The following is a 55,368-nucleotide window of genomic DNA, read 5'->3' as shown; positions in this document are numbered from 1 at the left end:
CCGCTACATGGCCGAGGCCGTCACCCGCCTCGTGGACGACGACCCGGGGGCGCGCGTGATGGTCTGGGCGCACAACGGCCACATCGCCAAGGGCACGTACGGGGAACGGGTCCCCGCCCTCGGCAGCAGGCTCCGCGAACGGTACGGCAACGCCTACTACGCCCTGGCCCTCTTCTTCGGCAGGGGTTCCTTCCTCGCCCGTCGCGGCGACGACCTCCAGGGCCCTCCGGTACCGCACCGCATCGGCACCGGCATCCGTTCCCTGGAGGCGCGGCTCGCGGACGCCGTACGCGGCGACTACTACGCCGACCTGCGGACCGGAACGGCACCGTGGCTGAACAGCCCGCAGGCGCAGCGCAGTTTCGGCGCGAACGTCCCCCGGTTCGTCTACCGCTTCCACACGGCGCCGCTCGTTCCGGCCCAGGACTACGACGGCCTCGCGTTCGTCGCGCGCTCGACCTGCTCCCACCCGCTGCCCGGGACGGGGACCTGAGGCCCCCGCGTCAGGGCCACAGGTCGAGCGCGGCGTCGAGGGTGAGCTTCCACATCGGCTCGGCGCCGGTCCCGAAGGCGGCGGCGAGCGCGTACCCCACGGACGCGTCGTAGGGCTCCGGGGCGTTCTTGGCGCCGTTCCCGGTCTCCCACTCGGCCGTCACCTTTCCGTCGCCGGTCGACGTGAAGACGCCGAGCCGCCGTCCGTCCCGCAGCAGGCGGCTGGTGCCGAGGGAGTCCGGAACCAGCAGATGCCCGCACTGCCGCGTCCCGGAGACGACCTCGACCCGGTACGACCGCCGGGTCAGGAACCCCTTGGCGGGCCGCAGGGTCTCCTCGGCGCCGTCGACGAGCAGGGTGAGCCGGCCGGGGTCGCGCGTCCCGATCGGCACATGGGTCTCCAGGGGGGTCCCCGGGGCCCGCCGGATCTCGACCGTCGGCAGCCCGCCCCCGCTCACGCCCAGCGTCCCGGCCTCGTGGTCGAGTTCGATCCCGACCGCACCGAAGAGCGGATCGTCGGCGGGCACGTACACGAACGGATCCATCGCAGCGCCTTACTCCCTGCTCGGCCTGGTGATCACAGGCCCCCAGTGTCCGCCGGACGCGGAGGTGCGGTGCCGTTTTCGGCCACGGGTGCGTTCACGGCACGTCGTCTGCGGCCGTCCCGGCGTCAGGCGAGCCCGTACGTGCCGGCGAGTGCCTCCACCGTGGCGGCCATCGCCCGGCGCAGTCCGGCCGGTGCGACGACCTCGACGTCGGTGCCGAGCCGGAGCAGCTCACCGCAGGCGTGGTCCGTGCTCTCGGTCGGGATGACGGCCTCCACCCACCCGTCGTCGCCGACGGCGACCGCCGTGGTGTCGACGGCCCGGACCACCTCAGGGGGGACGTTGTCGGGCAGGCGCCGCCGCCCCCGTGGCGAGAGGCGGACGGTGGCCGTGCCGGTGTAGCGGCGCGTCCGGAAATCGTCGAGGTAGGAGGTCCAGTACGCACCCAGGTCGAAGTCCGGCGGCCGGTCGAACCGCTCGTCGCTCGGCACCGCGTCGAGGACCCGGGCGACCCGGTAGGTCGCGATCCGGTCCTCCCCGGCGGCGACCAGGTACCAGGTGCCGGACTTGAGCACCAGGCCGTAGGGGCGCAGGCGGCGCCTCACCTCGTGCGGGGCCCGCCAGCGGCGGTAGCGCACGTCCACGGCACGCCCGGTGAGCAGCGCGTCGGCGAACAGGGGCAGATGCGGGGCCCGTTCGGGGTCCCGGTACCAGCCGGGGGCGTCCAGGTGGAACACCGCCGCGGTCCGCGTCGCCTCCTCGCGCAGTGCCGTCGGCAGCGCGGCCAGCAGCTTCAGCCGTGCCGCCGTCACCTCGGCCGCGATGCCCAGCTCGGTGGCGGGCCCGGGCAGCCCGGCGAAGAACAGGGCCCGCGCCTCGCCCTCGCTCATGCCGGTGAGGCGGGTGCGGTACCCGTCGAGCAGCCGGTAGCCGCCCCCGCGCCCCGGCTCCGCGTAGACCGGGACCCCGGCGGCCTGCAGACGTGCCAGGTCACGGTAGGCGGTCCGTACGGACACCCCCAGTTCACCGGCGAGTTCCCGCGCGGACATGCGGCCACGGGACTGCAGCAACAGCAGCACCGACAGCAGTCGACCGGCAGACATGGGCGCATTCTTCCAGGAAACCCTGACAGCCCCTGGCACACGGCTCCCCTACCGTCGGTCCGCGCCCGGCTCCGACCGGGAGGAGCCGGGCTCACTTGCCCGGAGAAGAGAACCGAACAGGAGCCCGCCGTGCCTCCCACCCACGCCGCCGACCGCCCCTCCGTGATCGAGCTCCGCCAGTACACGCTGCGTCCCGGCCGGCGCGACGAACTCATCGAGCTGTTCGACCGGGAGTTCGTGGAGACCCAGGAGGAGACCGGGATGGCCGTGCTCGGCCAGTTCCGGGATCTCGACGATCCCGATCGCTTCGTCTGGCTGCGGGGATTCCGGGACATGGCGGCGCGTCACAGCGCGCTGACGGCCTTCTACGGCGGCCCGGTCTGGGCCGAGCACGGTCCCCGGGCCAACGCCACCATGATCGACTCCGACGACGTGCTCCTGCTGCGACCGCTGTCGGCCGGGACCGGTTTCGCCGTCTCCCCCGCCGGGCGGCCCCGGGCCGGCGCCCCGGCACCGGAGCGCTTCGTGTCCGTCACGCTGTGGTCCTTCCCTCCCGGGCGACAGGACGGCTTCGCACTGATCCGGGACGGCCTTCTCCCGGTGCTCCGCGGGACGGGACCCGCGCCGCTCGCCGTCCTGGCCACCGAGTCCGCCCCCAACACGTTCCCCCGGCTGCCGGTCCGCACCGGCGAGAACGTCGTCGCGGTCCTCACCTCGTACCCGGACGAGAGCGACCACCGACGGCACCTGGCCGACGTGCGGGACCACCCCCTCGTACGGGACGCGGTCCTGCCGGCCCTCGAGCGGGCGCAGACGGCCGCACCCCGGACACTCCGGCTGGCTCCCACCGGCCGCTCGCTGATCCGCTGACGCCCCCCCCGTCCTGCAACCAGCGGTTGCGCGTCACGGGAAACGGACTTACAGTTATACGCAACCAAAGGTTGCGAAAGGTGAGGGGTCCGGCATGGAGTACGGCAGCATCGAGCGGGAGATCCGCATCGAGGCCACGCCCGAGGTGGTCTACGAGGTCGTCAGCAGGCCCGAGCACCTGAAGGAGTGGTGGCCGGACGAAGCGGAGCTCGATCCGGTGCCCGGGGCCACCGGGACCGTCTCGTTCGGGGTCAGCGGCACCCCGGAGGCGACGGTCGTACCGGTCACGGTGGTGGAGGCCGATCCGCCCCGCCGGTTCTCCTTCCGGTGGGTGTACGACCAGGGGGAGACCGCGACGCCGGACAACTCGTTCCTGGTGACCTTCGAGCTGATGCCGTCCGGTACGGGCACGCTGCTGCGCCTCACCGAGGCGGGGTTCCGGGAGAGGGGCTGGGAAGCGGCCGTGCTCGAGGAGCACTACCGCGACCACGTCACCGGCTGGGACCACTTCCTGCCCCGCCTCGTCAGCTACGTCGACCGGCTGGTGTCGACGGCATGAGCGTCACTGTCGACGACGAGCTCTGGTCCGCGGTGGGCGACCCGACCCGGCGGCGGATGCTCGACCTGCTGCTCGCCGACGGCGGCGGGACGGCGACCACACTGAGCGAGCGGCTGCCGGTCACGCGGCAGGCGGTCGCCAAGCACCTCGGCGTGCTCCACCGGGTCGGGCTGGTGCACGTCACGCCCTCCGGACGTGAGCGGCTCTACGAGGTCGACGAGGCCCAGCTCGCCCGCGCCGTCGCGCAGCTGTCGTCGGTCGGGGCCGCCTGGGACGCCCGGCTCCAGCGCATCAAGCGGATCGCCGAGGCGATCCAGCGCGGCCAGGGGGGCTGACCCCGCACGAAGGAAGGAACGCCGCCGCATCCGCCGGCGGTACCCGCACAAGGAACCCCGCACGAGGAAGAGGCATCACCATGGTGGACATCCTGCACAGGATCGGAGTCACGTCGTCTCCCGACGCCGTCTACGCGGCGTTGACCACGGTCGAAGGACTGGCGGGCTGGTGGACGCGGGACACCGACGGCGACCCCGGCGTGGGCGGAGTCATCCGGTTCCGGTTCGAGCCCGGCGGGTTCGACATGAAGGTCCTGGACGCCCGGCCCGCCGCGCACGTGGTCTGGGAGGTCGTCGACGGCCCCGAGGAGTGGCTGGGCACACGGGTCCGCTTCGAACTCAAGGAGGAGGACGGCTTCACGATCGTCCTGTTCCGGCACGAGGGCTGGAGGGAGCCGGTGGAATTCATGTACCACTGCAGCACCAAGTGGGCGACCTTCCTGATGAGCCTCAAGAAGCTGCTCGAAACCGGCTCGGGCGACCCCGCGCCGCAGGACGTCAGGATCAGCAACTGGCACTAGACGGCCGAGCGCCCCGCCCGGGGGTGTGGCCCGGCCGCCGGGCCACACCCCCGGGCTACCGGTCGGGGCTCGGCCCGAGGCCGGCGGCGAGCGCCGGCCAGGACGCCTCACTGTATTGGCATGACCATGCCTATGAGCGGCGGCATCCGGCCATCACGGTTCCTCCGGCCCGCCTTCCGGTCGTGGGCACGACGACGGCAGCGCCCACGACCGGACCCGTCCGGACTACTCGGGAGAGATCCAGTGGTCGAACGCCTCCTGATGCCTCTGAGAGGCGGCGAGGAGATCGCCGTAGACCTGGCGCGCGTCGGGGGCGGTGAGCCCGGACAGCGCCCCGGTCAGTGCGGCGATGTCCTCGGTCTCCACCGTGCGGCCCGCCTTCAGGGCCCCGGACAGGCTGTCCTCGCCCTGCCGCAGGAGCCGGTCGTAGGTGGCGCGGACGGCCGGATCGGTGAACTCGCCGGCCGGCTTCCCCGCGGTCGGGTCGGTGACGTCGTAGCGGTCCAGGAGGGTGCGGACGGCGGTCAGGTGCCGGGTCTCGGCCGTCGCGATCCGATCGAAGATCCGCGCGTCGTAGCGCTCGGCGAACACGGTGTAGAGGTCGTGCGCGAGCTTCTCCTCCTCGGCCATGCTCGCCAGAGTGTCCTTCTGCGCGGCCGTCAGGGTGCCCCGCTCGGCCAGGGCGGCCGGGTCGCAGATTCCGTCGTGCCGCCGGACGCCGTCCGTGGTCCCGCCGTGGTGGGGCCCTGCGTGCCGGTCACTCGGCGGCGTGCTCCGGGACGCGGTCTGCGCGGCCACCGGCGCGGCTCCGCCCGGGTCCGCGGCCACCGGGCCGACGGCCGCCACCGAGCCGAGGGCGAGAACGCCCGCGGCGACTGCCGTCGCGATCGTGGTGTTGCGCCTCATGACGAACCTCCTCGGGTGCGCGGGAGCGTCCTCGCGTTCCCGCACCGTCACCGTCCCGCCGGGTCCCGCAGACGCCGTGCGCCGCGTGTGGAGACGGCATGGAGACGGCCCGGCGAGCGGTTGGGGCCGTTCGGCCCTCGCCGGCACGCAGTCCGGGCGGGTATGTGTGGCACATGGCCGCCACCGTGCTCGTCGTCGAGGACGAGAAGGAGATCCGCGAGCTGTTGCGCCGCTACCTGGAGCGCGCGGGACACGGGGTGCTGACGACCGGGTCGGGCGCCGAGGCCGTACGGCTGCTCGGCGAGCGGGGCATCGATCTGACCCTGCTCGACCTCGGCCTGCCCGATGTGGACGGGGAAGAGGTGCTGCGCGAGGCCCGCGAGCGCGGACGGGTGCCGGTGGTGGTGCTGACGGCGCGCACGGGCGTCGAGGACCGTATCCACGGGCTGCGGCTCGGAGCCGACGACTACGTGACCAAGCCGTTCAGCCCCACCGAGGTGGTACTTCGGGTCGGCGCGGTGCTGGAGCGGGCCCGGGGTTCGTCGGCGGGAGCGGCTCCGGCCGCCTCGTACGGCGGAGGACGGCTGCGGATCGACGAGAGCCGGCACGAGGTGACCCTGTCCGGTGTGCCGCTCGGGCTGACGCCCACCGAATGGGGTCTGCTGACCGCGCTCGCGTCGGTACCGGGCCGGGTGTACTCGCGCTACGAGCTCGTCAACCGGGTGCGCGGCTACGAGTTCGCCGGGTACGAGCGGACGATCGACTCGCATGTGAAGAACCTGCGGCACAAGCTCGGGGACGTCGGCCCCGAGCTGGTCGAGACGGTGCTGGGCGTGGGCTACCGCCTGGGGTGGGGCCGTGATCCGTGAGCCCCGTCCGTCACGCCCCGGCGGGCTCGGCCCGCTGGGCCGGCGGCTGTTCGCCGCGTTCGCCGTGGTCGCGCTGGCGTCCGTGGCCCTGCTGACGGCCGCGGCGCTCGTCGGCACCGACCTCGGGCTCAGCAGCGCGCACCGGGCCGACCGGCAGCGCACCGCGTCGCGGGTGGCCGAGGCCGCCGCCGACGCCTACCGGGCCGCGGGCGGCTGGCAGGCCGCCGACCTTTCGGCGGCGCGTTCCGCCGCCGCCGGTGCCGACGCGGTGCTCACCGTGCGGAACGCGGACGACGAGGTGGTGTTCCGCGCCTCCGGGACGGATGACGAGCACGGCATGTCGGGCACGGATCGCGGACCCCGCGAACAGGACGCCGGTTCGCCGGCCCGGGCCGGCGCGCCCGTGGTGGTCGGCGGCAACGCCGTCGGCTCCGTGCACCTGGCCTTCCCCGCCGGCTCCGGCACGTCGGGGCTGTCGGCCGCCTGGGGCTGGATCGCCGCGGCCACCGCGGCCGCGCTGGCGGCGGCTCTGGCGGTGAGCTGGTTCGTGACCCGGCGCCTGACCGCTCCCGTGGTCCGGGTCGCGGCCACCGCCCGCGCGCTGGCCGCGGGTGACCGCGCCGCCCGGGCCCGGGTCGAGGCGCCCGGCGAGCTGGGAGATCTCGCACGTGCCTTCGACGCCATGGCCGACGACGTCGGCCGCGCCGAGCGGGCCCGCCACCGGCTCGCCGCCGACGTGGCCCACGAGCTGCGCACGCCCCTGGCCTCGCTGCGGGCGGGTCTTGAGGAACTGCGGGACGGCTTCGCCGACCCGTCGGCCCGGCGTCTGGCATCCCTGCACGACCAGGCGCTGCGGCTGGGCCGCGTCGTCGACGACCTCGGGGAGCTCGCGGAGGCCGAGTCGGCCCGCTTCTCCCTGCGCCTGGCCGAGGTGGATCTGGCCGCCCTGGCCGGTGCCGCCGTGGCCGAGCGGGAGGCCGAGCTGCACACGGCGGGGATGACCGTCCGCACCGTCCCCGGCCCCGCCCCCCTGACGGTCCGCGCGGACGCGGACCGGCTGCACCAGGCCCTGGGCAATCTGCTGAGCAACACCGCCCGCCACTGCCGTCCCGGCGACTCCGTGACCGTCACGACGTCCGCCACCTCCACGGAGGCGCTCGTCGAGGTGGCCGACACGGGCCCCGGTATCCCCGCCGAGGAGCTGCCGCACGTCTTCGACCGCCTGTGGCGCGGTGCACGCGCCCGCGCGGGCGGCGGCAGCGGTATCGGCCTGGCCGTCGTCAAGGAGCTGGTCACCGCCCACGGCGGCACGGTTACCGCGGACTCCGGGCCGGGAGGCGGGACGCGGATGACCATCCGGCTGCCCAGGGCCGCGACACACGGGGGCCGGACCGTTCCCGGCGCCGGCGGCTCGCGGGACCTTGCCTCGGGGTCAAATACCCCTGGGGGTATTTGACGTCTCCCGCGAGGCGGTCGTACGCTCGGCGCATGGATACCCCCCGGGGTAATTGAGGAGGTAACGACATGGCCCGTGAAGTGACGCAGGAGGCGTTCGCGGCGGACTGGGCCGACGGCGCGCTGGTGGTCGACGTACGGGAACCGGACGAGTACACGGCCGGGCACGTCCCCGGCGCGCGGCTGATGCCACTGCGTACCGTGCCCGCCCGGTGCGCCGAACTGCCCGCCGGCCGGCCGGTGTACGTGATCTGCGCCAGCGGCAACCGCAGCAGAACGGCCGCCGACTGGATGACCTCCCGCGGCATCGACGCCTACTCCGTGACCGGCGGCACCCGCGGCTGGGCCCGCGGCGGACGCCCCGTGACGGCCGGCGCACCCGAACACTCCGCCTGATCCCGGCCGGCCTCCGCGCACCACCCGTCGCACCCCGGAACCGGCACCCTCACCCCACCCGCTGGAAAGGACCTCCGCCGTGGCAGCCACCCCCTCCCCCGCCGACGCCCCGATCTCCGGCCGCCACAGAGTCGCCGTCGTCGGCGGCGGCAGCGCCGGCATCAGCGTCGCGGCCCGCCTGCGCCGCGCCGGCGTCAGCGACATCACCCTGATCGAGCCGTCCGACACCCACTGGTACCAGCCGCTGTGGACCCTGGTCGGCGGCGGCCAGGCACCCCTGCGCGTCACCCGCCGCCCCGAGGCGTCGGTCGTACCGGACGGTGTGCGGTGGATCCGCCGCCGGGCCCTGGCCGTCGACCCCGGGGCCCGCACCGTGGCCCTGTCCGGCGGCGCCGAGCTCACCTACGAGTACCTCGTCATGGCGCCCGGCATCCAGCTCGACTGGGACGGCGTGCCGGGGCTGGCCGAGGCCGTCGGGCACGACCGGGTGAGCAGCAACTACGCACCCGAGTACGCCCCGCGCACCTGGGACCTGATCCGGCGGATGCGCTCGGGCACGGCCGTCTTCACCCACCCGGCGTCCCCGCTGAAGTGCGGCGGCGCCCCGCAGAAGATCGCGTACCTGGCCGCCGACCACTGGCGCCGGCAGGGAGTTCTCGACGACATCCGGATCATCCTCGTCGTCCCCGATCCGGCACTGTTCAAGGTGCCCGCGTGGTCGCGGGTGCTGGAGCAGGTGGCCGGCCGGTACGGCATCGAGGTGCGGCTGCGTTCCGAGATGACCGCCGTCGACGGCGACGCCCGCGAGGTCGTCCTCACCGACCACGCGAACGGCACGAAGGAGACCGTCGGCTTCGACCTCCTGCACGCCGTGCCGCCGCAGAGCGCGCCCGACTGGGTGAAGGCGAGTCCGCTCGCCGACCCGGCCAGTCCGCAGGGCTTCGTCGCCGCCGACAAATACACCCTGCAGAACCCCTCCCACGACAACGTCTTCGCGCTGGGCGACGTGGCCAACCTGCCCACCTCGAAGACCGGAGCGGCCGTCCGCAAGCAGGCCCCGGTGGTCGCGGGGAATCTTCTGGACGTGATGAACGGACGCTCTCCGTCGCACCGTTACGACGGCTACACGTCCTGCCCGCTGGTGACCGCGCGCGACCGGATGCTGCTCGCGGAGTTCGACTACGACCTCAGGCCCACGCCCTCCTTCCCGCTGATCGACCCCTTCAAGGAGCGGCGCACGATGTGGGCGTTCAAGCGGTACGGGCTGCCGCCGGTCTACTGGCACGGCATGCTCACCGGCCGCCTCTGACCGGCCGGCCCGGGCATCCCCCGGCCCGGGCCGGCCCCTCCCCCTCCCGCCCCCGACAAGGGCGGACCCGACCCTTCCCCATACCCCCGGGGGTAAATCCCGGATTCGACATGGAGGTCGACCGACCATGTTCTTCGCCCAGTACTACCTGGACTGCCTCTCCCAGGCGTCCTACATGATCGCCGACGAGACCACCGGCAGGGCCGTCGTCGTGGACCCGCGCCGGGACGTCTCCGAGTACCTCACCGACGCCGAGGCCCACGGCTTCACCATCGAGGCGGTCGTCAACACCCACTTCCACGCCGACTTCCTCGCCGGCCACCTGGAGCTCGCGGACAGCACCGGAGCCTGGATCGGCTACGGTCAGCGGGCCGAGGCGGAGTACCCCGTCCGCGCACTCACGGACGGCGAACGGATCAGCCTCGGCGACGTCCAGCTGCAGATCCTCGAGACCCCCGGCCACACGCCGGAGTCGATCAGCATCCTGGTGTACGAGCACGCGGCGGACACCGTCCCGTACGGCGTCCTGACCGGTGACGCGCTGTTCATCGGCGATGTGGGCCGCCCCGACCTGCTGGCCTCGATCGGCGTGACCGCCGACGAACTCGGCAGGATGCTGTACGACACCGTCCAGCACAAGCTGATGGCCCTCCCCGACGCCGTCCGCGTCTTCCCCGCCCACGGGGCCGGCTCCGCCTGCGGCAAGAACCTCTCCACCCGGCGCCAGTCCACCATCGGCGAGCAGCGCGCCACCAACTACGCCTGCCGGCCCATGAGCGAGGAGCGGTTCGTGGAACTGGTGACCGCGGGACAGCCCTCCGCGCCCGCCTACTTCGTGTACGACGCCATCCTCAACCGCAAGGAGCACGGTCTGTTCGACGCCGCCGCCGCGCCCCGGCCGCTGTCGCCCGGGGAGTTCATGGAGCGGCGCGCGGCGGGAGCGGTCGTGGTCGACGCCCGCTCACCGCAGGACTTCGCGCCCGGTCATCTGCGCGGCGCGGTCAACGTGCCCGCGGACGGCCGGTTCGCCGAGCAGGCGGGCACGGTCGTCGGCCCCGAGCAGGAGGTGCTCGTGGTCGCGCCGCAGGACCGCGAGGAGGAGATCGTCACCCGGCTCGCCCGGATCGGCTTCGACAAGGTCGGCGGCTACCTGCGCGAGCCCGAGGGCGCCTTCCCGGCCCTGGCCGACGAGATGGGGCAGGCCAGCCGTCTGACCGCCGACGAGCTGCGCCGGCTGCTGGACGGCGACGAGCCGCCGCTGGTCGTGGACGTGCGCAACACCGCCGAGCGCGAAGAGGGCCTCATCGAGGGCTCGCTGCACATCCCGCTGGCCGAACTCGCCGGCCGCACGGACGAGATCCCCGCCGGCCGTCCCGTGGTCGTGCACTGCGCGGGCGGCCACCGCTCCTCCATCGCCGCCAGCCTGCTGCGCCACAAGGGCCACACGGACGTCTCCGACCTGCTCGGCGGCTACGGCGCCTGGCTCGCCCTGCCCGCGTCCGCCGACGTCTGAGCCGGCCGCGCACCCGGGCGGGCGGCGACCGTGCCGCCGCCCGCCCCGGTGCGGTCCGATGGACAGGGGGATCCACCCACACCGAGGAATGAGGTGCGCACGATGGACGCAGCGGGCTGGGACGAGCGGTACCGCGGCAGCGAACTGGTCTGGAAGGCCGAGCCCAACCGGTTCGTCGCACAGGAGCTCGCCGGCCTGGAGCCGTCCGGGCGGGCGGTGGACATCGCCGCCGGCGAGGGCCGCAACGCGGTCTGGCTCGCGGAACGGGGCTGGGAGGTGGACGCCGTCGACTTCTCCGCCGTTGCCCTGGAGAAGGCCGGGCGGCTGGCCGCCGAACGGGACGTGCGCGTGCGCACCGTCCAGGCCGATCTCATGGACTGGGCGCCCCCGGTCGCGTCGTACGGCCTGGCCCTGATCGCGTATCTGCAGGTGCCGTGGCCGCAGTTGGCCGAGGTGCTGTCCCGGGCCGCCACCGCCGTGCGTACGGGCGGGACCCTGCTGCTCGTCGGCCACGACGCCGCCAACCTCGACCACGGCCACGGCGGCCCGCGGGATCCGGACGTGCTCTGCACCGCCGACCAGGTCGCCGGCGTCTGGCGGCCGTACGCCGATGTCGTGCGGGCCGAGACGGTCGCCCGGCCGGTGGTCGACACCGAGGGCCACAGCCGCACCGCGCTGGACGCGCTCGTCCGCGCCGTACGGAGATGACGCCGCCGGCGCGTCCACCGGCCGGAGCACTGCCCGCGCCGGGGAACAACGCGGGCGCGCCGGGCGCTGTTCCTTGTGCCCCGTCGGGCAGGGCAGCCGCGGCGAGACCCGCCGGGGACCGTCACCGTAACCCGGCAAGGAGCGTGAGAGCGATGAAGACGGCAGGACCTGACCACCTGCCCCCCACGAGCGGGGGCGGCGGCATCGTGACGACCTGCGGGCGCAGGATCGCCGTGCGGCGCCTGCGGCTCGCGTCCGCGGAGCGGCCCATCGACCGGATCGCCCTGGACGTGGGCCCGGACCGGGGCGGTGAACCGGGAACGTGGGCGGCGCTCACCGCGGGCGAGGCACGTGACCTGGCGGACCTGCTCCTCCGGCACGCGGGCCTGGCCGAGCGGGGTGCCGGGCCGGTCGGGCCGGCCCGGGAGGCCTCCTCCGCGTCCTGAGCGGGCGCCGACGGCTGCCCGCACCGGTTCGGCGACCGTCTCGACCGATACCGGGCAGGGTATATCGCCCGGGACGGCGTGCACGAGAGCCGAACGGCCCCCGTCGTACCCCGTCGGCCCCTCGCGGCGGACCGCCCCCGGTGGTCGACTGGTATCCGGGGGACCGACACCATCGAAGGGGGCCCGGCCATGACCGGCAGCACACCGCAGACTCTCGGCACGCACCGCCCGCAGCCCGTGGACGTGCACCGTCTCGAGGTCACCCACGCCGAGGGGGACGCCTACACGGTGGACGTCCGCGGACACCGCCTCCGGGTCGACCAGCCGCTGGAGGCGGGAGGCACGGACACCGCGCCCACCCCGACCGAGTTCTTCGCGGCGTCACTGGCCACCTGCGTGGCGTTCTACGCGGGCCGTTACCTCCACCGGCACGGGCTGCCCCGCACCGGACTGCGGGTCCGCACCGAGTTCACCATGGCCACCGACCGGCCGGCCCGTGTGACGGCCCTGCGCCTCGTGATCGACCCGCCGCCGGAGCTGCCCGAGCAGCGCCGCGCGGGTCTGCTGGCCGTGGCCTCGCACTGCACGGTCCACAACACCCTGCAGCAGCCGCCCGAGATCGCCATCGAACTGGCACCCTGACGGAGCATCGGCTGCCACCCCGCCCGTGTGCCCCTGCTGTCAGCCCGGAGGCAGGGGCATGCTCATGAACAGCGCCTGCTCGCCCTCGGAGGGGGTGCCCTCGTACAGGGCGGTGTCCAGCCCGCAGAAGGCGAAGCCCATGTGCCGGTAGGCGTGGATGGCGGGCGCGTTGACGTTGGTGACCTCCAGCCAGAGGTGCCCGGCACCCCGTTCACGGGCGAACTCCACCGCGAGCCCCATCAGCGTCCGGCCGACCCCCCGCCCCCGGTGCTCCGGGGCGATCTCGATGTCCTCGACGGTCAACCGACGGTTCCACCCGGAGTACGAGACGACGACGAACCCGGCCAGGCCGCCGGCGGCCCCGTGGGCGACGAAGGTGCGGGAGTCCGCACGGTCCTCGTCGTCCTCGTCGTCCTCCTCCCCGCCGAACACCTTGGTCAGGGGCGGGTCCACCGGAATCTCGCGCAGCGTGAACCCGTCCCCTGTCACGGTCACCTCGAAGACCGTGCCGGTGGTGAAGGAGCCGTCCAGGGCCTCGATGGCTTCGGCGTCCTCGGGGACGGCGTTGCGGTACCGGTAGGAGGAGTCGTCAACAGTGGTCACAGCTCGACGCTACGACCGCCCGGACCACGACGGACGGCTTTCGGCCGGTCCGGACCCGTCCGCTTCCCGGACCGGGCCGGTCCACCGACGGGAGGAACCCCGGCCGCCGCACGGCCGGGGTTCCTCGAAGGCGGTGAGTGCCGGTCAGCAGGCGGAAGGTCAGCGCCGCAGGGTCAGGACACCCGGCCGCCACGGCAGTCGGTTGTAGTCGCCGCCCGCGTTGGGATCCTTGCCCTGGTAGAGGAACTGCAGGTTGCAGGGGTCGATGGTCATGGTCTGGTCGGGGTTGTTGCGGACCAGGTCACCGTGGCTGATGTCGTTGGTCCAGGTGGCACCGCTGTTGGCCTTGCCCGCGAAGGGGTTGCTCTCGCTGGCGGCCTGCGGGGTCCACGAGCCGCTCAGGCTGGAGGCGGTGAAGGAGCGGAAGTAGCGCCCGTTCGCGCCCATCGCCTCGACGATCATGAGGTACTGGTTCTGCCCCTGAACCTTGTAGACCTGTACGCCCTCGAAGAGGTTGGCCTTCGTGTCGCTCATGATCGTCGTGTACGACGATCCGAAGTTGCCCGGGAAGTTCCCGATCGGCATGCTCGCCCGGTAGATCTTGCCGTTGTCACCGGCGAAGAACAGGTACATGTTCTGGCCGTCGGCGATCAGGGTCTGGTCGATCGGGCCGGTGTCGGAACCGGAGATGCTCCCGGTGAACAGGGGCTGCGGAGAGGACCAGCCGTTGGGGTTGGTGGGGTCGCTCGACGTGCGGTAGATGAAGGGCCACGAACCCCACTGGTAGGCCAGCACCCAGATGTTCTTGGGCGCGAAGTAGAACAGCGTGGGCGCCACCGCGGCCTGGCTCATCCCGGTCTGGCGGGCGGACGCCATGTCCGACCAGTTCGTGAAGGGACTGAACATCATCGAGCCGTACGACGATCCCGACACGTTCGTCGCGTAAACCAGGTGCCTGCCGTTGTGCGTCACGGTGGTGAAGTCCTTCACCGCGGCCCACCCGTTGGCCGGCTGCGCCAGCACACCCGTCGACGTCCACCGGTACGTGGACGGAAGAGTACACGTGCCGTCCGTCGGCGGCGTTCCGGTCAGTCCGGTCCACTTCTGGCTGCTGCCGCCGTTGCACGCCCCGAGCTGCACCGCCGTGCCGTTGGCCGTACCGGCGCCCGCCGTCTCCAGGCACAGCCCGGACTCCACGCCGACGACCGTGCCGTCGGAGTTCACCCGCCACTGCTGGTTCGCGCCACCGGAGCAGCCCCAGATCTGCACCCGGGTACCGGCCGTGGTGGCGTGGCCCGGTACATCCAGGCACTTGTTGCCGTACACGGTCAGCTGGTTGGCGTCCGTCGACGTCCACTGCTGGTTGGTCCCGTTCCAGCAGTCGTAGATCTGCAGGTACGTGCCGTCGGTCTGGCTGGCACCGGGCACATCGAGACACCGGCCCGAGGCAACACCGCGTAAGGCGCCGGTGCCGGCTGCCTGGGCCGGGGTGGCGACGAGCATCGCGGCCAGCGCGGCCAGGGCAGCGGCCAAGGCGGCAAGCACCACGGACGGATGCCTGCGGCTGAAACTTCCTCTGCGCATGAAGAACTTCCTCCACCTTGAGTGGGCGGTTCCGGTCGGCCTCGTCAGAGGTTGTCCGGACTGTCGGTGCGGTGCGGCAGAGCGACTCAAAATGTTCGTGATATCGAACAAAGGTCGAAGTGTCGAGCAACCTGAATGATAGGTAACCGGTGAACGGCGTCAATACCTTTCGCATGCGTCGCTGTCGACGCCGAAACATGTGCGGCCGCATCCGGGTGAAAGGGCGTATGCCGCACGGCACATGACCGAGCCCCACCCCACGTGACGCCCGAGCCGACGCCCCCGCCGACGGCGCCGCCGGGGGCGCACCACCCGACCCATCGGAGCATCGAATGTTTCGAGCAATCGACAGAAACTTTCTTCGGTCGAGGTATTGACGATGCGTCATCAACGCCTCAATCATTCCTGTCTGGGAAACCGGCCACAGCTCGATATCTCGAACCACGCCGCCCGTGACCGCGGTGTCCGGTGACTCCGTACTGCCCGGGCCCAGGCCCACCCCGTCCGTCCGTTGCCGCATCGGAGCGGACGACGCGCTCCCCCGCGCTTCAGTCCTTCCTTTCCACCTTGGAGGCACACTCATGGGCTCGTACGCCCCACCCGGACCCGTTGGGGTCCGCCGGAAGATCCGCGGCCTGCTGTTGGCCATGGTCGTCGGCGTCCTCGGTACGGCCACCGCACTGGTCGCGCCGCCGACCGCGCACGCAGCCGAGAGCACGCTCGGCGCCGCGGCGGCGCAGAGCGGCCGCTACTTCGGCGTCGCCATCGCCTCGGGCAGGCTGGGCGACTCGACGTACACGACGATCGCGAACCGTGAGTTCAACTCGGTGACGGCCGAGAACGAGATGAAGATCGACGCCACCGAACCGCAGCGGGGCCAGTTCAACTTCACCGCCGCCGACCGTGTCTACAACTGGGCGGTGCAGAACGGCAAGCAGGTGCGCGGCCACACCCTGGCCTGGCACTCCCAGCAGCCCGGCTGGATGCAGAGCCTCAGCGGCGGCGCACTGCGCCAGGCGATGATCGACCACATCAACGGCGTGATGGCCCACTACAAGGGCAAGATCGCCCAGTGGGACGTCGTGAACGAGGCCTTCGCCGACGGCAGTTCGGGGGCCCGGCGCGACTCCAACCTGCAGCGCACCGGCAACGACTGGATCGAGGTCGCCTTCCGCACCGCGCGCGCCGCCGACCCGTCCGCCAAGCTCTGCTACAACGACTACAACGTCGAGAACTGGACCTGGGCCAAGACCCAGGCCATGTACGCCATGGTCCGGGACTTCAAGCAGCGCGGCGTGCCGATCGACTGCGTCGGCTTCCAGGCGCACTTCAACAGCGGCAGCCCCTACAACAGCAACTTCCGCACCACTCTGCAGAACTTCGCCGCACTCGGCGTCGACGTGGCCGTCACCGAGCTCGACATCCAGGGCGCCCCGTCCTCGACCTACGCCAACGTGACCAACGACTGCCTGGCCGTCCCGCGCTGCCTCGGCATCACCGTCTGGGGCGTGCGCGACAGCGACTCGTGGCGGTCGGGGGACACCCCGCTGCTGTTCAACAACGACGGCAGCAAGAAGCCCGCGTACACCGCCGTCCTCAACGCGCTCAACGGCGGCTCCACCACACCGCCCGCGGACGGCGGAACGCTCAAGGGCGTCGGTTCGGGCCGCTGCCTGGACGTGCCCGACGCCGGCACCACCGACGGCACCCGGGTCCAGCTGTGGGACTGCCACAGCGGCACCAACCAGCAGTGGACCTACACCGACGCCGGCGAGCTCAGGGTCTACGGCAACAAGTGCCTGGACGCCGCCGGCACCGGCAACGGCTCCACGGTCCAGATCTACAGCTGCTGGGGCGGCGACAACCAGAAGTGGCGCCTCAACTCCGACGGATCCGTCGTCGGCGTCCAGTCCGGCCTCTGCCTCGACGCCGTCGGGGCCGGCACCGCCAACGGCACGCTGATACAGCTCTACTCCTGCTCCAACGGCAGCAACCAGCGTTGGACCCGCACCTGAGGGGACCTGCCACGAGCGAAGGGCGAAGCGATGACGGCCTGCGGTGCGGCTTCTCCCGCCCCTCCAGGAAGACATCGTTGACGGTCCCGGGTCGCCGCCGTGCCGGCGGCGACCCTCGCGATCGCCATGCTCGTTGGCCCACCGGGCACGGAAAACGATCACGCCGGGCGGGCCGGTGAGGTACGCGGAGTCCGGCCGTGGCCCGGACGGACGGTGCGGGGATCCGTCGCCGCGTACCCGGCGGCGATCTCGTCGACCTGCTGGTAGCCGGTGCGCAGCAGGAAGGTGTTCAGGCGGCCGTAGGACTTGGCATCCAGGATGAAGCAGTCGGGCTCGGGGCTGCGGAGCTGGGCGATGCCGGTGGCGGGCTGGGCGAGGCAGTCGCCCAGCCCGCCGCGCCGAGCAGGGCGGCGGAGAGGTTCATGGGGGCGCCGGTGGCGTAGCACTCGTGGACCTGGAGCTGACGGTAGAGGGTGTGGTCGCCGGTGTAGCCGGTGAGCGAGACGACGTGGTCGGCGAGCACCTCGCGAGGACCGTCGGCGGTGGCGAGGCGTACGAGCACGCGGTCGCCGTCGGGGGTCGTGGTCCACCTGGAGGACTGCCGGCGGTGTGGTCTGGAAGCATCGGTCTACCAGGAGATCCGCAGCGCGCTGGCCCGCCGCGCGGAGCCCGATGTGGACGCGGTGGCACGGCTCACCGCGTTCGGCCGGTCCCTCGTGCGCGACGAGCAGGGCCGGACCGGGGACGAGCCGGACAGCGCCTCGCCACCGGCCGGTGCCTGAGCAGGACCGATCCGGCGGGGGCTGGAGGAGCGGAGGAGATCAGCGCCGCAGCGCAGTCGACCCCGGATCACGAGAGCGTTGGCGAGGCGGCGGCAAGGGCCGAGGGCGGGCGTTCTGGTGGGACGGAGCCGAACGGGGCGTACGCACCCGCAGTCGCAGCGCGAGGAACGGGCCGAAGGGCAACTCCTAGTCCCCCAAGTCAAGTTCGCGCTCTTCGAACGTGCCGGTCGAAGGGCTGGGACGAGTCTCCAAGTTGTTTGGCTACCCGATCCCGTAAAGACCCGGCAGGTCGACCAGCAGGAGATCATCACACCGAGCCACGGCGTCAACCAGGTCGGGACAGAAGCCGTGGAGAGAGAACAAGGCCAGCGTGGCGCCCGTCGTGTCGTAGCCGCGGTCGGTGAGCAGGCTTCGGATGCGCTCCAGGCGTTGCAGATCGCCGGTTCCGCGGCGAGCGGCGGTGGCCTGGGCCTCGCCGATCAGGGCGATCCGAGCGCGCGGCGCCTGCGGACGCTCGCCCAGGGCGAGGGCGATGACGTCGACCTCGTGCTTGGTACGGGCCGCCGGGTCGGCGACCTCGGTGGTGCCGACCGGGCCCGGCAGGCCCCCGGGGAGGAGCGCGTGTGCGTAGCGGCGGGTGAAGATGCGGGCGAGGTCCTCGAAATGTGGACCCAGGATCTTGGAGTTGAAGGTCGGTGCGGCGGCCTGCCATGCCTGTTCCGCGAAACCCTGCTCGACCGTGGCGGCTTGGGGCAGGGCGATGGGCTGGTTGAAGCGGATGACGGGCCGGCAAGCGTGATGACCGGGTGTCGGGGCCGCAGGATGTCCTGCTCACGCTGGATGTAGCCCGTGGACTCCAGCACGTCCAACGGATGGCTCACGGCGTCGCGTTGACGCTCCAGGGCCGCACCGACCTTCGTGGGCGTGGAGGCACCCTGGGCGATCGCGGTGAGGATGCCGAACCATCCGGGCAGGGACCTGAACCAATCCGGGACCGGTGGAGGCTCTATGCGTTGACTCCGGCTGCCGGTTGGGGGTTGGTGTCGAGCGTAGTGGTGGGTCTCGTGCTCGTGGGGTGGGATGTCGCCGACCGCCGTGTGGAGGTGCTGTTTGTCGAACCGGTCGGCCTCCCCCAGCCTTCGGCCGGGGGTGCCCCCACCGCGGTGTCGAGTTCGCCACGGCTGCGGGACCCGCCACGAGGACGGAACCCGCAGCCGGTCGTTCGCCGGACGGAGGTCAGCCGCTGACCGTGATGTTCGAGCTTCCGCTGCTCCGGTAACCCTCGGTGGCCATGATCATGTAGTACCTGAACTGACCCATGTTCATACCCGCGCGCGCCCAGGCGTCGAAGTGGTTGCCAGTGGTGATGGTGCCGGAGCCGCTGGTCACCTTCGACTGCCGGACGCTCCAGTACTGGTCGAAGGTGCGGGTGCCCTCGACGGAGGGGGCGTTGTACCGCGTCGTCTTGTAGATGTCGTACGTGCCGCCGTCGCTGTGGACGGTGCCCCTGTACTCGCCGGTGGGCCGGTAGCTGCCCCAGTTGTCGACGATGTAGTACTCCACCAGCGGGTTCGATGTCCAGCCGTAGAGGCAGCCGTAGCCGTTGCCCGACGGGTTGAAGTAGCCGGTGTAGCGGACCGTCCTACGCCCGCCGGTGCTCCAGCCCTTGCCGGCGACGAAGTTGCCGCAGTTGGTCCACCGGGTGCTGTAACTGCCGCCGCCGTTGAGCGTCATGGAGACGGAGCCGCCGCCGTCGGTCCAGAACGAGTAGTACATGCCGTCGTAGCCGGTCTGGTTGGTGGTGATGGTGGTGGCGGCGTGGGCGGTGCCGGGCAGCAGCAGTCCGGACGCGGTGGCGAGCGCTACGGTGCCGGCGCCGCCGAGGAAGCCTCGTCGGCTCAAGCCACTGAGGGAAGCGGGGTTCTGCTGGATCTGGTCCTTCTGCATGCGTTCTCCCGATGAAGGCTGGTGGGGGCGGGCGGCTTCCGCTGCCCGCGGCCTTGCATGGAACACGGCGGGGATCACCCGTCGTCATGCCGCAACGACCGACCGCCCTCCCCGGTCACATGACGCGAGGGGAACGACGGTCTCCTGTCGTTCGGTGGCCACAGTTTTCGTAGAACACCATGACCCTGTCAATACTTTCGGCATCCTTTCGGAAACATGTTTTTCACCAGAAGAGGTCTTGGCAAGTACGTCTTCGCTGCTCAAGCCGTCCCTCGCGCGAAACCTTGCGAGGGACGAGATGAGGCATGAAGGGGACACAACGAAAGCATGTGCTTGACACTCGAAACTTTCGAGCGTGGACGCTACTGCGGCGGCCCCATCGGGAACCTCCCGTGGAGAACAGCGCGGCGAGCACGTCAAAGAAGCCAAAGGTCGCCGAACCGGCGACGGTGCGGGCCGCCGTCACGTCGCAGCCGGGCACGGAGTCGTACTACGGCAAGATCCAGACCGAGGTCACCGTGGCCGGGGTCTCAGGATCGATCCAGGCCGGCCTCTACGAGGGCGATTCGCGTTCCGGCGGCTACGAGATGATCTCCGGGCGCTGGATCACTGGTAAAGGACAGTTCGTGGTGCCCTCGCGCTTCCTGGAAAGGACCAGCACCAAGCTCGGTGACGCGGTGCGGGTGACCTACGAGAAGAAGACCGCGAACCTGCGGATCGTGGGCGAGTCCTTCGACACGCCGGGCAGCCGGCTGGAGATCCACGCGGACATGGCCGACTTCAAGTCGGCCGAGCCCAGGACGTTCCTCGTCGTACGAGCCCGTTCAGCTGCCCCTGCTGGGGGCTGAGCGGAGTCGTGATCGCGGTGCTGGGCGCGCTGGTCCCGGCCGGCTGGGCGGCCAGGGCGCGTACGGCCACTGCGCTGCGCACCGAGTAGCGTCCGGCGGAGCACGAACCGTCGGGGCCGATCCGCCGGGCTCGCGGGGCCCCGTCCAGGCAGGTCCTCCTGAGAGGGACCAGGGAAGTCCGGACGGAGGAGTTCAGGACCCCTGCCACTACAGCCAGCCGCTTGGCCTCCACGGCCCGGTGGCCGGACCGCCCGATGAGCAGAGTGGTCAGTTGTCGGTCTTCTTCTTCGAGCGCCGAGGGGCGGCTGCCTGGGTGGGGCGAGCGCCAGCCTCGACCTGCTGGGCGTACACGGCGTTCGTCACGAGCTCGCGCGCGTATGCGGCGTCCAGTCGGCCAGGGCGGAAGAGGATGCGGTACATGATCGGCGCCACGACACGGTCGATCAGCAGTTCCGTCTCGGGCACCGGCTCCCCCCGCTGCACCGCACGGGCCAACACGACGTCGATCTGCTCTGCGGCATACGCCGAACACTGACCGGCATTGGTTCCGTCGGGGTCGCCGAGCAGGGCGTCCCGGATGTAGGCGCGCCCGGGCGGCGAGGCCATCTCGTCGAGGAACTGTTCCGCCCACGCGTCGAGATCGGCCCGCAGGCTTCCGAGATCGGCCGGATCAGTTTCCGGGCGCAGTCGTTCGACGGCCACGTCGGACAGGAGTTCCTGCAGGTCGCCCCAGCGACGGTAGATCGTGGAGGGGGTCACGCCCGCCCGAGTGGCCACCATCGGGACCGTGAGCGCGTCGCGGCCCACCTCCCCTACGAGTTCACGTACCGCCGCGTGGACGGACTCCTGTACGCGTGCGCTGCGCCCGCCGGGGCGGACCATGGGCCTGGGACTCATGCGATCCACCTTAATGCGATTTTGTTGCTTCTAGGCGGTGGCCGGCGTCGGCGACCCGCGGGGCTACGTGTCCGGGCGCCCGAGCACGGCGGACGCCCCCGCAGCGACGCGACCACATGCCGGCTGGAACGTCCGCCTTCCGTCAGGCAGCGAGGGGAGCAAGCCGCCCCGCGCCGGCCACCGACTCCTCGTAGACCCGGCCCACACGGAGCACCGTCGCGTCGTGGAAGGGGCGCGCCATCAGCTGCATACCGATCGGCAGTCCGGCGCGGTCGTGACCGACCGGCAGGGTGAGGGCCGGGACGCCGGTGATGTTGGCTGGGGCACAGAGGCGGACGTAGCTGTCCGACACGGCCTCGGTCGTGCCGTCGGCCCACTCGACGGCTTCCTGCCCCGCCTCGGCGGCGGTCATCGGCACCGTCGGCGCGGCGAGGACGTCGATTCCGTCGAACATGCGAGCCCAGGCGTCTCGCATCATGGTGCGGGCCCGCTGGGCGCGGAGGTAGTCGCCCGCAGAGGTGAGTTCGCCGGCCTCCAGCAGGATGCGAACGTCCGCCGCGTACAGGTCGGGGGTGGCCCGCAGCGACCGCTCGTGGTAGGCGGTGGCCTCGGGAACCATCAGCCCCCACTGAACGGCCTGGATGTAACGCGCCATCGGGATCTCGACGTCGACGAGCTCCGCCCCCAGCTCCGCCAGCCGCTCGATCGCGCCGCGTACGGACTCCTCGACCTCGGGCGTGACCCGGTCGAAGTAGTGGTTCCGCGGTACGCCGACCTTCAGTCCTCGCAGGTCGCCGCCCGGGAAGCGGTCCAGCATCGGGCCGGACACGCTCGCCGGGTCGCGCGGGTCGTGCCCGGCGGTCGCCGACAGCACCAGCGCGGCGTCCTGGACGGTGCGGGTGAGAGGGCCCACGTGGTCCAGGGACCAGGACAGCGAGGTCACGCCTGTGCGTGGGACCAGGCCGTAGGTCGGCTTGAGGCCCACCACGCCGTTCAGGGCCGCGGGGACCCGGATGGAACCGCCCGTGTCCGTGCCCATGGCGAACGTCGCCCCGCCGGCGGCGACAGCTACCGCCGAGCCGCCGCTCGACCCGCCCGCAACCCGGCTGTGGTCCCAGGCGTTGTTCGTCTGCGGAGTGGTCAGGCCGTAGGCGAACTCGTGCGTGTGCGTCTTGCCCAGGAGGACGGCCCCGGCGGCGCCGAGCCGTTCGGCCACCCGGCTGTCGCGTTCCGCCACGTGCCCTGCCCGGACGTGCGAGCTCGCCGTGGTGGGTATCCCCTCTGCGTCGATCAGATCCTTGAGCGCCATGGGGATCCCGTGCAGCGGCCCGCGCGGTCCGCTTCCGGAGATCTCCCGTTCGGCGCGGGCCGCTGCGGCCAGGGCCGCGTCGGCGGCGACGGTGACGTAGGCGCCCAGCCGTCCTTCGACGGCGGCAATACGGGCGAGTACCGATTCGGTGAGTTCGACGGGGGACAGCTCCCGTGCGCGCACCGCACGGGAGGCTTCGGTCAGCGACAGCTCAAACGGTTGCATCGGCGTTCCCCTGTCCGGCTCGGTAGGAGGACGCGGGAGGGGTCTCGCCGAAATCGAGCTCGCGCAACGTGCTGATCACGGAGTGGATGTGGTTGGCCGTCATGGCGACTCCTTCGTGTCGGCCGTCCCCGAGGGGGAGCCCCGCCCGCAGCGCCCCTCGGGCTGCCTCTTGGGGGGTGAGTTCGCTGGTCATGGCTTCCTTCCGGATCTGTGCGGCGCGACGGGCCGGGGCTGGTACAGGACCTCCGGCCACCGTAAAAGCGAATCGTTTGCTTTAGTCGAGCGTAGGACCTACGGTGACTTAAAGCAAACCAATCGCTTTTAGCACGGGAAGGACCCTCATGCGGAGCGTCCCCGCGGGCCTCGCGCCTCCCCGCACCTCCCCATCCGGACGCCTGCCGTTCGCGTTGCACGCCTCGATCCTGATCGCGCTGCTCGCCGCATCCAGCGCGCCGACCCCGCTGTACCCCCACTACCAGGCTCAGTGGCAGTTGTCGTCCCTCGACATCACCGTGGTCTTCAGCGCCTACGCCCTGGCGCTCCTGATCGCACTGCTGACGACCGGAACCCTTTCCGACCATGTCGGACGCCGCCCCGTGCTCCTGGGCGCGCTCGCGGTCCAGGTCGCCTCCATGGCACTGTTCGCCACGGCCGGCGGCCTGACCACCCTGATCGGCGCCCGCGTGCTGCAGGGCATCGCGACCGGCGCGGCGACCAGCGCAGCAGGTGCGGCTCTCCTCGACCTGGAAGACCCCGCCCGGCCGGGTCGCCCCGCTCTGGCCAACAGCATCGCGCCAATGACGGGCATGGCGGCCGGCGTCCTGGCGGCCACCCTCATGGTGCGCTTCGCCCCCGTTCCGACGATCACGGTGTACGCGGCCCTGATCGCCGTGTTCGCCGCGCAGGCCATCGCCCTTGTCGCGACGCCCGAGACCGTCCGCCGCCGTCCCGGAGCACTGCGCTCGACACGGCCCCACCTGGCGCTGCCGTCGGCGGCCGCCCACGCTCTCCTGCTCAACGGCGCCGGCGTCGTCGCCGTCTGGGCACTCGGCGGCTTCTACTCGTCCCTGGGACCGGGCTTCACAACGCTCATCTCCCCCGGCGGACCCGAATACGCCGGCGGCATGGTCTTCTTCACGCTGACGGCCGTCGCCGCCCCGACGGTGTACGTCACGCGCAGGGTGCGTGCCGACGTCTCCGCTCTTCTCGGGAGCTGCGCGGTGATTCCGGCGGCCGTCCTGACCCTGGGTGCCCTCCATCTCGCCGGCCCCGTACTTCTCTTCGCCGGGGCGGCGCTGGCCGGGTTCGGCTTCGGAGCCGTCTCCCAGGGCGCGCTGCGCGCGGTCGTCGGCTCGGTCCCGGCCCGGGAGAAGGGCGGCACGCTCGCCTCCTATTACGTACTCAGCTACCTGGCGATGAGTCTGCCCGCCATCGGCGCCGGCGCCCTCACCGCCGGCTTCGGGCTGCGTACGGCAGCAATGGCCCATGCCGGCTGCGTGGCCGTACTGGCGACCGTCGCAGTCGCGACGCTGACCGCGTCGCTGCGCAGTCGGCACCGGACACCGTCCCCGGACGCCCACTCCCGCCCGGCAACGAGCAACTACACATCCGCCTCACCCGGCACACCCGACACACCCGCTCCAGACATCTCCGTCCTCGCGACCCGTAACAGGTAAGGAAAGTCGCCGTGTTCACCTCATCGCAAGCGACCACGTCCATCACTCCCCCCGCCTCTTCCTGGACGGTGGGCAACCACACCGTACGACGCATCGACGAAGTGGTCCTGCCCGCCCAGACCGGTCCGTGGCTGCTGCCCGGGGCAACCACCGGCCTCGTGAGCCGGACTTCCTGGCTGAGCCCCGAATTCGCCGACGAACAAGGCGTCCTGCGCCTGGCGAGTCACAGCTTCGCCGTCGAGGTGGACGGCATGCGGGTGCTGGTGGACACCGGCATCGGAAACGGGAAGCGGCGCGCCAACCCCGCCTGGCACAACCTGAACAGCGACTACGAAGCACGGCTACGGGCGGCGGGCTTCGCGCCGGAGAGCGTCGACCTCGTGGTCCTGACCCACCTCCACGCCGACCACGTGGGGTGGAACACGCGTGCCGAGGGCGACGCCTGGGTGCCCACCTTCCCGAACGCGCGCTATCTCACCTCACGCACCGAGTGGGACTACTGGGCGGGTGTCGACATGGAGGAGGCGCGTCGGCAGATGTTCCGGGACTCGGTCCATCCCGTCCGGGAAGCAGGTCTGTTCGACCTCATCGATGTTCCGGACGAGGGCACGGACGTCGCGCCGGGCATCCGTCTACTGCCCACCCCCGGCCACACACCGGGGCAGGTAGCGGTGGAACTGAGCAGCCGTGACGAGACCGCGTTGGTCACCGGCGACAGCATCCACCACCCGGTCCAGATGGCGCATCCGGAGCTCTGCAGCTGTGTGGACGTCGCTCCCGAACTCGCGGCCAGGACCCGGAACCAGGTGCTCGGCTCACTGGCCGGTACGTCAACTCTCCTGCTTGGGAGCCATTTCCCGCCGCCGACCGCCGGACACGTGCTACGCGAGGACGGCGGGTACCGACTGGTCCCGGCTCCCTCAGGGGACACGCCCACCGGCGGCTGAAGCGGATCGGAGCACCCGGGACGTGCCGCGCACCGAGTCGCACCGAGTCCGTGCGGGTGACGTCCTGGGCGTCCGCGACCGGACGGCCCGTGAACGGCTACGAGACTCCTCCGGCATGCGCTCCGTCGTCACCGATGGGGCCGGACGACGTCATGACCGATCACCGGCTTGCGCCCTTCGCGTAAGCCGGCTGTCGGCTGTCCCTGGTGGGCGACAGTCACGCCGACGCGTCGCGAACGAGGGCAACCTGCCGGCCCCACTCGCCCATCGCGCGGGTAGCGCTCCCGGTCCTCGGCGACGCCCCGCCGATAGGTGTTGACGTCCTCGGCCCGGTGGCCGCGGTCCGGACGACGCGTACCGAGACCCGAGGGGGAGCGGGTGCGGAGGGGGGCTGGTCCGGTTCACGGCAGAGCCGGCCCGGCGGGTGGTGCGGGGCCGGTGGAGAGGACCTGATCGACGGCGGCGTTGAGGGTCTGGGTCTCGGCGACGAGGACGGATTCGCCGGTGGGCAGGGCGCGTTCGAACGAGAGTCCGTTGAGGACGGTGAGAAGGAACCTGACGTTGCGGGTGTGGTCTCCCGGGGGCAGGACGCCTTCCTCGACGAGCACGGCCAGCCAGTGTTCGACCCGGCGCTCCGCCTCCCGCTCAAGGCGTAGGTACGCGGCGCGCACCGGCTCGGTCGGCTCGGGTTCGATGAAGGCCCTGTACGTCGCACCCCATGCGGCTCGCGCTTGTTCGTTGGTGCCGGTCAGTGCGAGGACCTGCCGCAGGCAGTTCAGCAGCCGTTCGCGGGGCGGCAGCGAACGGTCCCGGATCGGGTCGCCGGGCAGGAGGTGTCCGTAGATCCGCGCGAGCAAGCTGTCCTGCAGGGCGCGCTGGGTGGGGAAGTGGAACCTCAGCGAGCCCGTGCTCACTCCCGCACGCGCGGCGACCGCTCGCACGCTCAGCTTCGCCGTCACGTCCTCGGCGATCATCTCCGCAGCGGCCTTGAGGATCCTCTCGCGTGTGTCCATGCCCCGCTCTCCTTCGCTTCTCCCAACGCCCCTCACTGTACTAGCACGCCGTACTAGCACAGTGTGTTAGCGTCTCTCCAACACGCTGTACTAGTGAGGCGCGAAGGAGAGGGCGGAGCATGGCCTTGAAGCAGTGGGCGGCATCGAGGCGCCTCAAACCGGGAGACGGCAGGGAGCTGCAGCGGTTCCGCTGGTGGCAGCTCCCCCTGCGCTCGCTGTTCTGGCTGCGGCTTCCCGGTGATGCCGGGCACGCCCGCCTGTACGCCGTCGACGTACGGCACTGGGCACGGTTGGACAACAGCAGGGTCCGGGCGCATCTGTTCCTGGACGGCAGGCACGTGGCCGAGTCGAAGCTGCCCGCGGTCTTCCCCGTCGACGGGGGCGTCATCGAGGTGGCGATGAGCGACTACGGCGTCAAGCGCTGCCACTACCGCCCCCGGGACGGACAGCCGCGTCAGCTCACGCCCGACCCGACGTCGGCGGAGGGGCGGCGGGCGCGTTTCGGTGTCCGCCATCCGGGGCTGAGCCGGGCGATCGCCATCGGATCGGTGCTGCTGCTCGTCATCGGTGTGGGCCTGAACCTGGTGCAGCTCGCCGAACCCCTGTCCCGCATTCCCCCCGTCATGCAGCGGGTCGGAACGTTCGAATCGCCGATACACCTGCCGATCTGGCTGAACCTCGCGCTGGGGGGCGGAGCCGTTCTGGCCAGCATGGAGCGCGCGCTCCGGCTGCGGTACTCCGCTCTGCTCGACGCGGCCGGGCGTTGACCCCCCGAAGCGAGACGGCACGACCGACGCCGGCCCTCCTCGGCCGGCCTCCCGCGCGACCGGCACGGCCCGGTCGCGCGGAACGACACGAGTACGGAGAAGGGGAAAATCATCATGATCCAGTCGAGGCCAAGGCTCACCGCCCGGTACGGGGCGACGCTCGCCGCGGCCCTCGTGGTCCTGACAGGGTGTTCGTCCGGTGCCTCGGGGCCGCGCAGCACGTCCGCAGCGGGGGCACCGGTCCCGGGTCCCTCACCGGACCCGCTCACGTGGAGCACGTGCGGGAAGAAGCTCGAATGCGCCACGCTCGAGGTGCCGCAGGAGTACACCGAGCCCGACGGCAGGCAGATCCCGCTCGCGGTCATGCGGCACCGCGCCACGGATCCCGACCGCCGCATCGGCAGCCTGGTCTTCAACCCGGGCGGACCCGGAGTCTCCGCCACCGAGACACTGCGCAATCTGCCCAAGGCAACCGGTACTCCCGGCGCTTTCTCAGCCGAAGTGCTCGCCAGATTCGACATCATCGCGATGGACCCGCGCGGCGTCGGCCGATCGCAGGCCGTCCGCTGCCTGACCGACGAGCAGCGGGCCAACGCCGCCGGCACCGACTTCGACCCGGCCGTCCCCGGGGGCAAACCCCTGCCGCGACTGCTGGCCGACGCCGTCGCGTTCACCGACGGCTGCGCCAAGCACCAGAGCAAGAAGTTCCTGGCCAGCCTGTCCACCGACAACGTGGCCCGCGACATCGACCAGGTCCGCTCCGCCCTCGGCGAGGACACGATCACGTACTACGGCCTGTCCTACGGCACCGTGGTCGGACCGATGTACGCCACCCTGTTCCCCGACCGGGTCCGCCAGATGGTGCTCGACGCACCCGTCGACACCAACCAGTGGTTCGGCAACCCCCTCCCCCTCCAGCAGGAGGTCGCCGTGGCAAGCGAACGGACGCTCAACGCCTGGTTCGAGACCTGCCGCACCGAAGGGACCGCGGTGTGCCCGTTCGGAACGGGGGACCCCCAGGCGGCGTTCGACACACTGATCGACACGCTGGAGGCGAAACCGCTGAAGATCGCCCCCCTCAAGGGGGTCACGCCGGGCGGTGAACTCGACGGCGCCATGGCCCTCGAGGCCACCCGGGCACTGGCCGGCGACCAGAACACCTGGCCGTTGCTGACCTCGGCCCTGCTGGCCGCACAGGAGGGCAACGGCGCACCCCTGCACATCATGTGGAGCAGCGTCACGGTCTCCCCCTTCCCCGTCCCCACCGCGATGTTCGAAACCCACACCGCGGTGCGCTGCGCCGACTGGCAGACCCCGGCCGGCATCGCCGCGCACAGGGCCGCAGCCACCAAGGCCGTCACCGAGGCCGAGCGGATCGGACCCCGGGCCGCCTACTCCGCCCTGAACTGCGCTCGGTGGCCCGCGCCGAACAAGGACCGCGTCACCAAGCCGCTCACCGGCGCCGGTACGCCGACCGCACTGGTGGTCGCAGGCCGGCTGGACCCCGTCACCCCGCACCACTGGGCCGAGAACATGACCCGCACACTGGACTCCGCGGTCCTGCTCACACGTGAAGGAGTCGGACACGGCTCCTACGGCACCAACACGTGTGTCGACAGCGCGGTCGGCGCCGCCCTCATCCACGGCACCCGCCCCGCCGACGGCACCGTGTGCGAGACGGACACACCCGCCACCACCCGCCCCCTCGTCCCCGGGAACCGCTGAACCGCGGCCCCCGCGCAGCGCCGCGTGACCGTGCAGAGCCACCGTGTGTCTCGCGAAGTCTTCTGCGGCCCGTCGTCGCCTCTCGAAGCAGTACCGAAGCCGTCATCGTCGTACAAGCGCAGCATGCGAGCAGCGCTCATCATCGCGAACCTTCGAACCAAGATCCGGACTATACCCGGACCAGCCGTCCGCAGCTTGTGGCGATCGGAGCTGTTTTCGCTGGTCAAACTACATATGAGCCGTGTACCACTGCTTGACACCAGAAATCTCCGGCACGCCTGCCTCGCGGACTTCCCCATCAGGCCGGCTGACCAGCGACGCAACACATCTGACGCCTCATCAGGACGAGCGTCAAATGAGCGTCACGAGCGTCAAGATATCGCGCGTAACGCCCACACCGCACATAACGTGCACGCAAGAAACGGCAGGTCAGGAGCCCTTCGCGGCCGGCTCGAGGATGGCGACGCACTCCACGTGATGCGTCATCGGAAACAGGTCGAACACCCGCAGCGTCCGCACCCGGTACCCCCCGTCCCGGAAGTAGGCCAGGTCCCGTGCCAGCGCCGCCGGATCGCAGGCGACGTACGCGATCCTGCGGGCGCCCAGGGACGACAGGTGCTCCACCGTCTTGCGGCCGGCGCCCGCCCGCGGCGGGTCGAGGACGACGAGGTCGACCTCCGTGATGCCCGTGCGGGGCAGGACCGCGTCGACCTTGCCCTGTTCGATGCGGACGCGCGGGAAGTCCGCGAGGTTGTGGCGGGCGTCCTCCACCGCGCGCTTGCCCGACTCGATGCCGAGGACCGCGCCCGCCTCGCCGACCCGGTCGGCCAGGGCGCCCGCGAACAGGCCGACGCCGCAGTAGAGGTCGAGGGCCATGTCGCCCTTGCGGGGCAGCAGGCCCTGCATGACCGCGGTGACGAGGGTGTCGGCGGCCTTCGGGTGGACCTGCCAGAAGCCGCCGCCCCCGACGCGGTACGTGCGGCCGTCGGCGCGTTCGCGGACGAAGGGGCGGCCGTGGACGCGGTGGACCTGGCCGGAGCGTTCGTCGATGCGCAGGACCGAGACGGGGCGGTCGAGTTCGACCAGCGGGAGGCGGGCGCCGGGCTTCGGGGTGAGGACGACCTGGCGGTCCTGGGAGCCCGTCGCGGCGATCGCCTCGACGGAGTCCATGCCGGTCCAGTCCCGCTTCTCGATGCCGAGCTCGCTGACGCCCTCCGCGGCGATCATGCAGTGGTCGATCGGCTCGACCTCGTGCGAGCGGTGCCGGCGCAGTCCCGCGCGGCCGTCCGCGGTCACCGCGTACTGGACACGCGTGCGCCACGCCGGGACCTGCCCGGCGGGGACCTTGTCGCCCTCGGCGGGCATCACGGTGCCGTCCCAGCCGGCCTCCTCGGGCGTGAGCCCGGCCAGGCGCTGCAACTGCTCGGCGACGACCTCGCCCTTCAGGCGCCGCTGTGCGCCGGGCTTGGCGTGCTGCCAGTCGCAGCCGCCGCAGCGGCCGGGCCCGGCGAACGGGCAGGGGGCGTCGATCCGGTCCTTGGAGGCGTCCAGCACCCGCACCGCGTCGGCGCGCAGGAAGCGGGCCCCCTCCTCGCCCTCCGTGATCTGCGCGACGACCCGCTCGCCGGGCAGGGCGTGCCGGACGAAGAGGACCTGGCCCTCGGAGGTACGGGCGATGCAGTGGCCGCCGTGGGCGACGGGGCCGACCTCGACCTCGTACTCCTCCCCCACCAGTGATTTCCTCGGTTCTGCCTGCATGGCGGGGTGACTCCACAACATCGGGAACGGGCGGACGGGCCGTGCGGCCCGTGACAACAGCCCACCAGTCTACGTGTGCCTGGAGGAGTCCTTCGCCCGCTCCGCCGGACCGCGGCGCACCGAGCCGGGGGCGACCCAGTCCTGCCGCCTGCGGGCCCGCTGCTTGGCGGCCTCCGAGGACTCCAGCTGGTAGGGCACCGAGGTCACCATGACGCCCGGGGTGAACAGCAGCCGGCCCTTGAGCCGCAGCGCGCTCTGGTTGTGCAGCAGGTGCTCGTACCAGTGGCCGACGACGTACTCGGGGATGATCACGGACACCACGTCGCGCGGCGCCTCGTTGCGCAGACCCTTGACGTACTCGATGACCGGCCGCGTGACCTCCCGGTAGGGCGAGTCGAGCACCTTGAGGGGTACGTCGATGCCGCGCCGCTCCCACTCCTCGCGCAGCGCCCTGGTCTCGTCCGGGTCCACGTTGACGCTGAGCGCCTCCAGGGTGTCGGAGCGCATCAGCCTGGCGTAGGCGAGGGCGCGCAGGGTGGGTCGGTGGATCTTGGAGATCAGGACGACGGAGTGGACCCGGGACGGCCGCACGCTGTCGTCGGTCGGGGTCTCCGGCGCCGCGATCTCCTCGGCGACGCGGTCGTAGTGCTTACGGATCGCCGTCATGGTCGCGTAGAAGATGCACATGCCGAGCAGCGCGACCCAGGCGCCGTGGGTGAACTTGGTGACGAGCACGACGATCAGGACCAGGCCGGTGAAGAAGGCACCGAAGGTGTTGATGGCCCGGGAGCGGATCATGTGGCGGCGCTTGGCCTGGTCGTTCTCGGTGGCCAGCAGCCGGTTCCAGTGCCGCACCATGCCGGTCTGGCTGAGCGTGAAGGACACGAACACACCGACGATGTAGAGCTGGATCAGCCGCGTGGAGTCGGCGCCGTAGATCCACACCAGCAGTCCGGCGGCGCCCGCGAGCAGCACGATGCCGTTGGAGAAGGCGAGGCGGTCGCCGCGCGTGTGGAGCTGGCGGGGGAGGTAGCGGTCCTGGGCGAGGATCGAGCCGAGCAGCGGGAAGCCGTTGTAGGCGGTGTTCGCGGCGAGGAACAGCACCAGCGCGGTGGCGGCGGCGAGGATCATGAACAGCAGGCTGCCGTGGCCGAAGACGGCCTCGGCGACCTGGGAGATCACCGGGTCCTGGACGTAGTCGGGGCCGAGCGGGGCTCCGTCGTGGATCAGGTCCTTGGACGGGTTCTCGGCCATGCGGACGTCGGTGGCCATGGCCAGCCCGATGATGCCGCAGAACATGGTGACGGCGAGCAGCCCCATCATGGCGAGCGTGGTCGCCGCGTTCCGTGACTTGGGCTTGCGGAAGGCCGGTACGCCGTTGGAGATCGCCTCGACGCCGGTGAGCGCGGCACAGCCGGAGGAGAAGGCGCGCAGCAGCAGGAAGACCAGGGCGAAGCCGGCGAGGCCGGGGTGTTCGGGTTTGATCTCGAAGTCCGCGGTCGGCGCCCGCATGTCGTCGCCGAGCACGACACCGCGGAAGGCCCCCCAGGCGATCATGGTGAAGACGCCGGCGACGAAGACGTACGTGGGGATCGCGAAGAGCGTGCCCGACTCCTTGACCCCCCGGAGGTTCATCAGCGTCAGCAGCACGATCACGCCGATCGCGCAGGCCACCTTGTTCTCGACGACGAACGGGACCGCCGAACCCAGGTTCTCGATGCCGGAGGAGATCGACACGGCGACGGTGAGGACGTAGTCGACGAGCAGGGCGCTCGCGACGGTCAGCCCCGCCTTGGGGCCGAGGTTGGTGTTGGCCACCTCGTAGTCGCCGCCGCCGCTGGGGTAGGCGTGCACGTTCTGCCGGTAGGAGGCGACCACGGTGAACATCAGCACGACGACCGCGGCGGCGATCCAGGGGCTGAAGTGGTACGCCGACAGACCCGCGATGGACAGGACCAGCAGCACCTCGCCGGGGGCGTACGCCACGGAGGACAGCGGGTCGGAGGCGAACACGGGGAGTGCGACGCGCTTCGGCAGAAGCGTTTCCCCGAGCCGGTCGCTGCGCAGTGCGCGCCCGATCAAAATGCGTTTGGGCACGTCGGTCAGTTTGGACACAACAGTGGATCGTAGGCCGTCGGTCGAGGGGCGGCCCACCCGCCACCCCACATCCATACGGCATCCATACGCCTCTGCTCTCCGGGTGAAATTAGGGGAGGCCGGGGCGCGGATTCCGCAGGCCGCGGGGGTTCCATGCCTATATGACTGACCATCCGGCCGTCGTCGCCACGTCACGCGGAGGTCCCGTGCACACGACCGCAGAACTGATCGGCGCCGCGGCCGCGCTCGTCGGCCTCGGCATCCTCACCGCGGCGAGCGTGCGCAGCATCACGCGCCGCTGACCGTCCCGGGTGCGGGCTCGGCGACTCCGGCGAGCAGGGCCCGCGGCCCGATGGCCGCCACCCGCGTCGAGGGCACCGTGCAGGCGTAGGCGCCGGCCACCGCCCCGAGCCGGGCGCAGTGACGGGGCGGTTCGCCACCGAGCCAGCCGTGGAGGAACGCGGCCGCGAAGGCGTCGCCGGCCCCGTTGGAGTCCACCACCGGCGCCGGGGGTTCGGCCGCGGGGAGACGGGTCATGTCGCCGTCGGCGAGCAGGAAGGCTCCCTCGGCCCCCGCGGTGGCGACGACGATCCGCGCCCGGCCGCGCTCGGCGATCCGGCGCATCGTGGCCTCCGGGTCGGTCAGGGCGGCGGCGGAGAGGAAGACGACGTCCGCGGCGAACGCGAAGGGCTCGTGGTAGGGGTTGGCGCCGTTCCAGTCGTGCAGGTCCGTCGAGATCGTCACGCCCGCCTGCCGGAGCAGGGGCAGGGCCTGCGCGCAGGGCTGGGTGATGACGACGTGGGCGTGCCGGCTGACGGCGGCGAGAGACCGCACGGTGTCCTCGGGCAGCCGGTCCGTCTCGGCCCAGCGGGTCGCGTCGTACAGGGAGAGGCGCCGGCCGTCGGGGCCGACCAGGTTGACCGCGCGCTTGGTGCCGCACGGCTGCGGTACGGCGGTGAGCGCGATGCCGTGGTCGCGGTGCAGGGCCCTGACGAGGTCGCCCTCGTGGTCGTCGCCGATCAGGTCGAGGTGGTGGGTGCGCAGGCCGAGGGCGCTGGTGCCGAGCGCGACGAAGTCGCCGCTCTGCCCCGCACGGGTGACGATGCCCGGCCGGATCATGTGGCTGTCGGCGAGCGGCACGGGCAGTTCGGGCACGTGCACGATCGTGTCCACGCCCGCGCCGCCCAGGACGAGGACGTCGATCTCGGCAGTCATGGCTGGTTCTCTCCTTGTCCGGGCTTCCGGCGTCCCCCGGTGGTGCGGATACGTTGGACCCGGCACGCGGACGCGGCGGCCGGGCCCCGGAGGGCGTCAGGACCGCGATCCCCCGGCATGATGTTGCCTGCGGCCCGTTCCTCGGGCCGCGATGTCGTGCCTGGCGAGCCGAAAGAGAGACATGAGCACGAAGGTCATGAAGGTCGAAGGGCCTGCAGGAAGCGCGGTGTGACGCGATGCATATTGTCATCATGGGCTGCGGAAGGGTGGGTTCCGCCCTGGCCCAGACCCTGGAGGAGCAGGGGCACACGGTCGCCGTGATCGACCGGGACCCCACCGCCTTCCGCCGGCTGGGCTCCTCGTTCGGCGGCCGCCGGGTCACCGGGGTCGGCTTCGACCAGGACACCCTGCGTGAGGCGGGCATCGAGGACGCGGGCGCCTTCGCCGCCGTCTCCAGCGGCGACAACTCCAACATCATCGCCGCGCGGGTGGCCCGGGAGATGTTCGGCGTCGAGAACGTCGCCGCCCGCATCTACGACCCCCGCCGCGCCGAGGTCTACCAGCGCCTCGGCATCCCCACGGTGGCGACCGTCCGCTGGACGGCCGACCAGATGCTGCGCCGGCTGCTCCCCTCGGGCGCCGAGCCGCTGTGGCGCGACCCCACCGGCGGGGTCCAGCTCGCCGAGGTGCACGCCTCCACGGCCTGGGTGGGCCACCGGATCAGCAGACTGCAGGACGCGACGGGCGTCCGCGTGGCGTTCCTGACCCGGCTCGGCGAGGCGATGCTGCCCAGCTCGCAGACGGTGCTGCAGGAGGGGGACCTGGTGCACGTGATGATGCGCACCGATGAGATCGACCGGGTCGAGGCGGCGTTCGCCAAGGGGCCCGAAGAGGAGGGCGGTCACTGATGAGGGTCGCCATTGCCGGAGCCGGCGCGGTCGGCCGCTCGATCGCGGGCGAGCTGCTGGAGAACGGCCACGAGGTCCTGCTGATCGACAAGGCGCCGACCGCCATCTCGGTGGAGCGCGTGCCGCAGGCGGAGTGGCTGCTCGCCGACGCCTGCGAGATCACCTCCCTGGACGAGGCGGCGCTCCAGCGCTGCAACGTCGTCATCGCCGCGACCGGCGACGACAAGGTCAATCTGGTCGTCTCACTGCTGGCCAAGACCGAGTACGGCGTTCCGCGCGTCGTCGCCCGGGTGAACAACCCGAAGAACGAGTGGCTGTTCAACGAGTCGTGGGGCGTGGACGTCGCCGTCTCCACGCCGCGCCTGATGTCGGCCCTGGTGGAGGAGGCGGTAAGCGTCGGCGACCTGGTACGGCTGCTGCGCTTCAGCCACGGTGACGCCAACCTGGTCGAGCTGACCCTGCCCGAGGAGTCGGCGCTGGCCGGCACGCAGGTCGGGGACGTCCAGTGGCCGCAGGACACCTCGCTGGTCACCATCATCCGCGGCACGCGCGTGCTGACGCCGACGCGGGAGGACTCCCTGGAGGCCGGCGACGAACTCCTCTTCGTGGCGGCCCAGGCCCGCGAGGAACAGCTGGAAGACCTGCTGTCGGTCCGCAAGGAGTCATGAAAACAAGAGGGGGGCGCCCGGAAGACTCCGGGCGCCCCCCTCAGTCCGTCCGGCGTTCGAGGACGGAGCCGTTCGGGGCCGAGGCGGGGGCCCTGGGGGCGGCGGCCCCCAGAAGGCGGGGCGCGCCTACTCGGAGGCAGCGGCCTTGCGTTCCTCCTCCGCCTCCATCTCGGCGAACACGTCGATCGGCGGCGGCGCCTTCGCCAGGAAGACCCAGGTCAGATACACGGCGAGCAGGAACGGCGGGATCTTGAGCCCGACCAGGACCCAGCCCAGCTGCGTGGTGTCCGCCCACCAGTACAGCGGGAAGAGGATCGCGCTCTTGCCGAGCAGGATCAGGCCCCAGGCCCAGCTGGCCTTGGTGTAGGCCTTCTTCCGGCCGGGGTTGCGGGTGCGCCAGGAGAGGTTCTCCCGGAAGACGGGACCCAGCATCAGGCCGATCAGCGGGACACCCGCCATCGCCGTGACGATGTACGCCAGGGCCAGGCCCAGCGTGTACAGCATGCCCGGCAGGTAGAAGTCCTTGGCGTTGCCCGTCATCATCGCGAAGACCACACCGAACGCGACGCCGAAGACGCCGCTGAAGGCGTGCTTGACGGTGTCCTTCCTCGCCAGCCGGACGACGACCATCACCAGCGACACGGCGAGCGCCGCGATCGCCGACATGTGCAGGTCCTTGTTGACCGTGTAGATGCTGACGAAGAGGAGCCCGGGCAGCACCGTCTCGACCATGCCCCGCACCCCGCCGAACGCCTCGAACAGGGCGGCCTCCGTCACCGCCCGGGCGTCGTCCGCGGATGTGTCTTCGGTTGTCGGCTTGTCGAGCGACGTCACCGGCTACTCCCGTCCGAGGGGTCTCAGTTCGTATTTCGGATTGAACAGCACCCGGCGGCCCTGGCTCAGGGAGATCCGGCCCGATGCGATCAGCCTGCGTCCCGGTTCTATGCCCACGATGGAGCGCCGGCCGAGCCACACCACGTCCAGGGCGGCGGAACCGTCGAACAGCTCGGCCTCCAGGGCCGGGACTCCCGCGCGCGGCCGCAGCGTGACCGTGCGCAAGGTACCAGTAACCGTCACGATCTGCCGGTCCTGGCAGTCACCTATCCGCGTACAGCCGGCGGTCGCGGCGTCCTCACGCAGCTCCTCGGACTCCAAATCCTCCTGAGACGAGGAGAGCCGGTCGAGCATGCGCCGGAACCGGCCCGCCGGCCTGTCGGGACGAGGAACAGCACTCATATCTGAAGCGTACCGGGGTCCACCGACGGTTCCGTACCCGCTGCGGCCCCGGTCCGAACCGGCCGCTCCGCGGCCCGGTCGCGGGCACGCGCGTGACCTCTACTTCTCGAAGCGGTACCCCATGCCCGGCTCGGTGATGAGGTGCCGGGGATGCGACGGATCCGCCTCCAGTTTCCGCCGCAGCTGCGCCATGTACACGCGCAGGTAGTTGGTCTCCGTCCCGTACGACGGCCCCCACACCTCGCGCAGCAGCTGCTTCTGCCCCACCAGCCGCCCGCCGGCCCGCACCAGCACCTCGAGCAGGTGCCATTCGGTGGGTGTCAGCCGTACGTCCTTGCCGCCGCGGTTGACCTTCTTGGCGGCCAGGTCGACGGTGAACTCGTCGGTCTCCACCACCGCGTCGCCCCCCTCGCCGGCGGGCTCCGCGCGGCGTACGGCGGCGCGCAGCCGGGCCAGCAGTTCGTCCATGCCGAAGGGCTTGGTGACGTAGTCGTCGGCGCCCGCGTCGAGCGCCTGGACCTTCTCGTCGGAGGCGTGCCGCGCGGACAGCACCAGGATCGGCACCCGGGTCCAGCCGCGCAGTCCCCTGATCACCTCGACACCGTCCATGTCGGGCAGGCCCAGGTCCAGGACGACGACGTCGGGATGGTGCGCGGCGGCCGTACGGAGCGCGCCGGCGCCGTCGTGGGCGGAGTCGACCTCGTAGGAGCGGGCCTTGAGGTTGATCACGAGGGCGCGCACGATGGCCGGGTCGTCGTCGACCACCAGCACACGGGTCATGAGGACTGCCTTTCCGGTTCTGCGGGTTCCCCGGGCCGGACCGGGTCCGTACGCCCGCACCGCGCGGTGCGTCACCGTGCGGCTGGAACGGTTCCACGATACGGTCCCCGGCCCGGTGGCGGCCGCCGGGCCCGCGCTCGGCGCCCCGCACCCCCGCACGGCCGGCGACGCCGCCCGCGGCGACCGGGTCAGTGCTCGGCGATCTCCCCGTCGCTCAGCTCCAGCACCCGGTCGGCGAGGCCGAGGAGCGTGGCGTCGTGCGTGGCGACGAGCGCGGTGACGTGCTCGCTGCGGACGACCGCGCGCAGCAGCTCCATGACGGCGTGTCCGGTCTCGGCGTCCAGCTGGCCGGTCGGCTCGTCGGCGATGAGGAGGGAGGGGCTGTTGGCGAGGGCGCGGGCGATGGCGACCCGCTGCTGCTGGCCGCCGGACAGCTCGCCGGGCCGCTGGGCCGCGTGGTCGGCGAGCCCGACCAGGGACAGCAGCAGTTCGACGCGCTCCTCGCGCTCGCGCGGGTCCGCCCGGCGCAGCCGCAGCGGGACGCCGACGTTCTCGGCGGCGGTGAGGATCGGGATGAGGCCGAAGGACTGGAAGACGAACCCGACGTGGTCCCGGCGCAGGGCGAGCAGCCCGTTCTCGTCGAGGCCGGCGAGGTCGCTGCCGTCGACGTGGACCCGCCCCCGGTCGGGGGTGTCGAGACCGCCGACGATGTTCAGCAGCGTGGTCTTGCCGGATCCCGAGCGTCCCTCGAGGGCGACCAGTTCGCCGCGCGGGACCTCGAAGGAGACGCCGCGCAGCGCGTGGACCGCGGCGGCTCCGGTGCCGTACGACTTGTGGACGTCCTCGACGCGCACCATGGTCTCGGTGACCACCTGACTCATGCGGCTGCCCTCCCCCGTGGACCGGGCGCCAGTATCCCCGCCCGGCGCCGGTCGATCAACGGTCCCGGCGGGGCCGGTTCGTCCCGAGGATCCGAGCACGGCACAGGGCCGCGTCCCCGGGGGAAACGGCCCTGTGAACCGGCTGTCGTGGCCGGCCTAACGCACCTCGGTGATCTCCGGGCCGCGCTGGAGCTGGCCCATGCCGCCGGCGAAGCGGGAGCCCTCCTCCTGCTGCACGTTCTCCGGGACCATCTGGGCGTCGTTCGGCAGCTTCAGGACGATCGGGTCGCGCGGTGCCATCGGGCCCTCCCCGCGCACCACGACCGTGTCCCGGAAGATCTGCTCGAGGAGTCCGGCGGCCTGCGGCTGCACCGCGCCCTGACCCGAGATCACCCCGCGCAGGAACCAGCGGGGACCGTCCACACCGACGAACCGCACGACCTGGAAGCCGCCGGTCCCGTCCGGCAGCTGCACCGGCACCTGGGCGCGCAGCTCCCAGCCCAGCGGGCCCTCGACCTCGTCGATGATGCCGCCCTGCTGGGTGATGCCGGTGGCGATCTCCTCGCGCACCTCGCTCCAGATGCCCTCGCGCTTGGGGGCGGCGAAGGCCTGCAACTGGACGGCGCTGTCGCGCAGCACCACGGTGGCGGCGACGATCGCGTCACCCGCGACCTCCACCCGCAGCTCCATGCCGTCGACGCCGGGCACGAACAGCCCGCCCAGATCGACCCGGCCCTCGCCCGGCTCACGGACCTCGGTGCTGTCCCAGGGCCCGTCGGGACGCGGCGCCGGCTCGAGCCTCAGCCGCTCGGCCTCCTCGTCGCCCGCCTCAGCGTCGACACCGTCGACGACCTGCTCGGCCTCGCCGGCCGCACCGTCGGCGGCATCCTTCTTCTTGCGACGTCCGAACACGTCACTGTCCTTCCCGGTCGGATACGACCGAAGCGTATCGATTCCCACCCGCTGTACCGCCCACGGCGGCCTGAACGCTTGTGCCGCTCTTACCTTCTTCCACCGCGGCATGGCCGCCGGTGGACCCGAAGCCCCCCTCGGCCCGCACCGAGGGGGGCAGCTCCGCGACGGACACGAAGCGCACCCTCTCGACCTGCTGGACGACCAGTTGGGCAATCCGGTCGAAACGCTCGAACCGCACGGTCTCGCGCGGGTCGAGATTCACCACGATCACCTTGATCTCCCCACGGTACCCGGCATCAACCGTCCCGGGGGCATTCACCAGGGCGACGCCGCAGCGGGCGGCAAGACCGGATCGCGGGTGCACGAAGGCCGCGTACCCATCGGGCAGGGCCACAGACACCCCGGTGGGCAGTACGGCCCGCTCGCCGGGAGCCAGTTCGCAGGACTCGGTGGTCCGCAGATCGGCGCCCGCGTCTCCCGGGTGCTCGTACGCCGGAAGCGGCACGTCGGGGTCGACGCGCCTGATCAGCACCTCGAGCGCGCCGGGGCGGGGCTCGCTCACGGGTTCACCTCGAAGGCGCGGGCGCGCCGGACCTGGTCGGGGTCGCTCATCGCGGCCTGGATCTCCTCCTCGCGGCCGTGGTCGATGAAGTGGTCGACCTTGACCTCGATGAACAGGGCGTCGGCGCGGACCGCGACGGGCCCCCCGGGGCCGCCGATGCGACCGGTGGCGGTGCAGTAGATCTTCCGTCCCGCCACCGCCGTCACCTCCGCCTCCAGGTGCAGCACGGTGCCGACCGGCACGGGCCGGACGAAGTCCGTCTCCAGCCTGCCGGTCACCGCGATGGTGCGCAGCAGCCAGTTGAGGGAGCCGAGCGCCTCGTCCAGGGCGGTGGCGAGCACGCCGCCGTGCGCGAGTCCCGGGGCGCCCTGGTGGGCGGCCTGCACGGTGAACTCGGCGGTGATCGAGACGCCTTCGCCGGCGCGCGCCTGGAGGTGCAGCCCGTGGGGCTGCTCGTCACCACAGCCGAAACACTGGCCGTAGTGCGCGCCGAGGAGCTCGCCGGGGGCGGGGGCGTCCGGATGGCGCACGGGCCGCACGGCGTCGGCGGGAGGCTGAAGAGCTGCGGAAGTACCACTCACAGGCGCAGACCTTACCCGCGCGTGAGTCCTGGACCGACACCGTGCCAAGCTTGGATTCATGCAGCTCTCCGCCGCCCCGTACGAAGAACGCCTCACCGCCCCCCGCTCCTGGTGGCTGATCTCCTTCCTGGCGGGGGTCTCCCTGGCGCTGATCCTGCTGCCGTTCGGCACGCTGCCGATGCTCGGCGGCCTGGCCGGCGGCACCGCCGCGGCGGCGGTCGTGGTCAGTTCGTACGGCTCGGTGCGCATCCGGGTCGTGGGCGGTCACCTGATCGCGGGCGAGGCGAGGATCCCGGTGTCGGCGCTGGGCGAGGCGGAGATCCTGGACGCCGGGGAGGCCCGCGCCTGGCGCTCCCACAAGGCCGATCCGCGCTGCTTCATGCTGCTGCGGGCGTACATTCCCGGTGCCCTGCGCGTGGACGTCACCGACCCCGAGGACCCGACTCCCTACGTCTTCCTGTCGACGCGCGAGCCGGAGCGCCTGGCGCAGGCGCTCCGGGCGGCGAAGGACGCGGCGGACGCCGCGTAGGGCGTACGGGGACCGCACGGGCGGCACCCGGGCCGGGGGCGGGCGGCAGGGCCCGTCAGCCGGCTCTCACGGGGCCTGGCGCCCGCCGCCGGCCCCGGGGTGGCCGCCGAGCTCCTTGAGGGCGTCCTCGGGGAGGGCGTTCTCGGGCCGCTCCAGGGCGGGCAGGCCGGCCAGCGCGTCCCAGGGCACCTGGATCCTGCGCAGGTCGTCCCGGATGCTCGCGGCGAGCTTTCTGGTGTCCCGGCGGTTCATGACCGCGCCCACGGCGGCTCCGACCATGAACGGCATCAGGTTCGGCAGGTTGCGGAGCGTGCGCTTCATGATCCGCTGGCGCAGTTCCCGCTTCATGCGGCTGTTCAGGGCCGCGCTCACGGTCGAGGGCTTGGTGGCCTCGACCCCGCGCTCCTCCGACCAGGAGTTCAGGTACACGGTGCTGCGCTGGGCGAGGCCGCCGGGCGGTCGTACGCCGTAGACCTCGTGGAGTTCGGCGATCAGCTTCAGCTCGATCGCGGCGACGCCGGTGATCTCGGCGGCCAGTTCCGTCGGCATCGCGGGCGGTACGGGCATCATCGCCGCCGCGCCGACGCCGGCCCCGACCGTCGCCGTGGCCTTCGCGGCGCCCGCCACGAGCTTGTCCGCGAGCTCCTCGGGCCCGAGCCCGGGGAACTGCCGGCGCAGCGTCTGAAGGTCCCGTACGGGCACACGTGGGGCGATCTCGATGATCCGGTCCGCGAGGTGCGCCAGTCCCGCGCGGGCGCGGGCACCGCCCTTGCGGACACCTTCCCGGGCCTTCTCACGCAGCACGGCGGCCCGCCGGTGCGCCACGGGCGCGGTGACCTCCAGGGACGCCGGGAGGTCACCCCGGCCGGGTGCCGCTTCGAGCGAGGCCGCCCCGGTACCGGTTGAGCCTCGCTCTTGGTCACGCGTGTCGTGCTGCGGGCCCTCCTGGGGCCCTTGGTCCGCTCCCCTCTTGAAGAAGCGGCGCTTCCGCGGTGGGGTCGAGCCAGTCACGGCCGACCCCGCCTCAGTCGCAGTCGCGGCAGATCGGCTGGCCGTTCTTCTCGCGGGCCAGCTGGCTGCGGTGGTGCACCAGGAAGCAGCTCATGCAGGTGAACTCGTCCTGCTGCTTCGGCAGGACCCGGACGGCCAGCTCCTCGTTCGAGAGGTCCGCTCCGGGCAGTTCGAGGCCTTCGGCGGCCTCGAACTCGTCGACATCCACGGCCGAGGCCGACTTGTCGTTGCGCCGGGCCTTCAGCTCTTCCAAGCTGTCCGAGTCGACGTCGTCATCGGTCTTGCGTGGAGTGTCGTAGTCGGTTGCCATGTCGCTCTCCCCCTCTGGGTGTATGCGGTGTCTCCAGCGCACGTAACGCGTGAGAGGCCGGACTTGTGCCCGACCTGAGGCGGAGATTTTGCCTCACATCAAGGTCTGTTACTCAATCGACACCCAACCGGACTCCTCATGAGTGATCGGCTTGGATGGCGATGGGGACCGTACACGGTCCGAACGTCGCACATCAAAGGCGCCTCACCGTGTACTTCCCGTGATCAGGGCCCCTGAAAACCGGGACTTTCCCGACCTTCCGACGGAAGACATGATCACGGAGAGTGGACGACCGAGAAATCGCGCTTGTGATCGATCACACACGGGGATACCGGAAAAGCGCCCCGGAAATTCCGCGCAAAGCGAACACCCCGTTGTGTCGGGGGCATGATCTCAGATCGGAAGGGTGACACGCATCATGAGCCCGCCTCCCTCCCGCGGCTGCGCGTAGATGTGCCCGCCGTGCGCCCGGGCGACCGACCGCACGATGGACAGACCGAGTCCCACGCCCTTGTCGCTGCCCGTGCGCTCGGTCCTCAGCCGGCGGAACGGCTCGAAGAGGTTGTCGATCTCGTACGCCGGTACGACCGGGCCCGTGTTGGACACCACCAGGACCGCCTGGCCGTGCTGGACCTCGGTGGTGACCTCGACCCAGCCGTCCTCCGGCACGTTGTAGCGCACGGCGTTCTGCACCAGGTTCAGGGCGATCCGCTCCAGCAGCACACCGTTGCCCTGCACGACGGCGGGCTCGCGGGTGCCGCGGATCACCACGCCCTTGGCCTCCGCCTCGCCGTGCACCTGGTCGATGGCCTGGCCGGCGACCTCGGCGAGGTCCACGGGCCCCCGCTCGACGATCTGGTTGTCGCTGCGGGCGAGCAGCAGCAGGCCCTCGACGAGCTGCTCGCTGCGCTCGTTGGTGGCCAGCAGCGTCCTGCCGAGCTGCTGGAGCTCCACCGGCGCGTCCGGGTCGGAGAGATGCACCTCCAGGAGCGTGCGGTTGATCGCCAGCGGGGTGCGCAGCTCGTGCGAGGCGTTGCCCACGAAGCGCTGCTGCGCCGTGAACGCCCGCTGGAGGCGCTCCAGCATGTCGTCGAAGGTGTCGGCCAGCTCCTTCAGCTCGTCGTCCGGGCCGTCCAGCTCGATCCGGCGGGACAGGTCCGAGCCCGCCACCGCGCGGGCGGTGCGGGTGATCCGGCCCAGCGGCGACAGGACGCGGCCGGCCATGGCGTAGCCGAAGGCGAAGGCGATGATCGCGAGACCGAGCAGGGCGAGCAGCGAGCGGCTGAGCAGATCGTCCAGGGCGTGCTGGCGCTGCTCGTTGACACACTCGTTCAGCGCCCGGTTGAGGTCGTCGGCGGGCAGCCTGGAGGTGCGCAGGTTGCACGCGTCGCTGGACACCTCGCCCGACAGGATCCGGAAGGGCAGGTCGCTGCCCACGTTGAGGGCGTTGGCGGCGAGCAGGTAGATGATCGACAGCAGCATTATCCCGGCGATGAGGAACATGCCGCCGTAGAGCAGGGTCAGCCTTATCCGGATGGTGGGGCGCAGCCAGGGGAAGGGCGGCACCGGCCTGCGGGGGTCCCAGGTGGGCTTCGGCGGGGCCTGCGGGGACGCCGGCGTGGGGGTGGCGGCCACGGGATCAGATCCGGTAGCCGGAGCCCGGCACGGTCACGATGACCGGCGGCTCGCCCAGCTTGCGGCGCAGGGTCATCACGGTCACCCGCACCACGTTGGTGAACGGGTCCGTGTTCTCGTCCCACGCCTTCTCCAGCAGCTGCTCCGCCGAGACCACCGCGCCCTCGCTGCGCATGAGCACCTCCAGCACGGCGAACTCCTTCGGCGCGAGCTGGACCTCCTTGCCGTCGCGGAAGACCTCACGGCGGTTCGGGTCGAGCTTGATCCCGGCGCGCTCCAGGACCGGCGGCAGGGGCACGCTCGTGCGCCGCCCGAGGGCGCGCACGCGCGCGATGAGCTCGCTGAACGCGAAGGGCTTGGGCAGATAGTCGTCGGCGCCGATCTCCAGGCCCTCGACCCGGTCGCTGACGTCCCCGGAGGCGGTGAGCATCAGCACGCGGGTGGGCATGCCGAGCTCGACGATCCTGCGGCACACGTCGTCGCCGTGCACCAGCGGGAGGTCGCGGTCGAGGACGACCACGTCGTAGTCGTTGACGCCGATGCGCTCCAGGGCGGCCGCACCGTCGTACACGACGTCGACGGCCATGGCCTCCCGGCGCAGTCCGGTGGCCACCGCATCGGCGAGCAGCTGCTCGTCCTCGACGACGAGTACGCGCACGTCGCTTGTCCTTCCTCAGGTCCCGCCCGCGCAGCGCCTCAGGGCGCACGCGGGCAGGGGTGCGGGTGGGTGTGTTGCCTCCATCCTGCCCTTTTCGGCCGTAAGTCGGCTGTAAGGCGGGTGGGCGGACGGCGGCCCGGGGGTGGGCGACCGGCGGCCCGGGGGTGGGCGACCGGGAACCGGCGGGCGAACGGGGCGGGAATACGAGATTTTCTCGGGCGGTTAGGTTTCCGCGGAAGACAGCTTGGGGAGGACGGGTTTTACATCCCGCGATCACGCTCCGCATGTACCGCACCACCATGCGGTGCGACGCAGTCCGCTTCCGCAGGGCGGGCGTGGATGTCCGGCACCGTCGCCGCCCGGCCGGGTGGCGCTGGGCATCCGCCTCGGACGTGATCATCCCTTCCGAACGGCACACCCCCGTGCCACCGACCCACCGACCCAGGACGAGGGGGCGCAGCATGGACGCATTCACCGCAGGACTTCTGCAGCGCATAAGGGCGACCGAGTCCGATCTGTCGCGGGCACGCGACGAGGGCGACGACTTCCTCGTCGACGTGGAACAGGGCGAACTCGACGACCTGCGCCGCCTCGCCGCCGAACACGGCGTGGAGGTCGGTCTTCACAGCGTCTGACCGGCTCGCACCCGAACGGCCCCGGCGAATCCAGCGCCGGGGCCCGTTCGTTCTCGTCGTTTGGCGAGGTCCGGGTCAGGGCGTCCCGTCGTGCCAGGCTCCCAGGTCCTCCAGGAGCCGCCGCAGGGGCTCGAAGACGCCCGGGGAGGCGGCGACGGTCAGCTCGCGGGAGGGGCCGTCCCCGGGGCGGCCACCGGTCAGCGCGCCCGCCTCCCGGGCGATCAGGTCCCCCGCGGCGAAGTCCCACGGGTGCAGTCCGCGCTCGTAGTAGCCGTCGAGGCGGCCCGCGGCGACGTCGCACAGGTCGATCGCGGCCGAGCCGCCGCGCCGTATGTCGCGCAGCAGGGGGATCAGCCGCCGGGCCACGTCGGCCTGGTGGGCGCGTACCTCGGTGACGTAGTTGAAGCCGGTCGAGACGAGGGCCTGGTCCAGGGGCGGTGAGGGCCGGCAGCTCAGCTCCCGCTCGCCCTCCCAGGCACCGGTGGCCCGGGCCCCGCCGCCCCGGACCGCGTGGTAAGCCTCGCCGCGCATGGGGGCCACCACGGCCCCGACGACGGTCTCGCCGTCCTGCTCGGCGGCGATGGAGACGGCCCAGGTGGGCAGGCCGTACAGGTAGTTCACGGTGCCGTCGAGCGGGTCGATCACCCAGCGGATGCCGCTGCTGCCCTCGGTGGCCGCTCCCTCCTCGCCGAGGAAGCCGTCCTCCGGGCGGCGCTCGGCGATCATCGTGGTGATCAGCTTCTCCGCCGCGATGTCCATCTCGGTGACGACGTCGATCGGGCTCGACTTGGTCGCGGCGACGGCGAGGTCGGCCGGGCGGCCGTCCCGGAGCAGCTCGCCCGCGCGGAGGGCGGCTTCCCGGGCCAGGTCGAGCAGTTCCGCGTGCAGGGGGTCGGTCACGGGGCTCCTCATGCGTAGGGGCTGTCGACGCCCGCCGCGGCGGGACGCGGGGCGCGGGCCGGGCAGCAGCCCACCGGGCACACGTCGTGGCTCGCGCCGAGGGCGCCCAGGGCGCACGGTGTGACGTCCTGCCCGCGCTCGGTCGCCGCGCGCTCCACGATCAGCTCGCGGACGGCGGCGGCGAACCGGGGGTCGTCGCCGACGGTCGCCGAGCGGCGCACCGGCAGCCCCAGTTCCCGCGCCCTGGCCGTGGCCTCCGTGTCGAGGTCGTAGAGGACCTCCATGTGGTCGGAGACGAAGCCGATGGGGGCCATCACCACGGCCGGGACACCGGCGGCGTGCCGCTCCTCGAGGTGGTCGCAGATGTCGGGCTCCAGCCACGGGATGTGCGGGGCGCCCGAGCGCGACTGGTAGACGAGCTGCCAGGGGCGCTCGACGCCGGTGCGCTCCCGGACGGCGTCGGCGATCAGCCGGGCCACCTCCAGGTGCTGCGCGACGTACGCCCCGCCGTCACCGTGGCTCTCCACGGGGCCGGAGGTGTCCGCGGCCGTGTTCGGGATCGAGTGGGTGCAGAAGGCGATGTGCGCGCCGTCCCGGACGTCCTCGGGGAGGTCGGCGAGGGAGCGGACCACCCCGTCGATCATGGGCTCCACGAAGCCCGGGTGGTTGAAGTAGTGCCGCAGCTTGTCGATCCTCGGCAGCTCCAGGCCCTCCGCCTCCAGGGTCGCGAGGGCGTCGGCGAGGTTCTCGCGGTACTGGCGGCAGCCGGAGTACGAGGCGTAGGCGCTGGTGGCCAGGACCAGGACGCGGCGGCGGCCGTCGCGGACCATCTCGCGCAGGGTGTCGGTGAGGTAGGGCGCCCAGTTGCGGTTGCCCCAGTAGACCGGCAGGTCCAGGCCGTGCCCGGCGAAGTCCTCGCGCAGCGCGTGCAGCAGGGCACGGTTCTGGTCGTTGATGGGGCTGACCCCGCCGAACTGGAAGTAGTGCTGTCCGACCTCCTTGAGGCGTTCCTTGGGGATGCCGCGCCCGCGGGTCACGTTCTCCAGGAACGGGACCACGTCGTCCGGGCCTTCCGGGCCGCCGAAGGAGAGCAGGAGCAGAGCGTCATAGGGACTGGCGTCGAGCACGTCTGGCATGTCTCGATCCTGCCACCCGGCATCGGTGACCGGGACACGGTGGGGGTGTCACCGGCCTTGCCGCCACCGTCCCTGGTGCATTGGGGTGACCGCGCACGTAATCTGTATCGACTGCGGTCGCGCCTTACTGAGACCTTCGGAGACCCCGTGCCCAGCCCCTATCGCGCCCTGTTCGCCGCGCCCGGCAGCAAGGCCTTCTCCGCCGCGGGGTTCCTCGGCCGGATGCCGCTGTCCATGATGGGCATCGGCGTGGTCACGATGGTCTCCCAGCTGACCGGGCGGTACGGGCTGGCCGGCGCCCTGTCGGCCACGATCGCGCTCTCGGCGGCGGTGGCGGGCCCTCAGGTCTCGCGGCTGGTGGACCAGTACGGGCAGCGGCGGGTGCTGCGCCCGGCGACCCTGCTCTCGCTCGGCGCGGCGGCGCTGCTGCTGTTCGCTGCGCACTACGGGTGGCCGGAGTGGGTGCTGTTCGTCGCGTGCGTCGGCATCGGCTGCGTGCCGAGCGTCGGCGCGATGATCCGCGCCCGGTGGGCGGCCCTGTACCGGGGCACCCCGCAGCTGCACACCGCGTACTCCCTCGAGTCCGTGGTGGACGAGGTCTGCTTCATCTTCGGGCCGATCGTCTCCATCGGGCTGTCGACGGCCTGGTTCCCGGAGGCCGGTCCGCTGCTCGCGGCCTGCTTCCTGGCGGCCGGTGTCTTCTGGCTGACCGCTCAGCGCGCCACGGAGCCCGAGCCGCATCCGCGCGAGCACAAGGGCGGCGGCACGGCGCTGCGCTCCGCCGGCCTGCAGGTCCTGGTCGCGACGTTCGTGGCGACGGGGGCGATCTTCGGCGCGGTGGACGTGGTCACCGTGGCGTTCGCCGAGGAGGAGGGGCACAAGGCCGCGGCCAGTGTGGTGCTCGCCGTCTACGCGCTCGGCTCGTGCGTGGCGGGTGCCGTGTTCGGGCTGCTGCACTTCGCGGGGGCGCCGGAACGTCGTTGGCTGCTGGGCGTTTGCGCCATGGCCGTGAGTATGATCCCACTCCTACTGGTCGGGAACCTGCCGTTTCTGGCCGTGGCGCTGTTCGTTGCGGGACTGTCCATCGCTCCGACGATGATCACGACGATGTCCCTCATCGAAGAGCACGTACCACGCGCGCAGCTCACCGAGGGCATGACCTGGGTGAGCACCGGGCTCGCGGTCGGGGTCGCGGTCGGCTCCTCCGTGGCCGGCTGGGTGATCGACGCGGCCGGGGCGCGTGCCGGGTACGGGGTTCCGGCGGTGTCCGGGGCCGTCGCGGTCGCGGTCGGTTTCCTCGGGTACCGCCGGCTCAAGCGGCCGGCTACGGGTCGGGGAGGCTCCGTTGGGCAGCACAGCGAGCGCGAGGAACGGCACGTGGCGTAACTGGGGAGGGACCGTCTCCGTCCGCCCCGCCCGGGAGGTCGCGCCCGCCTCCGTCGACGAGCTGGCCGCCGCCGTGCGCCGGGCCGCCGAGGACGGTCTGCCGGTGAAGGCGGTCGGCACCGGGCACTCCTTCACCTCCGTGGCCGCCACCGACGGCCTGCTGATCCGCCCCCACCTGCTGACGGGCATACGGGACATCGACCGCGCGGCCGGCACGGTCACGGTCGAGGCAGGCACCCCGCTCAAGCGACTCAACGTGGCCCTCGCGCGGGAGGGGCTGTCGCTGACCAACATGGGCGACATCATGGATCAGACGGTCGCCGGGGCCACGAGTACCGGCACCCACGGCACGGGCCGCGACTCCGCCTCGCTCGCCGCCCAGATCCGGGGTCTTGAGCTGGTTCTCGCGGACGGTTCGGTGCTCACCTGCTCCGAGAAGGAGAACCCGGACGTCTTCGCGGCCGCCCGCATCGGCCTCGGCGCCCTCGGCGTCATCACCGCGGTCACGTTCGCCGTGGAGCCCATCTTCCTGCTCACGGCCCGCGAGGAGCCGATGCCCTTCGACCGGGTCTGTGCCGAGTTCGACGAACTTCACACCGAGAACGAGCACTTCGAGTTCTACTGGTTCCCGCACACCGGCAACACCAACACCAAGCGCAACAACCGCAGCGCGGGCCCGGAGCGGCCGGTGCCGCAGCTCAGGGGCTGGTTCGAGGACGAGTTCCTCTCCAACGGGGTCTTCCAGGTGGCCAACTGGGTCGGCCGCGCGGTACCCGCGAGCGTCCCGGCCATCGCGCGGGTCTCCAGCAGGGCGCTCTCCGCGCGGACCTACACCGACATCCCGTACAAGGTCTTCACCTCGCCGCGCCGCGTGCGCTTCGTGGAGATGGAGTACGCCGTCCCGCGCGCGGCGCTCGTGGAGACGCTGCGGGAGCTGAAGGCCATGGTCGACCGCTCACCGCTGCGGGTCAGCTTCCCCGTCGAGGTGCGCACCGCGCCGGCCGACGACATCACCCTGTCCACGGCGTCCGGCCGGGACAGCGCGTACATCGCCGTCCACATGTTCAAGGGCACTCCCTACCAGGGGTACTTCACCGCGGCCGAGCGCATCTTCACCGCCCACGAGGGGCGTCCCCACTGGGGGAAGATCCACACACGGGACGCCGAGTACTTCTCCCGGGTGTATCCGCGCTTCGAGGAGTTCACGGCGCTCCGGGACCGGCTCGATCCGGAACGGCGGTTCCGGAACGCCTACTTGCGGAGGGTCCTGGGGGGATAGAGGATGCCTTGGGCGGCGCGCCAATCCACGCACGTGGCCCAAATGGAGTACTGTTGCGAGCCCTGGGTCCGGTCTCCCGTCAGGGTGCCCGGGACCTTTGAGGACCGCCGGGAGGGGGCTAGTTGCACAGGGTGACGCAGTTGGTCACTTAGCGTTGCGAATAGGTAACCGTGCCATAACGGCGTTCCAGGGCCCGCGCCCGACACGCCGGGCAACTCGGCAAGGTTGTGGCAGGCTGCACCCGGGCAGGCCACACTCGACTAGCGGAAGCAGCGACGCACGTGACGTCGGCAGGCACCACCCGGGAGGTCCCCATGCCCGAACTGCGTGTCGTGGCCGTCTCGAATGACGGCACACGGCTGGTGCTGAAGGCTGCGGACAGCACGGAGTACACGCTTCCGATCGACGAACGGCTCCGCGCCGCCGTGCGCGGCGACCGTCCCCGCCTCGGCCAGATCGAGATCGAGGTGGAGAGCCATCTCCGCCCCCGCGACATCCAGGCGCGTATACGAGCCGGTGCGACCGCGGAAGAGGTCGCCCAGATGGCCGGCATCCCCGTGGACCGCGTGCGCCGCTTCGAGGGCCCGGTCCTCGCCGAGCGCGCCTTCATGGCCGAGCGCGCCCGCAAGACCCCGGTCCGCCGGCCCGGCGAGAACTCCGGCCCCCCGCTCGGCGAGGCCGTCCAGGAGCGGCTGCTGCTGCGCGGCGCCGACAAGGACAGCGTCCAGTGGGACTCCTGGCGCCGCGACGACGGCACCTGGGAAGTCCTGCTGGTCTACCGGGTCGCGGGTGAGCCGCACTCGGCGAGCTGGACGTACGACCCGCCCCGGCGGCTCGTCCAGGCCGTCGACGACGAGGCGCGCTCGCTGATCGGCGAGTCCGACGATCTGGCCGCGCCCGAGCCCAGCTTCCCGTTCGTCCCGCGCATCGCGCGGCTGCCGCGCGACCGTCCGCTGGACCGTCCCGGCGACCGCGATCGGCCGAGCCTGCCCGCGCAGGCGCCCGAACCCGCCGAGGAGTCCACGACGGCCACGGCATCGGCCGAACGGGACTCGCTGACCAGCCTGCTGGAGGCGGTGCCGAGCTTCCGGGGCGACCTGGTGGTGCCGGAGCGCGCGCCCGAGAACGCGCCGGAGGAGCCGGATCCGGAACCCGAGGCGGAGGAGCCGCCGGCCCCCGCGGCCTCGGCCGGTTCCGCGTACGCGGACGTCCTCATGCCGCGGTCCGTCGGCAGCCACCGGGACCGTCTCATCGGCTCGACCGACCGTCAGGCCGAGGCGGACGGTGTCCGTCCGGGCCGCCGCGCGGCGGTGCCGAGCTGGGACGAGATCGTGTTCGGGACGCGGCGGAAGAAACAGGAGTAAGCCGTTCGAGCGGTCCGGGGACGCGGCCGGTTGACGGTGATCCGACGCCAGAGGGGGCGCCCGCCACACGGCGGGCGCCCCCTCTGGCGCTCTGCGGACGTCGCGTCGTCCGCGCACGGAACGGGCCGGGGGTGGGGCGTGCGTCTCCTGGTGCCGGCACACGGCCGCGGCACGAGCGCGGTCGGCCCGGTGATCCGCGATGAGGCCCCGCGGGGGCAGGTTCCGCTCCGGCGGGAGCGACACGGCGCGCGGTGCCCAGGTGTGCCGATCGCCCGTCAGTACTCCCGGGGGAGGACGCGCGGCCCGGGGAACGCCCCGGGCGGCGGGTGCGAGGCCGGGACCCCGGACTCCGGCTACTGCGGGTCCGGGCCCACTGCGACCGGCCGCTCCGGGTCCGACGACCACTCCGACCAGGAACCGACGTACAGCGCCGCGGGGATGCCCGCGACGGCCAGCGCCAGCACCTCGTGCGCACCGGAGACACCAGAACCGCAGTAGACGCCGACCGGCGAGCCCTCCGACGCGCCGAGGCTCCGGAAACGGGCACTCAGTTCCCCGGCAGGCAGGAAGCGTCCGTCGGGGCCGACGTTCTCCGTGGTGGGCGCCGAGACCGCGCCCGGGATGTGCCCGCCGACCCGGTCGATCGGCTCCACCTCACCGCGGTACCGCTCCCCCGCCCGGGCGTCCAGCAGCACCCCCGAACGCGCGAGCGCCGCCGCGCCGTCGGCGTCGAGCAGCCCGGCCTCCGCCGGCACCGGCACGAAGTCCCCCTCGTCCGGCCGCGGCACCGAGGTCTCCAACGGACCCTCCCAGGACGGCAACCCGCCGTCGAGGACCCGCACGTCCGGGTGACCCGTCCAGCGCAGCAGCCACCACGCGCGGGCGGCCCCCCAGCCCATGCCTCCGTCGTACACGACGACCGGCGTCGCCGCGGACACGCCCGCCCGGCGCATCGCGGCGCCGAACACCGCGAGGTCGGGCAGCGGATGGCGCCCGCGCGCGCCCGGTCCGGAGGCCAACTCCTCGTCCAGGTCGACGAAGACGGCACCGGGAAGGTGGCCGGCCCGGTACGCGGCCCGGCCGTCGAACGGCGGCTCACCGGCGGCCAGGGAGGTGCTGAGCTGCCAGCGGACGTCGAGCAGCACCGGCGGATTCGCGCCCGTCAGTTCGCTCGCGAGTTCGGATGCGGAGATGATGGCGTTCATGGTCACCATCCTCGCGCACGGGGTGGCCGAGGCGGCTGGCTCCGGCTACTCTGCTCGGCCGGGCAGGACCGGTCACGAGGCGTACGGGACCGGGCACATACTGTGTCGGCATCGGCGCGGGAACGATCCGCCGAGCGGACGGGACACGCCCCCGCCGGGGGCGGGACGACCACGGCCCGCGAGCAAGCGGCCGAGAAGAGAGTGACGATGACCGACGCACGGGGGAACGCCCGCCCGAACGGCGAGGCGCCCGCTCGGCACGCACCCGGCACACCCTGCTGGGTGAGTCTGATGGTGCACGGCCTTGACGCGACCGAGGAGTTCTACGGAGCGCTGTTCGACTGGGAGTTCCGGCCCGGACCCGAGCAACTGGGTCCCTACGTGAGCGCCTTACTGAACGGGCACGCGGTGGCCGGCATCGGTGTGCTCCCCCCGGACCGCCACCTGCCCATCGCCTGGACGCCCTACTTCGCCTCGGACGACGTGAACGCGACCGCCGAGGCGGTGCGTTCGCGCGGCGGCACGATCGGGGTCGGCCCGCTGGACGCCGGCGGCGCCGGACGCCTGGCGATCGGCTCCGACCCGAGCGGCGCCGTCTTCGGCATCTGGCAGCCGGCCGCGCACACCGGGCACGCGCCGGCCGGCGCGCCCGGCACGCCCGTCTGGAACGAGCTGACCACCTACGAGTCCACCCATGCGGCCAAGTTCTACGAAACCGTGTTCGGCCACGACGAGCAGCGCACGGTCTCCGCCGACCGCGACCACGTCACCCTCCACCTGGACGGCCGCCCCGTCGCCGCCGTCCACGGCCTGGGCAACGCCCTGCCCCGGGACCGGGGCCCGCACTGGACGACGTACTTCGCCGTCACCGACGCCGACGGCGCGGTGGACCGGGTCCGGCACCTGGGCGGCCGGGTCCTCGAACCGCCCCGCGACGGCGACCACGGCCGCGTCGCCCTGGTGGCGGACCCGGAGGGGGCGCGCTTCGCGGTGGCGGAGGGCCCGCGGTGAGGCGGGGGCCCAGTCGTCGGTGATGGGGAACATGGCGGCACAGGGGTCGGGTTCGCCGGTGAGCGGGTCCGGACCGGCCACGGGTCGTCGTTCTCGCTCCCGCCAACTGACGAAGACATCCGTCTTCCAGAGATGTAGTCGCTCGGAAGTCCGGTGCCCGGCCGGGCCTCGGCCGCGGCCCGGCCGGTCCGCTCTCCGCCCGCGAAGCCGGCCGGCACGAGATCGAGCAGCACGGCTGCGTCCGGACGCGTGCCCTGGGCGGAACGCCCTCCAGGTCAGTGGCGCGCCACCTCAGCCGTGCGGACTGACACCGCCACCCCGAGGAGCCGTATCCCGTTGCTCCCCGGGGCCGGAATAGTCGTGGGCCCGCCCCGTGTTGCCGCGGTCATGACGACGAACGTGCCGCGGCCCGAGGTGCTGCGCTACACCGCCTTCTCCAGCAGCCCCGACGGCGGGAACCCCGCCGGTGTCGTGCTGGACGCCACCGGCCTGGACGACGACGAGATGCTGGCCGTCGCCGCCGAGCTCGGGTACTCGGAGTCCGCGTTCCTGACCGCGCCCCCGGAGGGGCTCGGCGGCCGGGAGGGGCGGGCGTACCGCATCCGGTACTTCAGCCCCAAGGCCGAGGTGCCGTTCTGCGGGCACGCCACCGTCGCGACCGCCGTCGCCCTGGCCGAGCGGATCGGCCCCGGGGAGCTGGTGTTCGCGACACGGGCCGGCACCGTACCGGTGGAGGTGGCCGAGGAGGGCGGGACGGTGCGGGCCACGCTCACCAGTGTCGAGCCGCACATCGAGGAGATCGCCGACGCCGACCTCGCGGAGGCGCTCGCCGCGCTCGGCTGGCCGGCCGCCGACCTCGATCCGGCCTTCCCGCCCCGGATCGCGTTCGCCGGCGCCCGCCACCTTGTGCTCGCGGCGGCGACACGCGCCCGACTCGCCGACCTGGCGTACGACTTCGCGCGTCTCGAGGCGCTGATGCACCGCCTGGACCTGACCACGGTCCAGTTGGTGTGGCGGGAGTCGGCCACCGTCTTCCACGTCCGTGACCCGTTCCCCGTCGGCGGCGTGGTCGAGGACCCGGCGACCGGCGCCGCGGCCGCCGCGTTCGGTGCGTACGCCCGTGAACTGGGCCTGGTCGGGGAGGACGCCGTCCTCACCCTGCACCAGGGCGAGGACCTGGGCCGCCCCGGCGAGCTCACGGTGACGCTGCGCGCGGGCGACCCTCGCGTCCGGGTCGGCGGCGCGGGCGCCCGCATCGACTGAGACGGCAGTACCCCGTACTGAGCGAGCGGTCCGGCAGACCTCGCACCGGCCGATCGGCCCCGCGCGGTCCGCCGGAGGAGTCGGCGGGCGGCTCGGTGCCCGGCGGTCTCTGTCAGGCCGGTGCGAGGGCGGGCGGCGACGGTCCCCGGCCGTCACCCGTACGACGCATTGCGCTGGTCGGCAGCACCGGGCGGTGGTGCGGTGGGGGAGCCGCCCGGGGCTGCACAGGCGCCGGGCCACCGTCCCGTCCGCAGGAGGAATTCCGTGACCACTCCTCGCCCGAGCGTCCGTCCGTCCCGCACGGCCGCCCGCCCGGCCCGTCTGCTGGCCGCCGCCCTGGCCGCCGGGACACTGCTCGCCACCGCGGCCTGCTCCGGCGGGGACGACGGCACGGCGGCCGTGGCGGAGGCCACCACCACCGCCGAGCGGCCCGCCGCC

Annotated in this window: 58 protein-coding genes and 1 pseudogene (2 of these 59 running past the window's edge); 30 read left to right on the top strand and 29 right to left on the bottom strand. The window is 72.1% G+C overall.

The genetic code is table 11. The features are described from left to right. On the top strand, positions 1–493 hold the end of the coding sequence (locus F1615_RS00765; RefSeq protein ID WP_149546863.1) for an erythromycin esterase family protein. The gene continues 734 nt to the left of window position 1, outside the view; only the last 493 of its 1,227 coding nucleotides appear in the window; its start codon lies beyond the left edge, outside the window; it ends in the stop codon at positions 491–493. Positions 494–503: 10 nt separating this feature from the next. Here F1615_RS00765 and F1615_RS00760 read toward each other — a convergent pair whose 3' ends face one another. Both F1615_RS00760 and F1615_RS00755 read right to left on the bottom strand, forming a co-directional pair. Then, a complete protein-coding gene (locus F1615_RS00760; RefSeq protein ID WP_149546862.1) occupies positions 504–1,037 on the bottom strand; it encodes a hypothetical protein in 534 nt (177 codons plus the stop codon). Positions 1,038–1,162: 125 nt separating this feature from the next. Continuing rightward, on the bottom strand, positions 1,163–2,140 hold the full coding sequence (locus F1615_RS00755; protein ID WP_149546861.1) for a helix-turn-helix transcriptional regulator: 978 nt from the start codon (positions 2,138–2,140) through the stop codon (positions 1,163–1,165). Between the two features lie 129 nt (positions 2,141–2,269). Between F1615_RS00755 and F1615_RS00750 the strand changes: the two genes are divergently transcribed. The 4 genes from F1615_RS00750 (at position 2,270) to F1615_RS00735 (ending at position 4,425) form a co-directional block, all read left to right on the top strand. Next, positions 2,270–3,010, top strand: coding sequence for an NIPSNAP family protein (locus F1615_RS00750; RefSeq protein WP_244328596.1), 741 nt, complete (start codon positions 2,270–2,272; stop codon positions 3,008–3,010). Between the two features lie 94 nt (positions 3,011–3,104). Continuing rightward, the gene (locus tag F1615_RS00745) at positions 3,105–3,569 is read left to right on the top strand and encodes an SRPBCC family protein (RefSeq protein ID WP_149546860.1); all 465 of its coding nucleotides are present in this window, start codon (positions 3,105–3,107) and stop codon (positions 3,567–3,569) included. Next, positions 3,566–3,904, top strand: a complete 339-nt coding sequence (locus F1615_RS00740; protein ID WP_149546859.1) for an ArsR/SmtB family transcription factor — start codon at positions 3,566–3,568, stop codon at positions 3,902–3,904. The genes F1615_RS00745 and F1615_RS00740 overlap by 4 nt, the downstream gene beginning before the upstream one ends. An 80-nt stretch (positions 3,905–3,984) precedes the next feature. After that, entirely contained in the window at positions 3,985–4,425 is a 441-nt protein-coding gene (locus F1615_RS00735) for an SRPBCC family protein (protein ID WP_149546858.1), read from the top strand. A 225-nt stretch (positions 4,426–4,650) separates the two neighbouring features. Here F1615_RS00735 and F1615_RS00730 read toward each other — a convergent pair whose 3' ends face one another. After that, positions 4,651–5,331 (bottom strand): ferritin-like domain-containing protein, encoded by a 681-nt coding sequence (locus F1615_RS00730; RefSeq protein ID WP_149546857.1) that lies wholly within the window; start codon positions 5,329–5,331, stop codon positions 4,651–4,653. A gap of 173 nt (positions 5,332–5,504) precedes the next feature. On the opposite strand from F1615_RS00730, the gene F1615_RS00725 reads away from it, so the two are divergent. The 8 genes from F1615_RS00725 to F1615_RS00690 all read left to right on the top strand — a co-directional run bounded on the left by F1615_RS00725 (position 5,505) and on the right by F1615_RS00690 (position 12,669). Continuing rightward, positions 5,505–6,200: a response regulator transcription factor gene (locus F1615_RS00725; RefSeq protein WP_149546856.1), complete on the top strand. Its 696-nt coding sequence runs from the start codon at positions 5,505–5,507 to the stop codon at positions 6,198–6,200. Then, a complete protein-coding gene (locus F1615_RS00720; protein ID WP_149546855.1) occupies positions 6,190–7,656 on the top strand; it encodes a sensor histidine kinase in 1,467 nt (488 codons plus the stop codon). Before F1615_RS00725 ends, F1615_RS00720 begins: the two co-directional genes overlap by 11 nt. A 68-nt stretch (positions 7,657–7,724) precedes the next feature. After that, entirely contained in the window at positions 7,725–8,051 is a 327-nt protein-coding gene (locus F1615_RS00715; RefSeq protein WP_149546854.1) for a rhodanese-like domain-containing protein, read from the top strand. 79 nt (positions 8,052–8,130) lie between these two features. Next, positions 8,131–9,360, top strand: coding sequence for an NAD(P)/FAD-dependent oxidoreductase (locus F1615_RS00710; RefSeq protein ID WP_149546853.1), 1,230 nt, complete (start codon positions 8,131–8,133; stop codon positions 9,358–9,360). Between the two features lie 127 nt (positions 9,361–9,487). Further along, entirely contained in the window at positions 9,488–10,873 is a 1,386-nt protein-coding gene (locus tag F1615_RS00705; protein ID WP_149546852.1) for an MBL fold metallo-hydrolase, read from the top strand. Positions 10,874–10,975: 102 nt separating this feature from the next. Continuing rightward, on the top strand, positions 10,976–11,581 hold the full coding sequence (locus F1615_RS00700) for a class I SAM-dependent methyltransferase (protein WP_149546851.1): 606 nt from the start codon (positions 10,976–10,978) through the stop codon (positions 11,579–11,581). 152 nt (positions 11,582–11,733) lie between these two features. Next, complete coding sequence (locus F1615_RS00695) at positions 11,734–12,027, top strand: hypothetical protein (RefSeq protein WP_244328595.1); 294 nt, start codon at positions 11,734–11,736, stop codon at positions 12,025–12,027. A gap of 189 nt (positions 12,028–12,216) precedes the next feature. Next, positions 12,217–12,669 carry an OsmC family protein gene (locus tag F1615_RS00690; protein ID WP_149546850.1) on the top strand — a complete coding sequence of 151 codons (453 nt, stop codon included), beginning with the start codon at positions 12,217–12,219 and terminating at the stop codon, positions 12,667–12,669. Between the two features lie 39 nt (positions 12,670–12,708). On the opposite strand, the gene F1615_RS00685 is transcribed toward F1615_RS00690, so the two are convergent. Both F1615_RS00685 and F1615_RS00680 read right to left on the bottom strand, forming a co-directional pair. Further along, entirely contained in the window at positions 12,709–13,272 is a 564-nt protein-coding gene (locus tag F1615_RS00685) for a GNAT family N-acetyltransferase (protein ID WP_149546849.1), read from the bottom strand. A 159-nt stretch (positions 13,273–13,431) separates the two neighbouring features. Next, positions 13,432–14,856 (bottom strand): non-reducing end alpha-L-arabinofuranosidase family hydrolase, encoded by a 1,425-nt coding sequence (locus F1615_RS00680; protein WP_149546848.1) that lies wholly within the window; start codon positions 14,854–14,856, stop codon positions 13,432–13,434. Between the two features lie 581 nt (positions 14,857–15,437). Between F1615_RS00680 and F1615_RS00675 the strand changes: the two genes are divergently transcribed. Further along, positions 15,438–16,871, top strand: a complete 1,434-nt coding sequence (locus F1615_RS00675; RefSeq protein WP_149546847.1) for an endo-1,4-beta-xylanase — start codon at positions 15,438–15,440, stop codon at positions 16,869–16,871. 158 nt (positions 16,872–17,029) lie between these two features. On the opposite strand, the gene F1615_RS00670 is transcribed toward F1615_RS00675, so the two are convergent. After that, a complete protein-coding gene (locus F1615_RS00670) occupies positions 17,030–17,317 on the bottom strand; it encodes a hypothetical protein (protein WP_149546846.1) in 288 nt (95 codons plus the stop codon). A 48-nt stretch (positions 17,318–17,365) separates the two neighbouring features. Here F1615_RS00670 and F1615_RS00665 point away from each other — a divergent pair, with 48 nt between their 5' ends. Beyond that, positions 17,366–17,653: a zf-HC2 domain-containing protein gene (locus tag F1615_RS00665; RefSeq protein ID WP_244328594.1), complete on the top strand. Its 288-nt coding sequence runs from the start codon at positions 17,366–17,368 to the stop codon at positions 17,651–17,653. A 261-nt stretch (positions 17,654–17,914) separates the two neighbouring features. On the opposite strand, the pseudogene F1615_RS36065 reads toward F1615_RS00665, so the two are convergent. Together F1615_RS36065 and F1615_RS00655 are read right to left on the bottom strand one after the other, a co-directional pair. Then, positions 17,915–18,618 (bottom strand): annotated as a pseudogene (locus F1615_RS36065) (ATP-binding protein); the annotation flags it as partial. Between the two features lie 271 nt (positions 18,619–18,889). After that, complete coding sequence (locus F1615_RS00655) at positions 18,890–19,600, bottom strand: glycoside hydrolase family 11 protein (RefSeq protein WP_149546845.1); 711 nt, start codon at positions 19,598–19,600, stop codon at positions 18,890–18,892. Between the two features lie 392 nt (positions 19,601–19,992). Here F1615_RS00655 and F1615_RS00650 point away from each other — a divergent pair, with 392 nt between their 5' ends. Further along, positions 19,993–20,448, top strand: coding sequence for a hypothetical protein (locus F1615_RS00650; protein ID WP_208818222.1), 456 nt, complete (start codon positions 19,993–19,995; stop codon positions 20,446–20,448). 267 nt (positions 20,449–20,715) lie between these two features. On the opposite strand, the gene F1615_RS00645 is transcribed toward F1615_RS00650, so the two are convergent. From F1615_RS00645 to F1615_RS00635, 3 genes are all read right to left on the bottom strand, one after another. After that, positions 20,716–21,345 (bottom strand): TetR/AcrR family transcriptional regulator, encoded by a 630-nt coding sequence (locus F1615_RS00645; RefSeq protein ID WP_149546844.1) that lies wholly within the window; start codon positions 21,343–21,345, stop codon positions 20,716–20,718. A gap of 142 nt (positions 21,346–21,487) precedes the next feature. Further along, the gene (locus F1615_RS00640; RefSeq protein WP_149546843.1) at positions 21,488–22,879 is read right to left on the bottom strand and encodes an amidase; all 1,392 of its coding nucleotides are present in this window, start codon (positions 22,877–22,879) and stop codon (positions 21,488–21,490) included. Beyond that, positions 22,866–23,072, bottom strand: coding sequence for a hypothetical protein (locus tag F1615_RS00635; protein ID WP_149546842.1), 207 nt, complete (start codon positions 23,070–23,072; stop codon positions 22,866–22,868). Before F1615_RS00635 ends, F1615_RS00640 begins: the two co-directional genes overlap by 14 nt. Before the next feature lie 148 nt (positions 23,073–23,220). Here F1615_RS00635 and F1615_RS00630 point away from each other — a divergent pair, with 148 nt between their 5' ends. Together F1615_RS00630 and F1615_RS00625 are read left to right on the top strand one after the other, a co-directional pair. Then, positions 23,221–24,555: an MFS transporter gene (locus F1615_RS00630; protein WP_149546841.1), complete on the top strand. Its 1,335-nt coding sequence runs from the start codon at positions 23,221–23,223 to the stop codon at positions 24,553–24,555. Positions 24,556–24,566: 11 nt separating this feature from the next. Then, complete coding sequence (locus F1615_RS00625; RefSeq protein ID WP_167533616.1) at positions 24,567–25,502, top strand: MBL fold metallo-hydrolase; 936 nt, start codon at positions 24,567–24,569, stop codon at positions 25,500–25,502. 401 nt (positions 25,503–25,903) lie between these two features. On the opposite strand, the gene F1615_RS00620 is transcribed toward F1615_RS00625, so the two are convergent. Beyond that, positions 25,904–26,515, bottom strand: a complete 612-nt coding sequence (locus tag F1615_RS00620; RefSeq protein WP_149546840.1) for a TetR/AcrR family transcriptional regulator — start codon at positions 26,513–26,515, stop codon at positions 25,904–25,906. A gap of 119 nt (positions 26,516–26,634) precedes the next feature. On the opposite strand from F1615_RS00620, the gene F1615_RS00615 reads away from it, so the two are divergent. Both F1615_RS00615 and F1615_RS00610 read left to right on the top strand, forming a co-directional pair. Next, positions 26,635–27,282: a hypothetical protein gene (locus F1615_RS00615; RefSeq protein ID WP_149546839.1), complete on the top strand. Its 648-nt coding sequence runs from the start codon at positions 26,635–26,637 to the stop codon at positions 27,280–27,282. 114 nt (positions 27,283–27,396) lie between these two features. Further along, positions 27,397–29,007, top strand: a complete 1,611-nt coding sequence (locus F1615_RS00610; RefSeq protein ID WP_149546838.1) for an alpha/beta hydrolase — start codon at positions 27,397–27,399, stop codon at positions 29,005–29,007. A 429-nt stretch (positions 29,008–29,436) separates the two neighbouring features. Here the strand turns inward: F1615_RS00610 and F1615_RS00605 are convergent, their stop codons facing one another. From F1615_RS00605 to F1615_RS00595, 3 genes are all read right to left on the bottom strand, one after another. Continuing rightward, positions 29,437–30,765, bottom strand: coding sequence for a class I SAM-dependent RNA methyltransferase (locus F1615_RS00605; RefSeq protein ID WP_149546837.1), 1,329 nt, complete (start codon positions 30,763–30,765; stop codon positions 29,437–29,439). Positions 30,766–30,834: 69 nt separating this feature from the next. Then, complete coding sequence (locus F1615_RS00600) at positions 30,835–32,880, bottom strand: APC family permease (protein ID WP_149546836.1); 2,046 nt, start codon at positions 32,878–32,880, stop codon at positions 30,835–30,837. A 270-nt stretch (positions 32,881–33,150) separates the two neighbouring features. Beyond that, positions 33,151–34,077, bottom strand: a complete 927-nt coding sequence (locus tag F1615_RS00595; protein WP_149546835.1) for an adenosine kinase — start codon at positions 34,075–34,077, stop codon at positions 33,151–33,153. Positions 34,078–34,313: 236 nt separating this feature from the next. Between F1615_RS00595 and F1615_RS00590 the strand changes: the two genes are divergently transcribed. Beyond that, positions 34,314–34,985: a potassium channel family protein gene (locus F1615_RS00590; protein WP_149546834.1), complete on the top strand. Its 672-nt coding sequence runs from the start codon at positions 34,314–34,316 to the stop codon at positions 34,983–34,985. Then, positions 34,985–35,653 (top strand): potassium channel family protein, encoded by a 669-nt coding sequence (locus F1615_RS00585; RefSeq protein ID WP_006136376.1) that lies wholly within the window; start codon positions 34,985–34,987, stop codon positions 35,651–35,653. The genes F1615_RS00590 and F1615_RS00585 overlap by 1 nt, the downstream gene beginning before the upstream one ends. Before the next feature lie 126 nt (positions 35,654–35,779). Here F1615_RS00585 and F1615_RS00580 read toward each other — a convergent pair whose 3' ends face one another. The 7 genes from F1615_RS00580 to F1615_RS00550 all read right to left on the bottom strand — a co-directional run bounded on the left by F1615_RS00580 (position 35,780) and on the right by F1615_RS00550 (position 40,608). Then, the gene (locus F1615_RS00580; RefSeq protein WP_149546833.1) at positions 35,780–36,487 is read right to left on the bottom strand and encodes a DUF3159 domain-containing protein; all 708 of its coding nucleotides are present in this window, start codon (positions 36,485–36,487) and stop codon (positions 35,780–35,782) included. A gap of 3 nt (positions 36,488–36,490) precedes the next feature. After that, a complete protein-coding gene (locus F1615_RS00575; protein WP_149546832.1) occupies positions 36,491–36,889 on the bottom strand; it encodes an OB-fold nucleic acid binding domain-containing protein in 399 nt (132 codons plus the stop codon). Between the two features lie 99 nt (positions 36,890–36,988). After that, the gene (locus tag F1615_RS00570; protein ID WP_149546831.1) at positions 36,989–37,669 is read right to left on the bottom strand and encodes a response regulator; all 681 of its coding nucleotides are present in this window, start codon (positions 37,667–37,669) and stop codon (positions 36,989–36,991) included. Between the two features lie 188 nt (positions 37,670–37,857). Then, positions 37,858–38,550, bottom strand: coding sequence for an ABC transporter ATP-binding protein (locus F1615_RS00565; RefSeq protein ID WP_149546830.1), 693 nt, complete (start codon positions 38,548–38,550; stop codon positions 37,858–37,860). A 156-nt stretch (positions 38,551–38,706) separates the two neighbouring features. Next, positions 38,707–39,462 carry a DUF3710 domain-containing protein gene (locus F1615_RS00560; protein WP_149546829.1) on the bottom strand — a complete coding sequence of 252 codons (756 nt, stop codon included), beginning with the start codon at positions 39,460–39,462 and terminating at the stop codon, positions 38,707–38,709. 1 nt (position 39,463) lies between these two features. After that, entirely contained in the window at positions 39,464–40,027 is a 564-nt protein-coding gene (gene dut / locus F1615_RS00555) for a dUTP diphosphatase (protein ID WP_149546828.1), read from the bottom strand. Next, a complete protein-coding gene (locus tag F1615_RS00550) occupies positions 40,024–40,608 on the bottom strand; it encodes a PaaI family thioesterase (protein ID WP_149546827.1) in 585 nt (194 codons plus the stop codon). Before F1615_RS00550 ends, dut begins: the two co-directional genes overlap by 4 nt. A gap of 58 nt (positions 40,609–40,666) precedes the next feature. Between F1615_RS00550 and F1615_RS00545 the strand changes: the two genes are divergently transcribed. Next, a complete protein-coding gene (locus F1615_RS00545) occupies positions 40,667–41,137 on the top strand; it encodes a DUF3093 domain-containing protein (protein ID WP_149546826.1) in 471 nt (156 codons plus the stop codon). 66 nt (positions 41,138–41,203) lie between these two features. On the opposite strand, the gene F1615_RS00540 is transcribed toward F1615_RS00545, so the two are convergent. The 4 genes from F1615_RS00540 to F1615_RS00525 form a co-directional block, all read right to left on the bottom strand. Next, positions 41,204–42,148 (bottom strand): hypothetical protein, encoded by a 945-nt coding sequence (locus F1615_RS00540; RefSeq protein WP_149546825.1) that lies wholly within the window; start codon positions 42,146–42,148, stop codon positions 41,204–41,206. 13 nt (positions 42,149–42,161) lie between these two features. Beyond that, complete coding sequence (locus F1615_RS00535; protein ID WP_003993510.1) at positions 42,162–42,458, bottom strand: DUF4193 domain-containing protein; 297 nt, start codon at positions 42,456–42,458, stop codon at positions 42,162–42,164. Positions 42,459–42,851: 393 nt separating this feature from the next. After that, on the bottom strand, positions 42,852–44,093 hold the full coding sequence (locus F1615_RS00530; protein ID WP_149546824.1) for a sensor histidine kinase: 1,242 nt from the start codon (positions 44,091–44,093) through the stop codon (positions 42,852–42,854). 4 nt (positions 44,094–44,097) lie between these two features. Continuing rightward, positions 44,098–44,751 carry a response regulator transcription factor gene (locus F1615_RS00525; RefSeq protein ID WP_007387794.1) on the bottom strand — a complete coding sequence of 218 codons (654 nt, stop codon included), beginning with the start codon at positions 44,749–44,751 and terminating at the stop codon, positions 44,098–44,100. A gap of 461 nt (positions 44,752–45,212) precedes the next feature. Here F1615_RS00525 and F1615_RS35510 point away from each other — a divergent pair, with 461 nt between their 5' ends. Further along, positions 45,213–45,386, top strand: coding sequence for a hypothetical protein (locus F1615_RS35510; RefSeq protein WP_167533615.1), 174 nt, complete (start codon positions 45,213–45,215; stop codon positions 45,384–45,386). 75 nt (positions 45,387–45,461) lie between these two features. Here the strand turns inward: F1615_RS35510 and F1615_RS00520 are convergent, their stop codons facing one another. After that, complete coding sequence (locus F1615_RS00520; protein WP_149546823.1) at positions 45,462–46,286, bottom strand: inositol monophosphatase family protein; 825 nt, start codon at positions 46,284–46,286, stop codon at positions 45,462–45,464. A gap of 8 nt (positions 46,287–46,294) precedes the next feature. Beyond that, positions 46,295–47,422 (bottom strand): ferrochelatase, encoded by a 1,128-nt coding sequence (locus F1615_RS00515; RefSeq protein WP_149546822.1) that lies wholly within the window; start codon positions 47,420–47,422, stop codon positions 46,295–46,297. 147 nt (positions 47,423–47,569) lie between these two features. On the opposite strand from F1615_RS00515, the gene F1615_RS00510 reads away from it, so the two are divergent. From F1615_RS00510 to sepH, 3 genes are all read left to right on the top strand, one after another. Beyond that, the gene (locus F1615_RS00510) at positions 47,570–48,808 is read left to right on the top strand and encodes an MFS transporter (protein ID WP_149546821.1); all 1,239 of its coding nucleotides are present in this window, start codon (positions 47,570–47,572) and stop codon (positions 48,806–48,808) included. After that, entirely contained in the window at positions 48,768–50,087 is a 1,320-nt protein-coding gene (locus tag F1615_RS00505) for a D-arabinono-1,4-lactone oxidase (protein ID WP_149546820.1), read from the top strand. Before F1615_RS00510 ends, F1615_RS00505 begins: the two co-directional genes overlap by 41 nt. A 314-nt stretch (positions 50,088–50,401) precedes the next feature. Then, complete coding sequence (sepH, locus tag F1615_RS00500; RefSeq protein WP_149546819.1) at positions 50,402–51,451, top strand: septation protein SepH; 1,050 nt, start codon at positions 50,402–50,404, stop codon at positions 51,449–51,451. A gap of 353 nt (positions 51,452–51,804) precedes the next feature. Here sepH and F1615_RS00495 read toward each other — a convergent pair whose 3' ends face one another. Continuing rightward, entirely contained in the window at positions 51,805–52,656 is an 852-nt protein-coding gene (locus tag F1615_RS00495) for a sulfurtransferase (RefSeq protein WP_149546818.1), read from the bottom strand. 207 nt (positions 52,657–52,863) lie between these two features. Here F1615_RS00495 and F1615_RS00490 point away from each other — a divergent pair, with 207 nt between their 5' ends. The 3 genes from F1615_RS00490 to F1615_RS00480 all read left to right on the top strand — a co-directional run. Beyond that, on the top strand, positions 52,864–53,667 hold the full coding sequence (locus F1615_RS00490) for a VOC family protein (RefSeq protein ID WP_149546817.1): 804 nt from the start codon (positions 52,864–52,866) through the stop codon (positions 53,665–53,667). 387 nt (positions 53,668–54,054) lie between these two features. After that, on the top strand, positions 54,055–54,930 hold the full coding sequence (locus tag F1615_RS00485) for a PhzF family phenazine biosynthesis isomerase (protein ID WP_149546816.1): 876 nt from the start codon (positions 54,055–54,057) through the stop codon (positions 54,928–54,930). Positions 54,931–55,194: 264 nt separating this feature from the next. Then, positions 55,195–55,368, top strand: the start of a protein-coding gene (locus F1615_RS00480) for a hypothetical protein (RefSeq protein ID WP_149546815.1). It continues 699 nt past the right edge of the window; only the first 174 of its 873 coding nucleotides appear in the window; the start codon lies at positions 55,195–55,197; the stop codon falls past the right edge of the window.

The organism is Streptomyces marokkonensis (assembly GCF_008312835.1).
GTDB lineage: Bacteria > Actinomycetota > Actinomycetes > Streptomycetales > Streptomycetaceae > Streptomyces > Streptomyces marokkonensis_A.
Note: the sequence above shows the minus strand (reverse complement) of the source record. Positions and strands in the feature narration are given on the sequence as shown.

What these genes read in the sequence shown, in the direction of transcription:
- F1615_RS00760 (WP_149546862.1), bottom strand. Translation starts at nt 1,037, where the DNA reads ATGGATCCGTTCGTGTACGTGCCCGCCGACGATCCGCTCTTCGGTGCG.
- F1615_RS00755 (WP_149546861.1), bottom strand. Translation starts at nt 2,140, where the DNA reads ATGTCTGCCGGTCGACTGCTGTCGGTGCTGCTGTTGCTGCAGTCCCGT.
- F1615_RS00745 (WP_149546860.1), top strand. Translation starts at nt 3,105, where the DNA reads ATGGAGTACGGCAGCATCGAGCGGGAGATCCGCATCGAGGCCACGCCC.
- F1615_RS00740 (WP_149546859.1), top strand. Translation starts at nt 3,566, where the DNA reads ATGAGCGTCACTGTCGACGACGAGCTCTGGTCCGCGGTGGGCGACCCG.
- F1615_RS00735 (WP_149546858.1), top strand. Translation starts at nt 3,985, where the DNA reads ATGGTGGACATCCTGCACAGGATCGGAGTCACGTCGTCTCCCGACGCC.
- F1615_RS00730 (WP_149546857.1), bottom strand. Translation starts at nt 5,331, where the DNA reads ATGAGGCGCAACACCACGATCGCGACGGCAGTCGCCGCGGGCGTTCTC.
- F1615_RS00725 (WP_149546856.1), top strand. Translation starts at nt 5,505, where the DNA reads ATGGCCGCCACCGTGCTCGTCGTCGAGGACGAGAAGGAGATCCGCGAG.
- F1615_RS00715 (WP_149546854.1), top strand. Translation starts at nt 7,725, where the DNA reads ATGGCCCGTGAAGTGACGCAGGAGGCGTTCGCGGCGGACTGGGCCGAC.
- F1615_RS00705 (WP_149546852.1), top strand. Translation starts at nt 9,488, where the DNA reads ATGTTCTTCGCCCAGTACTACCTGGACTGCCTCTCCCAGGCGTCCTAC.
- F1615_RS00700 (WP_149546851.1), top strand. Translation starts at nt 10,976, where the DNA reads ATGGACGCAGCGGGCTGGGACGAGCGGTACCGCGGCAGCGAACTGGTC.
- F1615_RS00695 (WP_244328595.1), top strand. Translation starts at nt 11,734, where the DNA reads ATGAAGACGGCAGGACCTGACCACCTGCCCCCCACGAGCGGGGGCGGC.
- F1615_RS00690 (WP_149546850.1), top strand. Translation starts at nt 12,217, where the DNA reads ATGACCGGCAGCACACCGCAGACTCTCGGCACGCACCGCCCGCAGCCC.
- F1615_RS00680 (WP_149546848.1), bottom strand. Translation starts at nt 14,856, where the DNA reads ATGCGCAGAGGAAGTTTCAGCCGCAGGCATCCGTCCGTGGTGCTTGCC.
- F1615_RS00675 (WP_149546847.1), top strand. Translation starts at nt 15,438, where the DNA reads ATGGGCTCGTACGCCCCACCCGGACCCGTTGGGGTCCGCCGGAAGATC.
- F1615_RS00655 (WP_149546845.1), bottom strand. Translation starts at nt 19,600, where the DNA reads ATGCAGAAGGACCAGATCCAGCAGAACCCCGCTTCCCTCAGTGGCTTG.
- F1615_RS00645 (WP_149546844.1), bottom strand. Translation starts at nt 21,345, where the DNA reads ATGAGTCCCAGGCCCATGGTCCGCCCCGGCGGGCGCAGCGCACGCGTA.
- F1615_RS00640 (WP_149546843.1), bottom strand. Translation starts at nt 22,879, where the DNA reads ATGCAACCGTTTGAGCTGTCGCTGACCGAAGCCTCCCGTGCGGTGCGC.
- F1615_RS00635 (WP_149546842.1), bottom strand. Translation starts at nt 23,072, where the DNA reads ATGACCAGCGAACTCACCCCCCAAGAGGCAGCCCGAGGGGCGCTGCGG.
- F1615_RS00630 (WP_149546841.1), top strand. Translation starts at nt 23,221, where the DNA reads ATGCGGAGCGTCCCCGCGGGCCTCGCGCCTCCCCGCACCTCCCCATCC.
- F1615_RS00620 (WP_149546840.1), bottom strand. Translation starts at nt 26,515, where the DNA reads ATGGACACACGCGAGAGGATCCTCAAGGCCGCTGCGGAGATGATCGCC.
- F1615_RS00615 (WP_149546839.1), top strand. Translation starts at nt 26,635, where the DNA reads ATGGCCTTGAAGCAGTGGGCGGCATCGAGGCGCCTCAAACCGGGAGAC.
- F1615_RS00610 (WP_149546838.1), top strand. Translation starts at nt 27,397, where the DNA reads ATGATCCAGTCGAGGCCAAGGCTCACCGCCCGGTACGGGGCGACGCTC.
- F1615_RS00605 (WP_149546837.1), bottom strand. Translation starts at nt 30,765, where the DNA reads ATGCAGGCAGAACCGAGGAAATCACTGGTGGGGGAGGAGTACGAGGTC.
- F1615_RS00595 (WP_149546835.1), bottom strand. Translation starts at nt 34,077, where the DNA reads ATGACTGCCGAGATCGACGTCCTCGTCCTGGGCGGCGCGGGCGTGGAC.
- F1615_RS00590 (WP_149546834.1), top strand. Translation starts at nt 34,314, where the DNA reads ATGCATATTGTCATCATGGGCTGCGGAAGGGTGGGTTCCGCCCTGGCC.
- F1615_RS00585 (WP_006136376.1), top strand. Translation starts at nt 34,985, where the DNA reads ATGAGGGTCGCCATTGCCGGAGCCGGCGCGGTCGGCCGCTCGATCGCG.
- F1615_RS00575 (WP_149546832.1), bottom strand. Translation starts at nt 36,889, where the DNA reads ATGAGTGCTGTTCCTCGTCCCGACAGGCCGGCGGGCCGGTTCCGGCGC.
- F1615_RS00570 (WP_149546831.1), bottom strand. Translation starts at nt 37,669, where the DNA reads ATGACCCGTGTGCTGGTGGTCGACGACGACCCGGCCATCGTGCGCGCC.
- F1615_RS00565 (WP_149546830.1), bottom strand. Translation starts at nt 38,550, where the DNA reads ATGAGTCAGGTGGTCACCGAGACCATGGTGCGCGTCGAGGACGTCCAC.
- F1615_RS00545 (WP_149546826.1), top strand. Translation starts at nt 40,667, where the DNA reads ATGCAGCTCTCCGCCGCCCCGTACGAAGAACGCCTCACCGCCCCCCGC.
- F1615_RS00535 (WP_003993510.1), bottom strand. Translation starts at nt 42,458, where the DNA reads ATGGCAACCGACTACGACACTCCACGCAAGACCGATGACGACGTCGAC.
- F1615_RS35510 (WP_167533615.1), top strand. Translation starts at nt 45,213, where the DNA reads ATGGACGCATTCACCGCAGGACTTCTGCAGCGCATAAGGGCGACCGAG.
- F1615_RS00515 (WP_149546822.1), bottom strand. Translation starts at nt 47,422, where the DNA reads ATGCCAGACGTGCTCGACGCCAGTCCCTATGACGCTCTGCTCCTGCTC.
- sepH (WP_149546819.1), top strand. Translation starts at nt 50,402, where the DNA reads ATGCCCGAACTGCGTGTCGTGGCCGTCTCGAATGACGGCACACGGCTG.
- F1615_RS00495 (WP_149546818.1), bottom strand. Translation starts at nt 52,656, where the DNA reads ATGAACGCCATCATCTCCGCATCCGAACTCGCGAGCGAACTGACGGGC.
- F1615_RS00490 (WP_149546817.1), top strand. Translation starts at nt 52,864, where the DNA reads ATGACCGACGCACGGGGGAACGCCCGCCCGAACGGCGAGGCGCCCGCT.
- F1615_RS00485 (WP_149546816.1), top strand. Translation starts at nt 54,055, where the DNA reads ATGACGACGAACGTGCCGCGGCCCGAGGTGCTGCGCTACACCGCCTTC.